Genomic DNA, 57671 nt, shown 5'->3' with positions numbered 1-57671 from the left:
GCGACGGTGGTAACCACGGGCAAGGCCGGTACCGGCCAGGTACAGCTCGCCGGTGACACCGACCGGCACCGGTGCCAGTTCGCCGTCGAGCACATAGGTGGCCAGGTTGGCGATGGGCTGGCCGATCGGCACGGTATCGGCGCCTTCGTCACGGCACGTCCAATGAGTGACGTCGATGGCCGCCTCGGTCGGGCCATAGAGGTTGTACAGCCCTACCTGCGGCAGACGCTCGAACACCCGCTGCTGGGTATCCACCTGCAACGCTTCGCCACTGCACATGATCTGCCGCAGGCTCGTGCAGCCGGACAACTCCGGGTGCTGCATGAAGGCCTGGAGCATGGACGGCACGAAGTGCAAGGTGGTGACCTGCTGCGCCTCGATCACCGCCACCAGGCGAGCTGGCTCGCGGTGGTCGCCAGGTGCCGCCATGACCAGGCGTGCGCCGGTCATCAGCGGCCAGAAGAACTCCCACACCGACACGTCGAAGCTGAACGGGGTTTTCTGCAGCACGCAGTCGTGGGCACCCAGCGGGTAGGCCTGTTGCATCCAGTACAGGCGGTTGCTCAGGCCCCGATGCGGGTTGCCGGCACCTTTGGGCTTGCCGGTGGAGCCGGAGGTGTAGATGACATAGGCGAGGTTTTCCGGGCTCAGCTCGACGTGTGGATTGCCCAGCAGCTTGCCTTCGAGCGCATCGGCGTAGCCGTCCAGCGTCAGGATGTGCACGGCCTCGCCCACCGGCAACACGGCCCGCAAGCGCGCCTGGGTCAGCAGCAGTTCGATGCCGCTGTCCTCGATCATGTAGGCCAGGCGGTCCTGCGGGTACTCGGGGTCGAGCGGCACGTAGGCGCCGCCGGCCTTGAGAATGGCCAACAGGGCGACGACCATTTCCAGGCTGCGCTCGGCAGCTACACCGACCAGCACGTCCGGCCCTACGCCACGTGCAGCCAGGTCGTGAGCCAGGCGGTTGGCACACTGGTTGAGTGCCTTGTAGCTCAGGCTGTGCGCACCGCTGACCAGGGCAATCGCTTCCGGCTGTACCTGGGCCTGGTGCTCGAACAGACGGTGCACGGCGAATTCGTCGGGGTAACGCACCTCGGTGGCGTTCCACTGGCGGATGACGCGGTCATGCTCATCGGCTTCCAGCACCTGGAACTCGCCCAGGGCACGCTCGGCATCATCGCTCATCTGCAACAACAGGCGCGCCATCTGGCCAAGCAGACGCTCGACGCTGGCTTCGTCGACGCAGGCGCGGTCATAGCTGATGTTGAACGACAGGGTCTGGCCCATGTTCACCGCCAGGGTTAGCGGGTAGTTGGTCTGTTCATGAACATCGACATCGCCGAATTCCAGGCTTTGCGGCGCGCCTTCCTGCAAGGCTTGCGACACCGGGTAGTTCTCGAACACCAACAGGTTGTCGAACAGCGTCTGCCCTTCAAGGCCGGCCCAGCGCTGCACATCGAACAGCGCGGTATGCTCGTGTTCGCGCAGGGCCAGGTTGTCGTCCTGCAAGGCCTGCAGCCAGGCGCTCAAACGCAGGTCCGGACGAATCGGGGCAATCACCGGCAGGGTGTTGATGAACAGGCCGATCTGTTGCTCGACGCCCTTCAGTTCAACCGGGCGACCCGCCACGGTGGCACCGAAGACCACGGTGTCGAGGCCGGTGTAGCGCTGCAACAGCAACAACCAGGCAGCCTGCACCAGGGTGTTGAGGGTGACCCGCTGCTGGCGGGCGAAGTCGGCCAGATGCTGGGTGGTGGCCTGGTCCAGCAGGCGGGCGCAGTGGCCGTGGCCGCTCAGGCCCAGCAGCTTGCCGCTGGCCATGGCCGGCACCAGCCGGGTCGGTTCGCCCAGGTGGCGCAGTTGCCCATCCCAGAACGCCTTGCCGCGCACCGCGTCACGCTGCTGCAGCCAGCCGATGTAATCGCGGAAACGCCCCGGTTGTCGCTGGACAGGCTGGCCGGCGTAGTGTTGCAACACCTCGCCCAGTAGCTGCGAGTTGCTCCAGCCGTCCATCAGCACGTGGTGGTTGGTGTAGACCACCTGGTAGCTGTCTTCGCCGGTGCGTACCAGCACCAGGCGCAGCAATGGCGCCTGGGCGACGTCGAAGCCGCGCTCGCGCTCGCTGGCCAGCAATGCAGTCAGGCGCGCCGGCTGGTCGGCCTCATGGCGCCAGTCGTGTTCGGCGAACGGCAGTTGCAGGTGCTTGTGCACCACCTGCATGGGTTGCTCGAACAGCCCGCCCCAGACAAAGCCGGTACGCAGGATGTCGTGGCGCTCGAGCATGGCCTGCCAGGCCTGCACGAAGCGCTGCGGGTCGAGCCCACGTACTTCCAGGCACAGCTGGTTGATGTAATGCCCATCGCCCTGCTCGTACAGGCTGTGGAACAGCATGCCTTGCTGCATCGGCGATAGCGGGTAGATGTCTTCGATCTGGCCGGCCGCAAGGCCGAGGCTGTCCAGTTGCGCCTGGGTCAGGCGGGCCAACGGGAAGTCCGACGGGGTCACGCCCTGGCTGTCGGCCTGGCAGCAGTGCTCGACCACACGCCGCAGGGCAACGCCATAGGCATCGGCCAAGGCCTGCATGGCCGCCTGCTCGAAGCGCTCGCCGCTGAAGGTCCAGTTCAGGCTCAGCTCGCCGTCATAGATGCGACCGTTGACGGTCAGCCAGTTGCCCAGCGGCGCCGACGGGCTTTGCTCCTCGCCCGCCGACTCTGGCGCCGGGGTGAACAGCGCACCCTGCTCGGCATCGAAGCTGCCGTCGAACTGGCCGAGGTAGTTGAACGTCACCCGCGGCACCGGCAGCACCTCGATGGCCTGACGTACGTCCGCATCGGCCAGGTAGCGCAGCACGCCAAAGCCCAGGCCTTTATCGGGCGCTGCGCGCAATTGTTCCTTGATGCGCTTGATCGAGCTGCCGATGTCGGCCGCCGGGGCCAGGTGCACCGGGAACACGCTGGTGAACCAACCGACAGTGCGGGTCAGGTCGATCGCGTCGTCCAGCGCCTCGCGGCCATGGCCTTCGAGCTGGACCAGCGCCGACCCGTGCCCGCTCCAGTCACATAGCACCTGGACCAGGGCGGTCAGCAGCAGGTCGTTGACCTGGGTCCGGTAAGCCGCCGGGGCACGTTGCAGCAGTTGGCTGGTAAGGTCCTTGTCGAGCACGGTGTGCACGCTCACGGCGTGGCGCCTTTCCTGGCTGGCCGCCGGGTTGCGACACGGCAGGCCTTCAGGGGCGCCCTGCAGGCGTTGTTGCCAGCCTTCGAGCTCCTGCAGCAAACGTGGGCTGCGAGCATGCGCCTGAAGCTGGGCGGCCCAGGCCTGGTAGGCACTGGTCTTGGCCGGCAGGCGCACCGCCTGGCCTTGGACGATCTGCTGGTAGGCGCTTTGCAGGTCTTCGAACAGGATGCGCCAGGACACACCATCGACCACCAGGTGATGCACGACCAACAACAGCCGCTGACTGCCATCGGGCAACGTCGCCAGCACTGCACGCACCAGCTCGCTGCTGGCCAGGTCAAGGCTGGCCTGGGCCTGATTGGCCACGGCGTCCAGTGCCTCCAGCGAATCCGGGCTCACCTGCCACAGCAGTTGCGGGCGCGGGCCCGGCTCGCCATGGCTGGCGCTCCACACACCGTCCTGCTCGACGAAGCGCAGGCGCAGGGCGTCATGGTGTTCAAGCAGCGCATCCAGGGCCTGGCCCAGCGCTGCGGCGTCCAGCGCCTGCTGCGGTTGCAGCAGCACGGCCTGGTTCCAGTGATGACGCTCGGCCATCGGCTCGGCGAAGAACGCCTGCTGCACCGGCAGCAGCGTAATCGGGCCGCTCACCGGCCCCTGGTCGTCCTGGGCGATGCCGTCATCGACCTGGGCCACCGTCGCCAGGCCTTCCACGGTCTGGTGCAGGAACAGGTCCTTGGGGGTGAAACGAATGCCGATCTGCCGCGCCCGGCTCACCACCTGGATGGAGATGATCGAGTCGCCGCCCAGCTCGAAGAAGTTGTCGCTCAGGCCGACGCGCTCGAGCTTGAGCACCGTCTGCCAGATCTCGGCGATGCGCTGCTCCAGCTCGGTGCGCGGCGCCACGTAGGTTTGCTGCAGCAGGCTGGTGTCCGGCTTGGGCAGGGCCTTGCGGTCGAGCTTGCCGTTGGGGGTGACCGGAAAACGCTCGAGGAACAGGATGTGCGCCGGCACCATGTAGTCGGGCAGCAGCGCCTTGAGCTGGCCGCGCAGGCGCTCGGCCAGGCCTTCGCGGGCCGTACCGGGCTGGGCGATCACGTAGCCGATCAGTTGTTTGCCGGTGTTGCCGTCCTGGGCCGCGACCACCGCGTCGGCAACCTCGGCCAGCCCTTGCAGGCGGGCTTCGACTTCACCGAGCTCGATACGGAAACCACGGATCTTGACCTGGTTGTCGATCCGGCCGAGGTAGTCGAACACACCGTCCTGGCGTTGGCTGACCAGGTCTCCGGTGCGATACAAACGCCCGCCCTGGCCATCGAACGGGTCGGGTACGAAGCGTTCGGCGGTCAGCGAAGGCCGGTCCAGATAACCACGGGCCAACCCTTCGCCGCCCAGGTACAGCTCGCCCTTGGCACCCGGCGGCAGCAGGTTCAGTTCAAGGTTGAGAGTGCAGGTGCGACGGTGACCGATGCGCGTGCCGATCGGTGCGTAGGCCGACGCGCAGACGTCGCTGGCCGCAGCCTTCCAGATCAGCGGCGTGACCACGGTTTCGGTGGGGCCGTAGCCGTTGATGATGTACTGCGGGCGCAGCACCCGCTTGACCAGTTCGAAACTGGCCTGGGGCACCGCGTCGCCGCCAAAGCAGTAGACGCGCACCGCCGGCGGGTTGCCCTCGCGCTCGGCATGCTCGGCCAGCTGTTGCAGGTACACCGGCGGGAACGCCGCCACGGTCACGCCGTGTTCGTGCATCTGCCGGTAGGTCTGCTCCGGTGTCCACAGGCTGTCGTCGCGCACCAGCAGGCGCGCGCCGTGAGTCAGCGCGGTGAGCCAGCGCTCCTGGGCACCGTCGAAGGCGAACGACATGAACAGCAGCTCGCAATCGTCGGCATGCATCTCGTAGCGCTCACCGATGGCGCGGCAGTGCATGGCCAGAGGGCCGTGGCTGACCGCCACGCCCTTGGGCAGGCCGGTGGAGCCGGAGGTGTAGATCACATAGGCCAGGTTGCGCGGGTCGACGTCCACCTCGGGCGCCTGGGTCGGCAAGGTGCTCAGGTCGAGGCTGTCAAACAGCAGCACGGCGACCTGCTCAGGCACCGGCAGTTGCGCTTGCAGGCTGGTGTCGGTAAGCAACAGGCCAATGCCAGCGTCGCCCATCAGGTAGGCCAGGCGGTCGCGGGGGTACTGGCTATCCAGCGGCACGTAGGCGCCACCTGCCTTGAACACCGCGAGCAGGGCCACGATCATGTTTTCGCTGCGCGGCAAGGCCACCGCCACCCGGGTTTCCGGGCCGACACCACGGGCGACGAGGGCGTGGGCCAGGCGGTTGGCCTGCTGATCGAGCTGGGCGAAGGTCAACGTGCGACCGCTAAACACCACTGCCGGCGCATCCGGGGTGAGCCGCGCCTGCTCGGCAATGCGTTGGTGCACCAGCGGCGCCTGGGCATCGCTTTGCGGTTGGCCATCGAGCAGCAAGGTGCGTTGTTCGGCGTCACTGAGCAGCGGCAAGGCGCCCAGGGTTTGCGCAGGGTTGGCGGTGATGCCTTGCAGCAGGTTGAGCCAGTGGTCGACCAGACGCTGGGCGGTGGCCGGGCTGAACAGGTCGGTGGCGTAGACCAGCTTGGCCGACAGCCCTTCTGGGCCTTCGACGGTGTCCAGGGTCAGGTCCAGGTGGGCGCTGCGGATCTCCCAATCCAGGCCCCCCACACTCAGGCCTGGCAACTGGCCCAGCGACTGGCCAGCGCCCTTGCCCGCGCTCTGGTGGTTGTACATCACCTGGAACAGCGGGTTGTAGCTGAGGCTGCGCTCCGGTTGCAGCGCTTCGACCAGTTGCTCGAACGGCAGCTCCTGGTACTGCTGGGCTTGCAAGGTGGTGGCGCGTACCTGTGCGAGCAAATCGAGGAAGCTCAGCTCGCCATGCAGCTCGGCCTTGATGATCTGGGTGTTGACGAAGAAGCCGATCAGGCGCTCGGTCTCCACCCGGTTACGGTTGGCCAGTGGCACGCCGATGCGGATGTCCTGCTGGCCGCTGTAGCGGTACAACAGGGTATGGAACGAAGCCAGCAGCACCATGAACAGGCTGGCGCCCTGCTGCTGCGCCAAGGCCGAGAGCTGGTCGCTGAGCGCACGGCTGAACGGTACCTGCAGGCGAGCGCCCTGCATGCTCTGCACCGCCGGGCGCGGGTAGTCGGTGGGCAGTTCCAGCACCGGCTGGGTCGCGCCAAGCTGTTCGCGCCAGTAGGTCAACTGGCGCTCCTGCTCGCCTGCCTCCATCCAGCGGCGTTGCCAGATGGCATAGTCGGCATACTGGATCGGCAACGCCGGCAAGTCGACGCTGCCACCGGTGCTGAGCGCGGCGTACACGTGGATCAGCTCGTCGACCATGATCTGCATCGACCAGCCATCGGAGACGATGTGGTGCTGAGTCAGCACCAGCACATGATCGTTAGCGGCCAGGCGCAGCAGCTTGATCCGCAGCAACGGGCCACTGCCCAGGTCGAACGGGCGCTGGGTCTCCTCCTCTACCGCGGCGCGAATCTGTTGGTCGCGCTGCTCTGGGTCGGCCGAACAAACCAGCGGCTCGACGACGATGTTCGGCGCGCTCGGCTCGGCAATCACTTGCACCGCCTGGCCATCATGCTCATGGAAGGTACTGCGCAGTGGCTCGTGGCGGGCGATCAGGTGGGCGAAGGCACCTTCAAGCGCCGCCAGGTCGAGGGCGCCATGCAGGCGCAACGCACGCGCAATGGCATAGGCATTGCTGTGCGGCTCCATCTGCCAGATGAACCACTGGCGTTGCTGGGCGAACGACAGCGGCACATGCTCGAACTGGGCGCGGGTGCGGGGGATGGGCAGGTTGGCCGGGGAAATGCCTTCCTGAGCCATTTTCTGCAAGTAGATCCGACGCTTTTCCAGCGGTAGCAGGATGAAGCGCTCGGCGATCTTCAGTGCAGCTGCTTTATTGTCCATCATGCTTCATCCACCTCATCCAGCAAACTTTCCAGTCGATTCAAACGGTCCGCATCCAGCACGCCGGCGGGCGGTTCCAGGTGATCGACGAACTCATTGAGTACAGGGAACTGGAACATCAGTTGCGGTGCGGCGCCGATGCCCATTTCCAGTTGCAGGCGTGACAGCACGCCCATGACCAGCAGCGAATGACCGCCCAGTTCGAAGAAGTTGTCGCCCAGCCCTACCCGCTCGACCTTGAGCACGTCCTGCCAGATCTGCGCGACCTGTTCCTGCAGTGGGGTCTGCGGTGCCTGGTACGCCACCCGGGCGGCATCCAGGTTTGGGGCAGGCAAGGCCTGGCGGTCGAGCTTGCCGTTGGCGGTCAGCGGCAGGGCCGCAAGGCTCACCACGTGGGCCGGAATCATGTGTTCGGGCAGGTGCTGGCGCAGGTAGGCCTGTACCTGCTCACGCAGCCCACCCGCGTCGTCCAGCGCCACCACATAGGCCACCAGCTGCTTGCCCTGCTCGGTGTCACGGGCGACCACGGCGGCATCGGCCAACTGCGCCATGCCGCGCAGGCAGGCACCGACTTCACCGGGCTCGACCCGGTAACCACGGATTTTCACCTGGTCATCGATACGGCCAAGGGTTTCGATCGCGCCGTGGTGGATACGTACCCGGTCGCCCGTGCGGTACAGCCGCTCGCCATGGCTGGCCTGCGGGTCCGGGACAAAGCGCTCGGCGGTGAGCCCTGGGCGGCCCAGGTAGCCTCGGGCCAGGCTCGGCCCCCCCACATACAGTTCGCCATGAACCCCTTCGGCCACCGCTTGCAGATTGGCGTCCAGCAGTTGCAGGCGCACATTGAGCAACGGACGCCCCAAGGGCACACCTTGCAATTGCGCGGCTGTCGGCAGTTCAGTGGCCAACACGCCGATGGTGGTTTCGCTCGGGCCATAGTGGTTGACTACCCGGCACGTCGGCGCCAGTCGCCGAACCTCGGCGAGCAGCTCGACACTGCAGGCTTCGCCGCCCAGCACCAAGCAACGACGCGGCAGTACCTGGGCCGGCTCGGCCACCTTGAGCAACGATTGCAGGTGTGAAGGCACCAGCTTGATGAAGTCGATCGCCTCGCGGCTCATGTACTGCGCCATGCCCTGGGCGTCCATGGCCAACTGCTCGTCGAGCAGGTGCAGGCTGCGGCCGCTGCACAGGGCCGCGAACAGGGTCGTGTAACCCAGGTCGGCGGCCAAAGTGGAGGCCAGCGCCATGCGCTCTACCCCTTCCAATGGCAGCACCGCCAGCGCCGAAGCCAGGTAGTCGGCCAGCGCCCCTTGGCTGACCAGCACGCCTTTCGGCCGGCCTGTGGAACCAGAGGTGAAGATCACGTAGGCGGCCAACTCGGCCTCGCGCTGTACGGCATCCAGCGAACCGCCTTGCGGCAACTGGGCAAGTTCTTCGAAAGCAAGGCCGCGCAGCGCAGGCAAGGTGGTGTGTTCGACCAACCAGGAAGCCGGGCCCAGAAGCAGGCTTGCCTGGCTGTCCTCGAGCATCTGCCGGGTACGCGCAGGTTGTGCCCGTACGTCCAGCGGCAGGAACGCCGCACCGACCTTGAACACCGCCAGCAGGCCGATCACGAACTGCGCCGAACGCTCGGCGGCAATCGCCACCACACGTTCCGGGCCAACACCGTTGGCTTGCAGGTGCACGGCCAGGTCCACGGCGCGCTGGTTCAGCTCGCCGTAGCTCAGGCGCTGCTCGCCACACACCAGCGCGACCCGGGATGGGTTGACTCTTGCCTGCTCTTCGAACAATTGCAAGGCCTGTAGCGCCTGGCTATCGCCCCGTACGTCACCCTGGCACAGCGCAGCCAGCGCCTGGCGCGACGCCTCGCTGCCCAACTGCACTGCCCCGACCGGTTGGGTGGCGTCGTCCACCATCGCCTGCAGCAGGCAGCGCCAGTCAGCCAGCAGGCGCTCGGCGGTATCCGGGTCGAACTGGTCGACGGCATACACCAGGGTGGCGATCACGCCCTCGGGGGCTTCGACGGTTTCCAGGTTGAGGTCGAACTTGGCCTCCTGAACGTCGGCGGCCAACGTCTCGATGTTCAGCCCTGCCACCACCGGGCCTTGTGCCTGGGTGCCCTGGGCACGGTGGTTGAACAGCACCTGGAATAACGGGGTGTGGCTCAGGCTGCGCTCAGGCTGCAAGGCTTCGACCAGTTGCTCGAATGGCAGGTCCTGATGGTCCTGAGCCTGCAGGGTGGTCTGGCGCACCTGCTCGATCAACTGCCCCAACGACAGGCGACCATCGACACTGGCGCGCATGACCAAGGTGTTGATGAACACACCGAGCAGGCCTTCGGTTTCCTGGCGGTTACGGTTGGCCACCGGCACACCGACGCGAATATCGTCCTGGCCGCTGTAGCGGTGCAGCAGCGCCTGGAACCCGGCGAGCAAGACCATGAACAAGGTCGCCTGCTGGCGCTGGGCGAGCTGGCGCAAGCCTTCGCACAACGGCGCGTCCAGTTGCAGCTCAAGCTGCCCGCCACGATGGCTAGGCTGGGCCGGGCGCGCACGGTCGCCTGGCAGTTGCAGCACGGGTTGCTGCTCGCCCAACTGCGCACGCCAGTACTGCAACTGCCGCTCGCGCTCGCCGCCTTCCATGCGCTGGCGCTGCCACAGGGCGTAGTCGACGTACTGGATCGGCAAGGCGGCAAAGCCTGGATCACGGCCTTCGACCTGGGCGGCGTAGCTGCGCACCAGCTCATCGACCATCACCTGCATCGACCAGCCATCGGAGACGATGTGATGCTGGGTCAGCACCAACAGATGGTCCTGCTCCCCCAGCGGCAACAGGGCTACACGCAGCAGCGGGCCATTGACCAGGTCGAACGGCTGGCGCACCTGCTCATCGATGAAGTGGGTGATGAGCGTACCTTCATCGGCCTGGGCGTGTACCTGAATCTGCACCGGCAACGTGGCATGCACCACCTGACGAACACCGTCGGCGTCATGGGCGAAAGTGGTGCGCAGCGGCTCGTGGCGGGCGGCCAGGCTGTCGAAACTGGCACGCAGGGCCTCGATGTCCAGCACGCCACGCAGGCGCAGGGCACGTGGCAGGTTGTAGGCGGCGCTGAAGGGCTGCATCTGCCAGAGGAACCACAAACGCTCCTGGGCGTACGACAACGGCAATGCACCTTCACGCGGCGCTCGAGCGATACGTGGCCCGCCACCCAATTGCAGGGCTTCAAGCATCGCCGCCTGGGCTTGCAGGGTGCTGTTTTCGAAAACCTGACGCAGGCTGGCCTCGCGGCCCAACTCGTCACGAATGCGCGACACCAGCTGGGTGACCAGCAGCGAATGCCCGCCCAGGTCGAAGAAGTTGTCGTGCAGGCCGACCCGCTCGAGCTTCAGCAGGGTCTGCCAGATGGCGGCCAGTTGCTGCTCCAGCACGGTACGTGGCGCCACATAGGCCTGTTGCCATTGGCTGGCGTGCGGCTTGGGCAAGGCCTTGCGGTCCAGTTTGCCGTTAGGGGTCAGCGGCATCGCCGCCACGAACATCACCTGCGCCGGCACCATGTACTCTGGCAACTGCGCCTTGAGCCGGCCCTTGAGCTGCTCGCGAACGGCATGCTGGGCAGCGCTGTCGGCCTGGGCCAACGCCGAGTCGTGCGCTACGACATAACCCACCAACTGGTCGCCGCCGATCCCCGGCTGGGCGACCACGGCCACCTCGCGTACGGCCTCGCAACCCAGCAGGGCCGACTCTATCTCGCCCAGCTCGATGCGGAAACCGCGAATCTTCACCTGGTGGTCGGCGCGGCCAATATATTCGTATTCACCGCCAGCGTTCAGCCGCGCCACGTCACCGGTGCGGTACAACCGCTCACCCTGGTCGGAGAATGGGTTGGGCAGGAAGCGCTCGGCGGTGAGCGAAGCGCGGTTGAGGTAACCGCGAGCCAGGCCCTGGCCGCCGATCATCAGTTCACCCGCCACACCCTCTGGCACCGGGCTGAAGTCGGCACCGACCACATACAGCTCGGTGTTGCCGATCGGCCGGCCAAGCAGCGGCCGCGTTCGCTCAGCGTCCAGCCGGTAGCGCGCCGACCAGATGGTGGTTTCGGTCGGGCCATAGAGGTTCCAGACCGGGCCGATGGCCTCCAGCATGCGCGCGGCCAGCTCTGGCGCCAGGGCCTCGCCACCGCACAGGCACTTGCAGCCTGCAAGTGCCTGGGTGTCGCCGTGGTCGAGCAACATACGCCAGGTCGACGGTGTGGCCTGCAAGACCGTGACCGACCAGCGCCGGGCCAACGCCAACGCCGCGGCCGGGTCCTGGGCGATGTCCTTGCCAGCCAGCACCACCTGGGCGCCACAGGTCAACGGCACGTACAGCTCCAGGCCGAAGATGTCGAACGAGAAGGTGGTCAGCGACAGCATGCGGTCGGCAGCGTCCAGGCCAGGCTGCTGCGCCATGCTGGCGACGAAGTTGGCCAGGGCATGATGGCTGATCACCACGCCTTTTGGGTTGCCGGTGGAGCCGGAGGTGTAGATCACATACGCCGCCGAATCGGCGGGCAGGTTCAACTGCGGGTCACCCTGCGCCACCGCTGCCTCGGGCAGACGGTCCAGGCACAACAACTGCGCGCCGCGGCCTTCGAATCGTGGCGCCAGGGCTTCGTGGGTCAGCAGCAGGCCCATGCCGCTGGCTTGGATCATGTAGTCCAGGCGCGCCTGTGGGTAGGCCGGATCCAGCGGAATGTAGGCGCCGCCTGCCTTGAGGATGGCCAACAGACCGACCACCAGATCAACCCCGCGCTCGACGGCCAGGCCTACCATCACTTCCGGACCAACGCCCAGGGCAATCAGCCGATGGGCCAACTGGTTGGCGCGCAGGTTCAGTTCGGCGTAGCTCAGTACCTGCTCGGCAAAAGCCAGCGCCGGGGCATTCGGGGTGCGTGCCGCCAGGTCGGCGAACTGCTGGTGCACCGACAATGCCGGCACGGCCATGGCCGTGGCGTTGTTGCCATGAACCAACTGTTGCCAGTCGGCGGCGTCGAACAGCGCCAAGGCATCGACCCGCTCGGCGGGCTTGGCCAGCAGGCTCTGCAGCAGGTTCTGCCAGTGGCGGCCGAGGCGCTGGACCGTGGCGGGGCTGAACAGGTCGGTGGCGAACACCAGGGAAGCACCGATACCGTCGGGGGTTTCGACGGTTTCCAGGGTCAGGTCGAACTGCGCGGTGTGCTGGCGGGCTTCATGGTTGCTCACCTCAAGACCCGGCAGGCGGGTAACCGAGGCTTCACCGACTTCCTGGCCACGGTGGTTATGCATGACCTGGAACAACGGGCTGTGGCTCATGCTGCGTTGTGGCTGCAGCAGCTCGACCAATTGCTCGAATGGCAGATCCTGATATTCCCGGGCCTGCAAGGTCGCCTCACGCACTTGGGCAAGCAATGCGGTGAAGGGCTGGCTGCCATCGACCACAGCGCGCAGCACCAGGGTGTTGACGAAGAAACCGATCAGGCCTTCGACCTCGGGGCGATTGCGCCCCGCCACAGGTACACCGACGCGCACATCTTCCTGGCCGCTGTAGCGGTACAACAATGCCTGGAACGCGGCCAGCAGCAAGGTATAGAGCGTCACGCCCTCGCGCCGGGCCAGGTCCTTGAGGCCATGGGTCAACGCTTGTGAAAGCTGGAAGTCCACCCGGTCGCCGCGATAGCTCATGACCTGGGGCCGGGGGAAGTCGATGGGCAGCTCAAGCACCGGCTGGTGGCCACCGAGTTGCTGCTTCCAGTACGCCTGCTGGCGCTCGCGCTCGCCGGCGTCCATCCAACTGCGCTGCCACAGGGCGTAATCGGCGTACTGCACCGGCAATGCCGCCAGCGCTGCCGTGCTACCCGAGACACGGGCGCTGTACAACTTGATCAGCTCGTCGATCATGATGCGCATCGACCAGCCATCGGAAACGATATGGTGCTGCACCAACGACAACACGTGTTGCTGGTCATCCAGGCGCAGCAACTTGACCCGCAGCAGCGGCCCTTCACGCAAGTCGAACGGCTGTTGCCCATGGGCTTCGATCAGCTCGGCCAGGCTTGCCGGGTCGGCCACTGACTGGTGCTCGACCTGGATACAGCCCTGGCCATCGACCTGCTGCACCACCTGGCCGTCGACTTCGGCGAAGCGGGTGCGCAGCGACTCGTGCCGGACGACCAGCTCATCGAAAGCCGCCTGCAGGGCATCGCTGTCCAGCGAGCCTTGCAGGCGCAGTACCGACGACATGTTGTAGGCGCTACCGGCAGGATCCAGCTGCCAGAGAAACCACAGACGTTCCTGCGCATAAGACAAAAGCAGCGGCTGGGAGGCATCACGCTTGAACATCGGCGCTATGCCGAACAGATTGATCCCTTTCTTCCCAAGCATCACGGCGAGGGCTTTCCTCTCGGCCAAGGACAGCCCTTCCACCGACTCGATCAACTTTTGCACGCGCAACCCCCAAACTAGGAAATCAGACTTTCAAGCTCTTGTGCTGATAGACGTTTGAGGGCCTCCAAGGATTTAGCCAACTCGTCTTCAACGGGCTGGACGTCTGTTTGCAGCTGCTGCACCTGATCGGCGAACTGTTCCAGGCTGGCGGTCTGGAACAGGGCTTTGAGCGGCACGTCGACGCCCAGTTGCTGACGGATCTGCATCATCATCTGAGTCGCCAGCAGCGAGTGGCCGCCGAGGTCGAAGAAGTTGTCGTGCAGACCGACCCGCTCGAGCTTGAGCAGGGTTTGCCAGACGTGCGCCAACTGCTCTTGCAGCGGGGTCTGCGGCGCCACGTAGGCCTGCTGGCGCTGGCTGCTGTCGGGTGTCGGCAGGGCCTTGCGGTCGAGCTTGCCGTTGGGGCTCAGGGGCAGGCTGGCCAGCTGCACCAGGTGGGCAGGCACCATGTAGTCGGGCAGCAGCGTGCGCAGGCGGGCCTTGAGCTGTTCGCCCAGTTGCGCCGAATCTGCTTGATGCGCTACCACATAGGCCGCCAACTGCATGTCGGCACCGGTACCGACCGCCAGCACTGCCGCTTCGCGCACTTCAGGCTGCTCCAGCAGGCGCGCCTCGATCTCGCCCAGTTCGATCCGCAGGCCGCGGATCTTCACCTGATGGTCGATGCGCCCCATGTACTCGATCACCCCGTCGGCGCGCTGACGCGCCAGGTCGCCGGTGCGGTACAGGCGCTGGCCAGTGGCGAACGGGCTGGCGACGAAACGCTCGGCGGTCAACCCCGGGCGACGGTGGTAGCCCCGCGCCAGCCCTTCGCCACCCAGGTACAGCTCGCCCACCAGCCCTGCTGGCAGTGGCGACAGATCGTCGGCCAGCACGTAGGTGCTCAGGTTGGCAATCGGCTGCCCGATCGGCACGCTGTCCAGACCTTCGTCGCGGCAGGTCCAGTGAGTCACATCGATGGCCGCCTCGGTCGGGCCATAGAGGTTGTACAGGCCCGCATTCGGCAGTTTGGCGAACACCTGCTGCTGGGCATCCACCTGCAGCGCCTCGCCGCTGCAGACGATGCGCGTGAGGCTGGTGCAGCGCGACACGCCTTCATCCTGCAAGAACACCTGCAACATCGACGGCACGAAGTGCAGCGTAGTGATGCCCTGCTGCTCGATCAGCCGCACCAGCCGCGACGGCTCGCGGTGATCGCCCGGCGCCGCGACCACCAGGCGGGCACCGACCATCAGCGGCCAGAAGAACTCCCACACCGACACATCGAAGCTGAACGGGGTTTTCTGCAGCACCGCGTCCGTGGCATCCAGGCCATAGGCCTGCTGCATCCAGCACAACCGATTGGTCAAAGCCTTGTGGCGATTGCCCGCGCCTTTAGGCTTGCCGGTGGAGCCGGAGGTGTAGATCACGTAGGCCAGGTTTTCTGGCTGCGGTTGTACGCCGGTGGCCTCGACGGAACACGCGAAGTGCCCCTGCTCGTCGACATTCAGGGCACGCACCGAACCTGGCACCGGCAGTTGGTCGCGCAGGTGCGACTGGGTCAACAGCAGCCCTATACCGCTGTCTTCGAACATATAGGCCAGGCGCTCGCGCGGGTATTCAGGGTCCAGCGGCACATAGGCGCCACCGGCCTTGAGCACTGCCAGCAGGCCCAGCACCATTTCGATACTGCGCTCGACGCAGATGCCTACCAGCACGTCCGGGCCCACCCCCAGCTCGATCAACTGATGGGCCAACTGGTTGGCCTGCTGGTCCAACTCACGGTAGCTCAGCTGGCGTTCGCCGAACACCAGGGCCACGGCGTCTGGGGTCTTCTGCGCCTGCGCCTCGATCAGGCTGTGCACGCAGGTGCCCGATGGGTAATCGACGAAGGTGTCGTTGAAGCCGTGAACCAGTTGCTGCAACTCGCTGGCATCGCACAATGGCAAGGCTTGCACCCGTTCGACCGGGTTGGCCACGACCCCGTACAGCAGGTTCTGCCAGTGACGCAGCAGGCGTTCGGCGCTGATGCGGTCGAACAGGTCGGTGGCGTAAGTCAGGCTAGCCACAAGGCCCGTGGCGGTTTCGACGGTATCCAGGCTCAAGTCGAACTGCGCCGAGCGTTCATCGCGCTGCACCGGCTGCACGTCCAGGCACGGCAGGGCCATGCCTTGGCCTGCACCTGCGACCTGATGGTTGAACATCACCTGGAACAGCGGGCTGTGGCTCATGCTGCGCTCCGGGTGCAGCGCCTGAACCAGCTGTTCGAAGGGTAAGTCCTGGTGCGCCTGGGCCTGCTGCGCCGCCTCGCGCACCTGCGCCAGAAGGGCTTCGAAAGGCTGCAGGCCGTCGATGCGCGCCTTCATCACCTGGGTGTTGACAAAGAAGCCGATCAGCCGTTCGGTCTCCATCCGGTTGCGGTTGGCCACCGGCACGCCAACATGGATCTCGGCCTGCCCGCTGTAGCGATGCAACAGCGCCTGGAACGACGCCAGCAACAGCATGAACAGACTGACATCCTGGCGCTGGGCCAACGCCTTCAGCCCCTCCAGCAAGGCCGGATCAAGGTTCAGGTCGAGCACCGCGCCCCGGTGGCTGGCCTGGGTCGGACGTGGCCGGTCGGTCCGCAGGGTCAGCACCTCAGGCGCTTCGCCCAACTGGTCTTTCCAGTAGGCCAGCTGGCGGTCTCCCTCCCCCGACTCCAGCCACTGACGTTGCCAGGCGGCATAGTCGGCATACTGGATCGGCGCCTCGGCCAGGTGTGCGACCTGGCCTTGCAGGCGGCTGGCGTAGCAGGCCAGCCACTGCTCGATCAGCACGTTGATCGACCAGCCATCGGCGATGCTGTGGTGCAAGGTCAGCACCAGCACATGGTCGTCGGACGCCACACGCAGCAGATTGACCCGGGCCAGCGGGCCCTGCATCAGGTCGAATGGCTGGGCGGTGCAGCGCTCGGCGTACGCCTTGATGGCTGACTCGACTTCATCGTTCGCGCCCACTTCATCGACCACCAGCGTCAGGTGCAACGCATCATCGAGCACCTGGCAGACCTGCCCCTGGTGCTCGACGAAGCGTGTGCGCAAGCTGCCCTGGTGACGCACCAGGTCTTCGAGGCCAGCTTGCAACGCAGCCATGTCGAGGGCGCCGTTCAAGCGCAGCACCGCCGGGATGTTATAGGCGCTGCTCGACGGCTCCAACTGCCACAGAAAGTGCTGGCGCTGCTGAGCGTAGGACAGCGGCTGCGGCCCCTGCTCCAGGGCCGGCACGATGGGCAGGCGCGCAACATTGACACCGGCCTGGGCCAGCTTGGCAAACAGCTGCCGACGGCGCTCGCCATCAAGGTTGCGCAGACGCGCAACCAGTTCCTGCGTACGGTCCTGCTTGTGCTCAGGCATTACTTTCCTCCAGTTCGTCGAGCGCGCCGAAGATCAGGTCCAGCTCATCGGCCGCCTGACCGGCATCACCTTGCAGATGCGCCGCCAGCTGTCCGAGCTGGCGTAGTTCATAGAATTCCTTGACCGGCAGCTCGACCCCGAACGCACCGCGAATACGCGACAGCAGCATCACCGCCTGCAGCGAGTGGCCACCCAGGGCGAAGAAGTCGTCATCCAGGCCAACCCGCTCAAGGCCCAGCACGTCCTGCCAGATCTGCGCCAGCTGGCGCTCGAGTTCGCTCTGCGGGGCGCGGAACTGCGCACTGCTCACCGCCGCGCTGACCGCTGGCAGGGCCTTGCGGTCGAGCTTGCCGTTGGGGCTCAGGGGCAGGCTGGCCAGCTGCACCAGGTGGGTAGGCACCATGTAGTCGGGCAGCAGCGTGCGCAGGCGGGCCTTGAGCTGTTCGCCCAGTTGCGCCGAATCTGCTTGATGCGCTACCACATAGGCCGCCAACTGCATGTCGGCACCGGTACCGACCGCCAGCACTGCCGCTTCGCGCACTTCAGGCTGCTCCAGCAGGCGCGCCTCGATCTCGCCCAGTTCGATCCGCAGGCCGCGGATCTTCACCTGATGGTCGATGCGCCCCATGTACTCGATCACCCCGTCGGCGCGCTGACGCGCCAGGTCGCCGGTGCGGTACAGGCGCTGGCCAGTGGCGAACGGGCTGGCGACGAAACGCTCGGCGGTCAACCCCGGGCGACGGTGGTAGCCCCGCGCCAGCCCTTCGCCACCCAGGTACAGCTCGCCCACCAGCCCTGCTGGCAGTGGCGACAGATCGTCGGCCAGCACGTAGGTGCTCAGGTTGGCAATCGGCTGCCCGATCGGCACGCTGTCCAGACCTTCGTCGCGGCAGGTCCAGTGAGTCACGTCGATGGCCGCCTCGGTCGGGCCATAGAGGTTGTACAGGCCCGCATTCGGCAGTTTGGCGAACACCTGCTGCTGGGCATCCACCTGCAGCGCCTCGCCGCTGCAGACGATGCGCGTGAGGCTGGTGCAGCGCGACACGCCTTCATCCTGCAGGAACACCTGCAACATCGACGGCACGAAGTGCAGCGTAGTGATGCCCTGCTGCTCGATCAGCCGCACCAGCCGCGACGGCTCGCGGTGATCGCCCGGCGCCGCGACCACCAGGCGGGCACCGACCATCAGCGGCCAGAAGAACTCCCACACCGACACATCGAAGCTGAACGGGGTTTTCTGCAGCACCGCGTCCGTGGCATCCAGGCCATAGGCCTGCTGCATCCAGCACAAGCGATTGGTCAAAGCCTTGTGGCGATTGCCCGCGCCTTTAGGCTTGCCGGTGGAACCAGAGGTGTAGATCACGTAGGCCAGGTTTTCCGGCGCAGGCTGTACCTGAGGCGCGCTCAGCGGGTAGCCCAGGTGAGCCTGCCGGTCGAGACACAGGGCGTGCAAGCCCGCCGGTAGCGGCAGTTGTGGCAGCACCTCGGTTTGGGTCAGCAGCAATGCTATACGGCTGTCCTCGAACATGTAGGCCAGGCGTTCGCGTGGGTACTCCGGGTCCAGCGGCACGTAGGCGGCACCGGCCTTGAGCACCGCCAGCAGGCCAAGGACCATCTCCAGGCTGCGCTGAGCGGCGATGCCTACCAGCACGTCCGGGCCCGCCCCCAGCTCGATCAACTGGTGAGCCAACTGGTTGGCCTGCTGGTCCAATTCGCGGTAGCTCAACTGACGCTCACCGAACACCAGGGCCACAGCGTCCGGAGTCTTCCGCGCCTGGGCTTGGATCAGGGTGTGTACGCAGGTGTCCGACGGGTAATCGACGAAAGTGGCGTTCCACTGCTCGACCACCTGCGCCTGTTCGGACACAGCGAGCATGTCCAGCTCGCCCAGGGTGCGCTGCGGGTCCTGCGCCAAAGCTTCTAGCAACTGGGCCAGGTGGCCATTGATGCGGCGGATGCGCTCGGCGCTGAAGTGCGCCAGGTCGAAGCTGTAGTGCAGCGCCAGCCGCTCGCCCAGGGTCACGCCTAAGGTCAGTGGGTAACTGGTCAAGTCGCTGTGCTTGGCCGGGCCGAAACGCAGGCCCTGCGATGCTCCACGCTCCAGCGCCTCGGAGACCGGGAAATTCTCGAACACCAGAATGTTATCGAACAGCGCCTCACCGCTGTGACCGACCCAGCCCTGCACTTCGAACAGCGCACTGTGCTCGTGCTCACGCATGGCCAGGCTCAGGTCCTGCAGGGTATGCAGCCATTGCGCCACGGTCTGCTGCGGGTGCGGGCTGGCGGCCAGCGGCAGGGTATTGATGAACAGCCCCAACTGGCTTTCTACCCCCGGCAGGTCGGCCGGGCGGCCGGCCACAGTAGTGCCGACGGTGACACAATCCTGGCCGGTGTAACGCTGCAACAGCAGCAGCCAGGCGGCTTGCACCAGGGTGTTGAGGGTCACTTTCTGCTGCCGGGCGAAGGCGTTCAGGCGCTGGGTCGAGGCCGTATCCAAATCATGATGCAACAGCTCGTGGCCGCTGCCGCCAGCATGCTCGGCGCCCACCTTGGCCAGCAACGTCGGCGCCTCGAACGCCGCCAGGCGCTCTTTCCAGAAGCGCTCGCTGCTCTGGGCATCGCGTTGCTGCAACCACTGGATGTAGTCGCGATAACGCCCCAGTGGGCGCTCGAACGCCTGGCCGTGATAACGCATCATCACTTCACCCAGCAACTGCGAGCTGCTCCAACCGTCCATGAGGATATGGTGGTTGGTGAACATCAGGTGATGGCTATGCTCGCCGGTGCGCACCAGGGTCAGGCGCAGCAGGCCGGGGCTCGACAACTCGAAGCCTCGGGCGCGGTCCTGCTCGGCCAACGCTCGCAGGGCGACGGCCAGGTCGTCGCGACCACGCCAGTCATGGCAGGTGAAGTCCAGCGGCAGGTGGCGGTGGATGATCTGCAACTGCTGGCCACCGCCTTGCCAGGCGAAGGCGCTGCGCAGGATGTCGTGGCTATCCATCGCTGCCTGCCAGGCGGCGCGGAAACGCTCGACCTCAAGGCCTTTGACATCCACGCACAACTGGTTGATGTACTCGCCACTGCCCTGTCGCAGCAGGCTGTGGAACAACATACCCTGCTGCATGGGCGACAGCGGATAGATATCCTCGATCTGGCTGGCCGGCACGTCCAGCGCATCCAACTGAGCCTGGTCGATGCCCGCCAGCGGGAAGTCGGACGGCGTGACGCCCATGACCCCAGGCTGGCAGCAATGCTCGACCAGGGCGCGTAGCTGCTCATCGAAGCAGGCGGCCAGGTGGTCGATGGTAGCGGTGTCGAACTGTTCGCCGCTGAAGGTCCAGCGCATCTCCAGCTCGCCGTCATAGACCTGGCCCTCCACCTCCAGCCAGTTGCCCAGCGGCGCGTCTTCGCTCAATTCAGCACCAGCGCCTTCATGGGCCGGCACCAGCAGCGCACCGTCGTCGAAGCTGGCGTCGAACTGGCCCAGGTAGTTGAAGGTCACCCGTGGCTGCGGCAATGCCGCAAGGGCATCCCGCACCGGCTGCTGGCCAAGGTAGCGCAGCACACCGAAGCCCAGGCCCTTGGCCGGTACGGCGCGCAGTTGTTCCTTGATGCCCTTGAGGCTGGCCGCCAGGTCGTCGTGGGCGGTGAGGCGCACTGGGAACAGGCTGGTGAACCAACCCACACTGCGGCTCAGGTCGATGTCGGCGAACAGGTCTTCACGGCCATGCCCTTCGAGCTGGATCAGCGCGTCGGCATGGCCAGTCCAGCCACGCAGGGTGCGGGCCAGGGCGGTGAGCAACAGGTCGTTGACCTGGGTACGGTAGGCGGCGGGCGCCTGTTGCAGCAGTTGGCGGGTGGCCTCGCGATCGAGACGGCCGCGGACCACCTGACGGTGACGGCTTTGCAGGCTGCCCTGCGGGCGATCGCACGGCAGGTCGAGCGGGGCATCGCTCAACACGCCGGCCCAGTAGCCCAGTTCGTCCTGCATGGCAGGGGTTTGCGCCAATGCAGTCAGGCGCTCGGCCCAAGCCTGGGTCGAACTGGTCTTGGCCGGCAACTGTACCGGTCGCCCCTGCAGCAACTGGGTGTAGGCGTGCTGCAAGTCCTCCAGCAGGATGCGCCAGGACACCCCGTCCACCACCAGGTGGTGAATGGCCAGCAACAGGCGCTGGCTGCCATCGTCCAGGGTCGCCAGCACCGCACGTAGCAATGGCCCTTTGACAAGGTCCAGGCTGGCTTGTGCCTGGGTGTTCAGTTCGCCAAGCCGTTCAAGGGACACGCCCTCGCGCAGCCACAGCAGGTCGTCATCGCTCGCGGTCGGCTCGGCAATCCATGCCCGCCAGCCCCCGTCCTGCACCACGAAGCGCGAGCGCAGTGCGTCGTGATGGGTAACGAGCGATGCCAGGGCCTGGTGCAAGGTATCGACCTGCAACGCCTGCTTCGGCTGCAGCAGCAACGCTTGGTTCCAGTGATGGCGGGCGGGTATGGGCTGAGCGAAGAAATCGTACTGAATCGGCAGCAATCCCAGGGCCCCGGTCACCGGCCCCTGGTCGATCACCACAACGTCATCGCCCAGGCGAGCGACGCTGGCCAGGCCCTGTACGGTCTGGTGCTGGAACAGGTCCTTGGGGCTGAACAGCAAGCCGGCCTGGCGGGCACGGCTGACCACCTGAATCGACATGATCGAGTCGCCGCCCAACTCGAAGAAGTTGTCGGTGACACCGACCTGCGCGCACTTGAGCACATCCTGCCAGATGGCTGCGATTCGCTGTTCCAACGCAGTGCGGGGCGCCACATGGCTGTGTTGCAATTGACTGGCGTCGGGGCGTGGCAGGGCCTTGCGGTCGAGTTTGCCGTTGGGGCTTAGGGGGAACCGAGCCAACAGCAGCAACTGCGCAGGCACCATGTAGTCGGGCAGTTGCTCTTGCAAGCCGCTGCGGATGGCTTCACGCAGGGCGGCCTGGGTGGCCAGATCCGCGTCGACCAGCTCGCGCTCGGCCGGCACCACATAGCCGACCAGTTGCAGGCCATTGGCCCCCGGCAATGCCAGCACCAGGGCATCGGCCACCTCGTCACGCTCCAGCAAGCGTGCTTCGATCTCGCCCAGCTCGATGCGGAAACCGCGGATTTTCACCTGGTGGTCGATTCGGCCGACGTACTCGATCACCCCTTCGGCATTGAAACGAGCCAGGTCGCCGGTGCGGTACAGGCGTGCACCAACACCGCTGTACGGGTCGGGGATAAAGCGCTCGGCGCTCAAACCCGGGCGCTGGAAGTACCCACGCGCCAACAACTCGCCACCGATCACCAGTTCGCCGACCACACCCACCGGTGCCGGCAAGCCGTTGTCGTCCAGTACCAGGATGTTGCGCCCCGGCAGGACGGCACCGATCGGCAGGGTCAGTGGGATCGGGCGCTGGCCGTGCACATAATCGTCGCAATCGAGGGTAGTGGCGGTGACCGTCGCCTCGGTGGGACCGTAGGTATTGAGCAGGCGTACATGACCCAAGCCAGCCTGGCGCCAGGCCAGCAGGCCCTCAGGTGGCATCGCTTCGCCACCACCGTGCACCTGGCGCAGCACGCCATAGTCACGCGGACCGACTGCGGCGAACTCCTTGGCCAGCATGTGCCAGTAAGCGGTGGTCAGGTCCATCACGCTGATGCGTTGCTCGATCAACTGGCGGTAAAGGGTTTCGCTGTCCCAGATCTCACTGCCACGGATCACTACCGAGGCACCGCAGATCAATGCCGGGTAGAGCTGCTCGACGAAACCGTCGAAGTTGAAGGTGGCAAACTGCAGCACCCGGTCGGCGGCACTCAGTTCGAAGAAGCCCAACGACACATGGGCGTGACGCACCAGCGCACGGTGGCTGATACCGACGCCCTTGGGCCGGCCGGTGGAGCCGGAGGTGAACATGACGTAGGCCAGGTTGTCGGGCAAGGCACGGTTGGGCAGGTCGCTGTCGTCGCCGTGCACCCAGGCCTCGTCGCGATCCAGGCATAGGGTCTGCACGCCTTGGGGCAGCGGCAGCCGCTGCAGCAGGCCGTCATGGGTCAGGATCAGGCGGCTGCCGCTGTCTTCGATCATGCATTGCAGGCGGTCGGCCGGGTATTGGGGATCGAGCGGCACGTAACCGCCACCGGCCTTGAGCACTGCCAACAGGCCGACCACCATGTCCAGGCCGCGCTCCAGGGCGATGCCCACCAATACTTCGCGATCCACACCACGCTCGACCAGGGTGCGGGCCAGGCGGTTGACCTGAGCATTGAGCTCGCCGTAGGTCAGTTGCTGACCGTCGAAAATCAGCGCGAGCGAATCCGGCGCACACGCAGCCTGGGCCTGGAACAGCTCATGCACGGTCAGCTCGTTGGGGTACTGGGCCTCGTTGCGGCCCCAGCCCTCGACCACTTGGCGGTATTCCTGCTGGTCCAGCAGGGCGATCTCGCCAATACGCTGGGCCGGGTTGGCGACCATCGCCCGCAGCACAGTCAGCCAGTGCCGGGCAAGGCGCTCGATGGTCGGCGCCTCGAACAGGTCGCAGGCGTAGGTGAAGGCGGCATTCAAGCGGCCACCCTGCTCGTAGGTGTCCAGGCTCAGGTCGAACTGGGTAGTGCGGCTTTCCCACTCGATGACGCCCAGTTCCAGGCCCTTGCCCACTGTCAGGCGGGTGACGTCGGCCACTTCCGGCTGGTGGTTGTACATCACCTGGAACAGCGGGTTGTAGCTCAGGCTGCGCTCGAGCTTGAGGGCGTCCACCAGGCATTCGAACGGCAGGTCCTGGTGATCCTGCGCGCCCATGGAGGCGGCCTTGATATCGGTCAGTAGCTCAGCCACCGAGGTCATGCCATCGAGCCGGGTGCGCAATACCTGGGTGTTGACGAAGAAGCCGATCAGGCCCTCGGTCTCGTTACGGTTGCGGTTGGCGATGGGTACGCCGATACGTAGGTCGCCCTGGCCGCTGTAGCGATGCAAGACAATGTTGAACGCCCCCAACATCAGCATGAACAGGGTCACCCCCTGCTGCCGGGCCAGTGCGCGCATCTGCTCGACCAACTGTGCATCCAGGGCCAGTTCGTGGCGGCGCCCCTGGTAGGTCGGCTGTACCGGGCGCGGATGGTCGCTGGGCAACTCCAGCACCGGATGTTCGTCACCCAGTTGCGCCATCCAGTAATCCAGTTGGCGCTGCTGCTCGCCCGCCTCCAGCCAGCGACGCTGCCACAGGGCATAGTCGCTGTACTGTATCGGCAGCGCCGCCAGCTGTGGCTGGCCGCCTTGATCATGGGCATCGTAGAAACGGCAGAACTCATCGATCAGCACGGTCATCGACCAGCCATCGGACACGATGTGATGCAGGGTCAGCAGCAGCACGTGCTCCTGTTCGGCCAGGCGCAGCAGGCGCACCCGCAGCAGCGGGCCCTGGGCCAGATCGAACGGCTGCTGCGCCTGGGCTTCGGCCTCGGCCGCCACTTCGGCCTCGCGCTGCTCGGGCGCCAGCTTGCCCAGGTCGCGCCAGGCAATGGTCAACGCCTGCTCGCAGGGAACCTGGCACAGGCTATCGTCCGGCTGTTGGCGGAACACCGTGCGCAGGGTCTCGTGGCGTTCGACCAGGCTGGCGAAAGCCTGCTCAAGGGCCTGGCGATTGAGCGCGCCCTTCAGGCGTACCGCGGCCGGTAGGTTGTAGGCGCCGCTGTGCGGGTCCAGGTGCCAGAGAAACCACATCCGCTGCTGGGCATAGGACAGGGCCTGACGGTCCTGGGCCTCTACATTCCGCGGGATGGGGAACTGGGAGAAATCCACCCCTTCCTTGCGCAGCGCCGCCAGGAATACCTGGCGTTTTTCCACGGGCAGACCGATGAACCGGCGAGCGAGTTTCAGGGCGTCTTCAGCATTCATTTCTTGGCATCCGGAGCGTGGATCGAATGACCCGATGACAGGTCGTCCCTATAGAACGAACCCAGGCCGGAAAAATTAGCGCTGCCCCACCTGTGCAAGCCGAGCGGGCCCATACAGCCGCTAAATTGGCCGGCGCAGGGTTCGTCCAATCGGTGAACCCGATGCCAAAGGACCTGCCATGTCCACCTCTTCCTCTCTCGCCAGTGCCATGCAGCGGGGCCTTCGCAGGCTGACCAGCGGCCTGGCGCAAAAACCCAGCGCCTACCGGATGTTCGACTTGCAACTGCTGCACAAGATCGAACTCAGCCCCTCGCTTTGCCGCCTGGTGTTTACCGGGCCCGATGTCGCCAGCATGCAATGCGCCGGGCCCGACCAGCGGGTAAAACTGTTCTTCCCCGCCGCCGACGGCAGCCTGCCATCACTGCCCCACGACAGCCACTGGAACGAAGCGCGCAAACAACTGCCGGAGGCCTCGCGACCGCCAATGCGCACCTACACCATTCGCGCCCTACGCCGCCCCGAGGCGCAGGTGGATATCGACTTCGTCATGCATGGTGTCAACGGCCCTGCCTCGGCCTGGGCGGCCCAGGCCCGCAGCGGCGATCGCCTGCAGATGCTGGCACCCGACCTGGCCTACCGAAAAGACCCAGGCGGCCATGAATGGAACCCGCCTGCCGGCGTAAACCACGTGTTGTTGGTGGGCGACGAAACGGCCTTGCCAGCCATCGCCAGCATCCTCGAAGAGCTGGCCGCAAGCGCGCAACCACCCCTGGTGCAGGCCTTTGTCGAAGTCCCCTTGCAAGCCGACTGCCTGAGCCTGGATTGCCCCCGCGACACCCACCTGCACTGGCTACCGCGAGATGTGCTCGGCAGCACCCACGGCACCGCCCTGCTGCAGGCCGTCGAGCAGTTGGCCGACTTGCCGATCATGCAGGCCCCGAACAAAGCGTGCCTTCTGGAGGAAATCGACATTGAGCAACGACGCCCCTGGGAACTGGCAAAAGCCCGACGGGGTGATTTCTATGCCTGGGTGGCCGGGGAATCGGCCACTGTGATGCGGATTCGTCGGCACCTGATCAATGTTCGGCACCTTGATCGTGCATGCCTGACGCTGATGGGGTATTGGCGCAGGGGACGCTCGTTCGAATGAGCGATACCTGGGGCTGCGCGGCAGCCCCAGGGTACGATCAGACCGCCGCCGTCACCGCCTCGGCAAACCGCTGCGCCACCTCGTCGATCTGATCGGCACTGATGATCAGCGGTGGCAGGAAACGCACAACCGCACCATGGCGCCCACCCAGCTCGAGAATCAGGCCCCGCTTGAGGCACTCGCGCTGGATCTTCGGTGCCAGTTCGCGGTTGACCGGAGGGTGACCCAAGGCATCGGGCCGGCCTTGCGGGTCGACCAGCTCGACCCCGAGCATCAGGCCACGACCACGGATATCGCCCAGTTGCGGATAATCCCGCTGCAACCGCAGCAGGTGCTCACGCAGGCGCTGCCCCATGGCCTCGGCATGCTCGGCCAGGCGGTGCTCGACCAGGTAGCCGATCACCGCCGAGCCCGCAGCCATGGCCATCTGGTTGCCACGGAACGTACCGGCATGGGCACCTGGCTTCCAGGTGTCCAGCCAGTCGCGGTAGACCACCACCGCCAGCGGCAGGCTACCGCCGATGGCCTTGGACAGGGTGACCACGTCCGGGACGATGCCGGCGTGCTCGAAGGCGAACATCCGCCCGGTACGGGCGAAGCCGCTCTGGATCTCGTCGACGATCAGCGCCACCCCGGCTTGCTCGGTGATACGGCGCACCCCCTTGAGCCATTCGATATCGGCCGGGATCACCCCGCCCTCGCCCTGCACCACCTCCAGGATCACCGCTGCCGGCAGCGGTACACCGCCTTCAGGGTCGAGCAACAGGTTCTCCAGGTAATGCAGGCCAGCCTTGACCCCGGCTTCGCCGCCCAGGCCAAACGGGCAACGGTAATCGTAGGGATACGGCATGAATTGCACACCGTTGCCGAGCAAGGCACCTAACGGCTGCTTGGGGCCATGGCTGCCCATCAGGCTCAACGCGCCCTGGCTCATGCCATGGTAGGCCCCCTGGAATGCCAGCACCGTGCTGCGCCCGGTGGCACTGCGCACCAGCTTGAGCGCCGCCTCCACGGCGTCGGTACCGGTGGGGCCACAGAACTGCACCTTCGCCTCACGGCGCAGTGCCTCGGGCAGCACACCGAACAGGTCCTGGACGAAGCGATCCTTGACCGGCGTGGTCAGGTCCAGGGTGTGCAGCGGCAGTTCGTCGGCCAGCACGCGCTGGATCGCCTCGATCACCACAGGGTGGTTGTGGCCCAGGGCCAAGGTCCCCGCCCCCGCCAGGCAGTCGATGAACTGACGGCCCTCGACATCCTCGACATGGATGCCACGGGCGCGCTTGAGGGCCAGAGGAATACGCCGGGGGTAGCTGCGGGCGTTGGATTCCTGTTGCTGCTGGCGCTGCAACAGGGGTGAATCCTCGAATTCGTACAGCGCCTGCGGCGCAGTGGCCGGCAGGACCTGGGCAAGGCTGGAAGCGGTCGACATCGGAAAAATCCTCGCAAGCAAGCGAAAGTGCCCGCCACGCCCCTGGAGCCGGATGTGTGTCGGGTTGTCATCGCTTGAAAAACGCTTCAGCGGGGCGAGGATTTAGCAGTTGTTACAGGATTTGTGTGGCCCCTTCGCGGGCAAGCCCGCGAAGGGGCGCGACACCGTCAGTGACGCGCCGGCACCTGCAGCCATACCCGCAGCCCATCGCTGCGGCTGTCGAAGCGCAGGCTGCCAGCACAGCGCTGCACGATCGCCTGGACGATCGCCAGGCCCAGGCCACAGCCGCCACTCTGGCCATGGCGCCAGAAACGCTCGGTCAGGTGCTGCAGGTCCTCCTCGGCGATGCCCGGCCCATGGTCGCGAACCAAAAAGCCCACCTGCCCGTCGGCCGCCTGCACCTCCAGCTCCACGGCGGTATCGCCGCCATGGCGCAGGGCGTTGTCCAGCAGGTTGCGCAAGGCCGCTACCGCCAGCGGCGCGGGCATGCCCAGGTAGACCTGGGCAGCCTCCTCCGGCAGGCGCAGGACGATGCGCCGGTTGTCGCCTCCGCCAGCATCCTGCACCGCTTGGCGCGCCACCTGCTCGGCGCTGCATTGCACGCCATCTTCGAACGACAGGCTACCCTCCACCCGGGCCAGCATCAGCAACTGTTCCAGGGTGCGGTGCATACGATCGGCCCCCTGCTCCGCGTGTTCCAGCGCCTGCTCGCGAACCGTGCCGTCGGTCATGCGCGCGACTTGCAGGTGGGTCTTGATCGCGGTCAGCGGGCTGCGCAGCTCGTGGGCCGCGTCGTCGGTCAGGCGCCGTTCGCGCTCGATGGTCTGGGCGATGCGCAGGAACAACTGGTTCTGCGTCTCGAGCAGCGGCTGGAGTTCGCTGGGCATGCCGGTCACCTGCAACGGCTCGACGCTGTCGGCGCGGCGCCGGCGCAGGGCGTCACGCATCCGGTTGAGCGGCTCCAGGCCCTTGCCGACGCCGATCCACAGCAGCCCCAGGCTGCCGAGCAGGGCCATCAGCACCGGCGCCGAGGCTGCCAGGAGGATCGAACGGTTGAGCGCCTCGCGCTCCAGGTGGCGATCGGCGGTGGTGATGCGCACATCGCCATGGTTGTAGGTGAAGGTGCGCCAGGACGCGCCATCGATGGACTGGTCACGGAAGCCGCTGCTCTGGTCGTCCATGGCCCCGTCGTGCTTGTGGTTGCTGGCGAGGATTTCGCCGCGCAGGGAGCTGACCTGGCAGGCCATGCCGTCCGGCACGCTGAGCTGGTCGGCAGAAAAATGTGCGTCTTCGCCCTTGGCCGTCAGCGGCTGCGGCAACTGGTCGATCAAGCCGGCGACCATACGCGCCGAGGCCACCAGGCGCTGGTCGAGGGAGAACATCATCTGCTGGCGCAGGTCGCGCAGCATCCACGCGGCGGCGAGCACCCAGATGATGACGAAGGCGCTGCCCAGGATCAGCGAGAGGCGTGCACGCAGGCTCATGGGGTGGTCTCCTGGGAGGCCTGGGCCGGCCCGAGGCGATAGCCCAGGCCACGCACGGTCTCGACGATGCTGTTGCCGAGCTTGCGGCGCAGGTGGTGGATATGCACGTTGAGGGCGTTGCTCTCGACTTCGTCGCTGAAACCGTAGACGCAGTCCTTGAGCTGCTCGCTGGAGAGCACCCGGCCGGGGTTCTGCAGCAGGGCCTGGAGCAGCGCCTGCTCGCGTCGGGACAGGTCCACCGGTTGGCCGGCGAGGGTCGCCTCGCAACTGCTGGGGTCGTAGCGCAACGGGCCGTGCTCGATGACGTTCACCGCCCGCCCGGCCACGCGGCGCAGCAGGGTGTGCAGGCGCGCGGCCAGTTCGCGCAGGTCGAAGGGCTTGAGCAGGTAGTCGTCGGCGCCGGCCTGCAGTCCATCGACCCGGTCGGTGATCGCGTCACGGGCGGTGAGCACCAGCACCGGCAGGGTCTCGCCCAGCTGGCGCAGGCGGCGCAGGAGCCTGAGGCCATCTTCGTCGGGCAGGCCCAGGTCGAGGATCATCACGTCGAACTGCGCGGCCTTCAGCAGCGCCCGCGCGGCACCGGCGCTGGCCACCCGGTCCACGGTCAGGCCCTGGGCGGCGAGGCCGGCGCAGATGCCGCTGGCGATCAGGTCGTCGTCCTCGCAGAGCAGTACGTGCATGGGAGGTTCTCCAGTGGGGAAGCTTGGCTTGCATTGCACAGTGGGGGGATTAAGGGGGGATTATGACGCCTGGCGGGGAGATTCGTCGCGCTGGGGTGATTGTTGGTAGTGGGGCTGCAAAGCAGCTCCAATACGGGACTGTCAGTTTTTTTGTGTTCGGGCCGGTAATGGCCTGCCGCCAGGCAGGCCCTGATTTTCACCAGGTTGGCCTGATGAACCGATCTCCGTACAGAATCGCAAATTGATTCATCGCGCTTTTCCAATCATGGGCCGGTTTTCCCCAATTGGCTGTTATGTTGCGCAATCCCAGCCAAATCAGTTTGGTCGCTGCGTCATCATTCGGGAAATGCCCGCGAGTCTTGATGACCTTGCGGAGTTGGGCGTTGATGCTCTCGATGGCGTTGGTGGTGTAAATCACCTTCCTGATGGCCGGAGGGAAGACGAAGAATGGAATCACTCGATCCCAGGCGCGTCTCCAGGCAGCCACCACCGTTGGATATTTCTCGCCCCACGGCCCGCTTTCAAACTCATCGAGTGCTTGCTCAGCCGCTTCAGCATTGATGGCTTGGTAAATCGGCTTCAGCTCCTTGGCCAGAGCCCGCCGCTTGTCCCAGGCCGCGAAGTCGAGGCTGTTGCGGATCAGGTGCACGATGCACGTCTGCAGCGTCGTCTCTGGAAACACAGCGCTGAGGGCCTCTGGCATGCCTTTGAGGCCATCGGTCACGGCAATTAGCACATCTTCGACACCACGCGTTTTGAGATCGTTAAAAACCTTCATCCAGAACTTCGCACCCTCGGTGTTTTCGATCCAGATGCCCAAGATATCGCGCGTCCCGTCGGGTAGAACGCCCAGTGCCAGGTAAATGGCCTTGTTGCGCACCAGGCCTTCTTCGCGAATCTTCACCCGCAGCGCATCGAAGAAAATGACCGGGTACATCGGCTCCAGTGGCCGCTGTTGCCAAGCACCAATCTCTTCCATGACCTCGTCAGTTACAGAGCTGATGAAATCAGGCGAGACGTCGGTTCCATACTGCTCGGACAGAAAGGCTCGGATCTCTCTGACCGTCATACCTCGAGCATACATGGCGATGATCTTGTCATCGAAGCCGGTGTACCGCCGCTCGTGCTTAGGGATCAGAATGGGTGCAAAGCTACCGTCTCGATCTCGGGGAATTTCCAGACGAAGCGGGCCATCGCCGGTCAAAACCGTCTTGCCACTCTTGCCGTTACGCTGGTTGGTTTCATCCTCTGGGCGCTGCGCGCCCGGTGGATATCCCAGGTGGTGGCCAAGCTCGGCATGCAGCGCGCGTTCGATCAGGGCCTTCTTAAACGCCGCAGAGGCATCCTCGATAGCTTCTGCGGTCATCAGGCCCTCACCGAACTGCTCCAGCAGCTCTTTGGGGATTTTGGGCAAGTCACGCAAGGGTTTCTTTTTGGTTGGCATACATGCACCTCTTACTCATGTTATGCCCGAACACAAAATTTCTGACACCCTCTCCAATACCGCTTAACTGACCAGCATCCGAACCCAACAGTCCTACAAGGCAGCCTGTAGGACCCGGTTAACCCTCGGTTAATCAGCCCAGGCCAGCATGGGCCCCCTCACTGCACTGCCAAGGCGAAGACATGCGCATTTTCCTGCTCTTGCTGACACTCCTCCTGGCCGGCCCGCTCCAGGCCAACCCCTTCGAGGTCAAACCGGATTTCCTGCCCGTCGACCAGGCCTTCGTCCTGACCCACGATCACCTGCCCGACGGCCAGATGCGCCTGCACTTCCAGATCCAGGACGGCTATTACCTCTACCAGAAACGCCTGAAGTTCGAGGGCCTGCCCGCCGAGCAGCACCCGCAGCTCCCGCCGGCGCTGAACCACCACGACGAGTTCTTCGGCGACAGCGCCGTCTACCGCCAGCAGCTCGAGCTGCTGCTCCCCGCCAATGCCCAGGGCCAGTTGCGCCTGGGCTGGCAGGGCTGCGCCGACGCCGGCTTGTGCTACCCACCGCAAACCACCGTGATCGAACTCGGCGGCCAAGCCCCGGCGACCACCGAACAGGCCAGCGACCAGGCCCTGGCCAGCGACCTGCAGCACGCCAGCCTGGCCTGGAGCCTGCTGGCCTTCTTCGGCCTCGGTCTGCTGCTGGCCTTCACCCCGTGCTCATTGCCGATGCTGCCGATCCTCGCCGGCCTGGTCCTGGGCAACGGTGCCTGCGCCCGCCGTGGCTGGGTGCTGGCCGGTGTCTATGTGCTGAGCATGGCCCTGGTCTATGCGGCCCTGGGCGTGGTCGCCGCGCTGCTCGGCGCCAGCCTGCAGGCGTGGTTGCAGCAACCCTGGCTGCTGGGCAGCCTGGCCGCTTTGTTCGTGATCCTGGCATTGCCGATGTTCGGCGCCTTCGAGCTGCAACTGCCGGCGGCCCTGCGCGACCGCCTCGACCGCGCAGGCCAGGGTACCCGTGGTGGCAACCTGTATGGCGCAGCGCTGCTCGGCGCCCTCTCCGGCCTGCTGTTGGGGCCGTGCATGACCGCACCGCTGGCCGGTGCGCTGCTGTACATCGCCCAGAGCGGCGACATGCTGCACGGTGGTCTGGTGCTGTTCAGCCTGGGCCTGGGCATGGGCGTGCCGCTGCTGTTGCTGGTCACTCTGGGCAATCGCTACCTGCCGCGCCCCGGCGCCTGGATGAACCTGGTCAAGGGCTTGTTCGGCTTCGTCTTCCTCGCCATGGCCCTGTACACCCTGCGCAGCCTGCTGCCGGCAACGCTGTTGCTGGCCCTCGCTGGCGCCTGGCTGATCGCCCTGGCCTGGGCCGCCTGGCCTGCCCTGCACCGCCTGCCCGCGCTGCGCGCCATGCCGCTGCTCGGCGCCCTGTGGGGTGGCCTGCTGCTGGTCGGCGCCGCAGCCGGCGGTGACGACCTCTGGCAACCGCTGCAACCCTTCGCGGGGGGCGGTGCCCCCGTGGCGAACGCCAAGGCCGAGGATGCCTTCGTCACGGTCAACCGCCCCGAGGCGCTGCAACGTGAACTGGACGCCGCCCGGGAGCGCGGCCAGTGGGTGATGCTGGACTACTATGCCGACTGGTGCGTGTCGTGCAAGGTCATGGAAAAGCAGGTATTTGCCCGGCCTGATGTCCAGGCCGACCTGGCCAACGTGCACCTGGTGCGCCTGGACGTCACCGCCAACAGCCCGCAGAGCCGCGAACTGCTGCAGCGCTACCAAGTGCCAGGCCCGCCCAGCCTGATCTGGATCGGCCCGGAAGGCGAGGAACGCCGCGCCCGGCGCATCACCGGCGAGGTGGATGCCGCCACCTTCCTGCAGCACTGGACACAGACCAGGAGCCAAGGCTGATGCTGACCGTGACCCTGGGGCCGCTGACCATGGCCCTCAACCACCTGCTGCTGCTCGCGGCTCTCGGGATCGCCAGCCTGGTCGGCTGGTGGGTCGCCCGGCGCGGCGGCGAAAGCCCCGAGTCGGCGCTGTTCAACCTGTTCCTGCTGGGGCTGGTGTTCGCCCGCCTGGGCTTCGTGCTGGCCTACTGGCCGATGTACCGCGACGACCCTGTGCAGGTGATCGACATTCGTGATGGCGGCTTCCTGCTCTGGGCCGGCCTGATCGGCATCGTGCTCGGCACCCTGTGGCAGGGCTGGCGCCACCCGGGCCTGCGCCGTCCGCTGGGCTGGGCGCTGTTCAGCGGCGCGCTGTTCTGGGGGCTGGCGAGCCTTGGCAGCCACCTCTACAGCAAGGGCACCGAGTTGCCGGCGCTAAGCCTGCGCAATGCCACAGGGCAGTCGGTAGCGCTGCACGACTACCGTGGCAAGCCACTGGTGATCAACCTCTGGGCCACCTGGTGCCCGCCCTGCCGACGCGAGATGCCGGTGCTGCAGCAGGCCCAGCACGATTACCCGCAGGTGACCTTCCTGTTCGTCAACCAGGGCGAGACGCCGGAGAACGTCAGTACGTTCCTGGCCACCACCGGCCTGAGCCTGACCCATGTACTGTTCGACGGCAGCGGCCAGTTGGCCCAGCGGGTCGGCTCCATGGCCCTGCCCACCACTCTGTTCTACAACGCCGAAGGGCGGCTGGTCGGCAGCCACCTGGGCGAACTGTCCCGTGCCAGCCTGCGCCATGCGCTGCAACCCTTCGAACGGGCCACCGCGCCCTCCTCCGCCGCACAAGGAAACTGACATGCGATTGAATGCACTGCTGCCCCTGAGCCTGGCCCTGCTGGCGACCCCGGCCTTGCAGGCCGAAGAACTGCCCAAGGCGGTCCAGCAGATACAAGCCAAGGGCGCCGTGATCAAGGGCAGCTTCGATGCCCCCAACGGCTTGCGCGGTTATGCCGCCGAATACCAGAACAACGGCATCGCCCTGTACCTGACCCCCGATGGCAAACATGTGCTGGTCGGCAGCCTGTTCGACGAACAGGGCAAGGACCTCAGCGCAGAGCCGCTGGAAAAACTGGTGTACGCCCCAATGACCAAGGCTATCTGGGCGAAGATGGAAAAGACCGCCTGGATCGCCGATGGCAAGGCCAACGCGCCGCGCATCGTCTACCTGTTCAGCGACCCGAACTGCCCGTACTGCAACATGTTCTGGCAGCAGGCACGGCCCTGGGTCGAGTCGGGCAAGGTGCAGTTGCGCCATATCATGGTCGGCATCATCCGCGAGGACAGCCCAGGCAAGTCGGCGGCCTTGCTCGCCGCCAAGGACCCGGCCAAGGCGCTGGAGCACCATGAGAAAGCGGGCAAGGCCAGCACGCTCAAGGCCTTGGACACGATACCGGAGGCTGTGCAGACCAAGCTGGAGGGGAATCTGGCGTTTATGGAAGAGTTGGGGTTGCGGGCGACGCCGGCGATCTTCTATCAGGATGAGCAAGGGAACCTGCAGAGCCAGCAAGGCGCGCCGCGACCCGAGATGCTGGGCAAGATTCTCGGCAAGCGCTGAAGGTAAAAATGGCTGAGGCTGCTTTGCAGCCTTTTCCGATAGGTCCGGCGCCCCGGCAAGGCCACACCGAGGGATACCGCGCTGTTCCGCGATTCAGCGCTGTGCCTGTAGAGCCCACCAGTCTCCTGGCTGCGCTGTTGCGCAAAGAGCTTTCGGCTGACAGACCATCCGATTGGAGCAGTCTTACGTCGCGAAAGGACGGCAAAGCAGCCCTAACTTAGCTCACTTCGAACATCTTGAAAGGGCTGACCATAGGCATAGATTCTCGGCAGGCGCTAATGTCAATGTCTGGATCTCTGTGTCGTCCCCATGGCCTTGATTGATGTGCCTCTTTCACCTGCCATCGCAGGCTGCAGAGATCTAAAAATCTCCTCCAACCCCAATGCCGGCCAGTTAAGACTTCCAGCTGCCATTTGGGGGCGCTTTTGCGCCCCTTTCACGACACAAGGCCGCTCAGGCATAGCGCTGCCTGCAAGCCAGCGCCGAATCTGGAACGACCTTGTGCCGCGAAAGGGCTGCGGAGCAGCCCCAGGCTTAACTGACAGGCATTGCCTCCCCCCCACCATTTGGCATGACACTTTGGATATGGCTGACCACGTGATCTCGCTGTCAAGCGCCTAATTCAACAAGCCAACGACGCATAACCCAAACGCCCTATCGTGTATCTCCAAGCACGGCAATCGTTCAAACAGAAACACTGAGAGACGGCTATTTACACATAATGAAACATTTTTTGCCCACAGCGGCTCAATAAATATTACTTCCTCCTGAAAAACAAACGAACAACAACTCCAGAAATTCCTCAACGAACAGCAAAATAATTCACACATGAAAATAGGAATGTTCTGACAAAAAAAATCCAAAAAATCAAAAATAAGAATTCTCCGTAAGCAAACACCTAGGAACATTCACACAACCTTACCTCCGAATAAAACAGAAGACCGAGGAATTTTAAAAAACACTTTTCAGCCGCAACTTGACATGCATCAACGACGGTCCTAAACCTGCACAAACCCCGAACTCGAACTCGGGGCAACAACCAAGGAGAGAACAATGGACCATCAATTTGGCATCAATGTCATGAAGCTGGACTTTGACAACGATTGCGATATGGAAGCGGAATTCTTTGGAGGCTCCGGAAGCCAAGGAGGCTGCGGAGGAAGTGGTGGTTGTGGAGGTGGTGGTGGATGTAAAGGTGGTAGCGGGGGTTCAGGAGGATGCGGCGGTAATGCTATCGACAACCTTGAGCATGAGAACTGCTAACTAAAAGTAGGGCGTCTTCACCCACCAAAGAAGATGCCCTCCTCCACCCGAGGAGCAAAAATGAAAACACTAAGGATCTACAACTACGAAATACTCAACTTTGACTCTGATCCAATGGTCTTTTCCCCCATTGGATTTACCAAAATCACTGAACCAAAAATGGCGAAGGCACTACAACACCTTGCCGAAACTCAATCAACACTGCTACCGCAAGATGAACTCGAGCAAATACTGCTAAGTGAAAACCTAAACCCTGCCAGTGGCATTGACTTCCTTAGATCAATATCCATTATTGGTGAACACGCAGAGCCTCCCTATTTTGAAAACGCCATTATTTATACTGACTGGGACATATCAAATGAACTCAAGTCCTACTTGAAAAGGAAATCTCATGATAAAACCCAGATCCGAAAACTCCCTCTATCCAAAACGCCCAAAGCAAAAACGCCAACCCTGTTTATTCTTGCTTATTTAAAGCTATGCCCGGACTTACTCAGAAAAACCTACACGGCAATCTTAGATAGCAACCCTGATTGTGGGATCAGTGTTGGATTCATCAGTGGAAAGTACTTCCACTTGACCGAAGTCTATATTCCCTCAATCGGTAATCCATGCGCTTTTTGCACCCTAGATAGAATCGCACACTATGAGCAATTGAGACCCAGCCATCATCACTGGTACAAAATATGGGCTTTTTGCCGATCAAAAAAAATAGCATTACCTAAGACAGCAATCGACGAACTTCAAAACGCATTAATTCTCGGAACAGTCACTTCATTCTCAAACAAATTAATACACCCTCAAAAATCCAAACTCACTCAAGACCAAACTTTGCTATCTAGAACTCTAAATTTAGAAAATGGCACATTTACAGAAGACAATAGCATTCACTGGCCACTTTGCCAATGCTTAGGATTCAAACCATGAGCATTCCTCACGATCATTATCTGAAATTCACAACCCGCGAAGTAACAGATGAAACATTAGCCTTTCACGCCAAAGGAAATTTCGTTATCCATAGAGCAACCCGGCATTTAAGCACCTTGCATCACATCCCATTAAAAGAATTAAAAAAGCTAACTGGCAACGAACTCAAGTTGAATATCTTTACTTCAGAAAAGGGCCATAGAGGGGAGGCTCTGCAACCCTTACGTCAAAACCATAGTCTGCACAGAAATAACTCGTGTAACTGGTTCGATGAGCGGGAAATGCAGTTCGAAACTGTCAAAGCCCTTCTTTCCCCCTTATTAGTAAAAGGTGGATCAAGCTACAGGAGGGGTTACCCAAGTGGCGGGGCACTTTACCCGATTGAAGTTTTCTGCATCAATTTAAACAATAAAATCAAGCACTGGCCAACTGAGAGCAGCGCTCTCCACCTACTTCCATCCTCAAGAACGCTGGAGGCATACAGCCCGAAAATTAATATAGACTTATTGTCCAATGCCATCACCCAGGAGCACGACAACATAGGTTCACCATCATTAGCAATCATCTACTTCATCTACTTACCAAAGGCAATATTCAAATATCGATATAGAGGATATCGGTTAGCCCTTATGGAAGCTGGATCCATGTATATGCTTACAGATTTACGCTGCAAAGAGTTACAACTGCACAGCAGACCTTGGTCAGGCTTTACCGATTACGAGGTCACGAAAGAACTAAACTTGAACCCAGCATTATTTCTACCCGCTTGTATTCAACTCATAGGCTAGTTTCATGAATATCTATAACGAAATCCATACCCCTGCTGCTACAGACTTTGAGTTGCACCGACCGGGGGCAGTGTCCCATCTCCCTCATAGTGTTGAGTGCGGCAGTCGATGGGGCACCTACGGCTCAAGCAGTGGATGGTCATCAGAAGTAATTAACTGTGCTATTGGCGAACAGTTCGAGAGAAAGCACTTCTATCTTGACGTTCCCGTACACGACACAAGCAAACTAGATAATGGGCTGACCCCCGAAGAATGTGACGAGTTTTCCAAGGCATTCTCACAGACATCCACGAATGGCCATAAGACACCATTACACTCGCACCTTTTTGATCGCACTAATGTTTTCAGGATAACTGACTTCACGCCCTGCAGGATTCCCACTGTCTGCATATCCATTTCGCCAGGCAGGAACCCCGTCGATAACAAGTTCTACCCAATGAGAGACACCTGCGGATGCAGTGCCCATGTGACAATTGAAAGAGCAATCCTGGGAGCACTCAAAGAGTCTCTAGAGAGGCAATTTCTACTTAGATTCTGGCTTACCAAAACTTGCACAGACAAAGTTTCATATCTTGATGCCTGTTCGACCCTGAAAAATCTACCCAGCCGACCACTACTCCAGCAATTACACAAAAACGGAGAGTTATGCATCTTAAACTTAACTGACGATAAATTCCCTGGCAGCTGCATTTTACTGTGCTACGGCAACAAAAACGACAAGCACGCCCGCGTTAAATACTGCGCTGGAATGGCTTATTCGGACAACCTCGCCAGTGCTTTGGAAAAGGCAACCATCGAATTATGGCAAACCTTCCGATTCATGCAGTCATTTAGCAGCACCAATAACTTTAAAAAAGAAATTGAGGACCCTTACCTCAGCTATTTCATGGAATGCAACCATTACAGTACCTACAATACAATTTCCAGCAACATAGATATGAGTCACCCCAAGTCCTCATCCAACGACACCGTCCCACTCACCTGCCAAAACCTTATTAGCGCAATAAGAAAACTCAAGTTAAATGGCTACCTATACTTATCCGCGCTACCCACCAAAAAATCCAACATTCACTTTTGCAAGTACACCTCACCCAATCTGTTCCTCCACATGAACAATGCCTTCCACCTAAATACCAAAAACACTTATTCCGATTTCTTTTCCAAAAAAATCATCACTACACAACTAACCAGAATGGTCCCCTTCCCATGAGCAGCCTTCCTCAATGTGCGACGCCTAGGGTGGTCAGAATTGCAAGAATCTCAAAGATTTTAGTTCTCGAGCACTTGAAGGAGCCCACTGCACTTCTGTGGACAGCACTATCGCCTTGTATAATGTTCATCATCTTGACGCAAAGCACCCCGACATCTCAACAAACGAGCCAAGCATATATCACTGCAGCAGCATGGTTCTACGCATACATTTCGTCAAGCGTCGCTTTTTTTGGCCTGAGCTTTTATCTCATCGGCAGAAGAGAAAGTGGATTCATCCGATCATTTATCTATCAGAAAACAGCAATCGCTCTATTCTTGTGCTCACACCTCACTAGTTACACCCTGATCAGCATCATCTATTTCAGCTTTTTCTACTTAACAACCAAACCACTATACGGCGACTACTCGACCTATGAATTTCTGTATTTACTATCCTGCTTTTATGCGAGCTATCTGATGTTTTCATGCATTGGACTTGCCATAGCAGCATTACCCATAAAGTTCACCACTGCCAACACACTTTTCTCTCTCTTGTCTTTCATAATGTTACTCTCAGGCTATATAGGCGCCATGCACACTCAGGACATTCCTTCTATAAACCCACTACATCTGAGCACAAAAATATTTCACGGAGAGATTTCACTGATCAACAGCTTTCTCGCAGCACTTACCAGCTCCCTTCTTGGCAGTTACCTGACTGGTAAATATTTCAGAATCCAGCCTATTTGGAGTAGATACTAAATGAGCATACTAAGCATCAAAAACCTGAGCTTCTCCTATAAAAATCAAACCTTGTTTGACAATATAGGCCTAGCTCTAAACAAAGGCGAAATAGTTGGTATTCTTGGTAGCAACGGAGCTGGGAAAACGACACTTTTCGACCTAATCTGCAAAATTAGAAAGCCTACCCACGGAAAGATAATCAACAATTCCCAGCAACAGCTTTACCTTACTCAAATTCTAACCCCTCCACCGCTACTGCATATGGCCGAAGTTTACAACTTAATTTCCTGTTTAAGCTCAACATCCACACCCAGCCACTCTGAAACGCTTGCACGCCTCTACACTTGGTCGCCTCCGTTATTCAAACGCTATTCCGAGATATCAAAAAAGAAGGCTTCTACGTGCAGCTACGGTGAGATTCGGAGTTTTTTCACCCTAACGCTACTCCTCATGGGCAGCGACTTGATCATACTCGACGAACCTACTGCAGGTGTCGACCCAGAATTCCGTCATTACATATGGCTTGGTATCAGTAATGCCTGCCAAGAAGGTGCAGCTGTGTTGATCTCATCTCACTACACACATGAGATCGCCACTCACTGTCATCGCTTCTACATGCTTGCCCGCCAACGACTCGAGGAATTTGATAGCGGCGACCAGTTCATGACCCGTCACCATGCCACTTCACTTGATGAAGCGTTCATCAATGCCACTGTGTAATGGCGATGTGCAGCAACCTGCTCTTGACCCTATGGCCGTAGAATCGGCGATAGGGTCAAGAGCGACGCTTACAACCCCTCCAACTCCGCCATCAGGTCACTGAGCCGGTCGACCTTGTCATCGTCCAGCGCACTGTCCTGCAGCCCGCGCACGTACTCGGCCAACGCCTCCACCGTGCTGCACTCGAACATCGCCCGCAGCGGTACGTTCAACTGCAACTGCTTCTGCACCCGCGAGGCGATCTGAGTCGCCAGCAGGGAGTGGCCGCCCAGTTCGAAGAAGTTGTCGCGCACGCCAACCCGCTCGGCCTTGAGTACGTCCGCCCAGATACCAGCCAGGGTCTGCTCCAGCTCGTCGCGCGGCGCCAGGTAGTCCTGGCTGTGCTGGCCGCCGATGTCGATGGCTGGCAGGGCCTTGCGGTCGAGCTTGCCGTTGGCGTTGTGCGGCAGGCCGTCCAGCCAGGCCCAGTGCAGCGGCACCATGTAGTCCGGCAGCTCGGCCCGCAAGCGTAGCTTGACCCGCTCCAGCAACGCGGCATCGGCGCTTATGCCCTGGTGAGCCACCAGGTAGCCGACCAGGTGCTTGCCATTGACGCCCTCCTGCACGCCCACAGCAGCATCGCGGATCTCGGCCTGCTCATGCAGGCGGGCCTCGATCTCGCCCAGCTCGATGCGGTAGCCGCGGATCTTCACCTGGTGGTCGATGCGGCCGACGTATTCGAGCACACCGTCCGCACGGCGCCGTGCCAGGTCGCCGGTGCGGTACAGGCGCTCACCCGGAGCCCCATAGGGATGCGGTATGAAGGCCTGGGCAGTACGCACCGGGTCACCGACGTAACCGCGGCCGACACCGGTACCGGCGACGCACAGCTCGCCCACCGCCCCCAGCGGCACCAGCGCCTGGTCCTCGCCAAGCAGGTACAGGCGGTTGTTGTCGGTCGGCGTGCCGATCGGCAAGTAGCTGCCACGGGTCGACGCGGCGTCGACGCGGAAGAACGCCACGTCGTCCGAACACTCTGCCGGCCCATAGGCGTTGACCAGGCCGATCTCGGCGTAGCGCTGCAGCCACTGGGCCGCCAGCTCCGGCGGCATGGCCTCGCCGGTCGGCAGCATCCAACGCAGGCGGTCCAGGGGCTGGTGCTCGTTGGCCAGCATGCCCTGGATCAGCGACGGCACGCTTTCCAGCACGCTGATACCGGTGGCCTGCACATGGGCCAGCAAGCCCTGCGGGTCGTGGGCGATGGCGTTCGGCACGATGTTCACCTGGGCACCGAACAACGGCGCGGCGAGGAACTGCCAGACCGAAATGTCGAAGCTCTGCGAGGCGGTCTGGGCGATCACGTCCTGCTCGTCCAGTTGCAGGTAGGGCACCTTGCTCAACTGGTTGTTGAGCATGCCGCGCTGTTCGACCATCACCCCCTTGGGCAAGCCAGTGGAGCCGGAGGTGTAGATCACATAAGCCAGGTTGTCCGGCGCGCTGTGGATGCCGGGGTTGTGGCTGGCCACATCGCTGGCCTGGACCGCCTCCCACAGCAGCAGCTTCGGCCGTGCCGCGCCGCCCAGCTCGTCCAGCAACTGGCGCGCCTGTTCGGCACAGGCCGCCGTGCACACCAGCACTGGCGTGCGGCTCAGCTCGACGATACGTTGCAGGCGCGCCGAGGGCAGGCCCGGGTCCAGCGGCAGGTAGCCAGCGCCGGCCTTGAAGCTGCCGACGATCATGCCCAGCAACGGCAGGCCACGCTCGGCCAGCAGCGCCACGGGCTGGTCGATGGCCACGCCCGCCGCGACCAGGGCATGGCCCAGGCGGTTGGCCGCCAGGTTCAGCCCGGCATAGTCATAGGCCGCCTCCAGGCAACGGGCGACGACACGCTCGGGATGGGCGGCGACCCGCGCCTCGAACAGCGCCACATAGCTCTGCTCCAGGCTGTAGGCGTGCTCGGTGCGATTGCAGTCTTCCAGCAGGAAGCGCTGCTCGTCCGCGCCCAGCAGCGGCAGCTCGGCCACCTCCCCTTCGAAACCTTGCACCAGCGCCAGCAACAGGCGCTTGAACTCGGCCAGCAGGCGTTCGACGGTCGGGTAGTCGAAGTAGCGCTGGTCGAACGACAGGTGCAGGCCCAGGTCGTCGCCCGGGTAGCACACCGCGGTCAACGGGAAGTTGGTGTGGGTACGGCCCGAATCGGAGCTGGCATTGAGGTGCTGCGCATGATCCAGCACCGCCGTTTCCACCGGTGCATTCTCGAACACGAACAGGCTGTCGAACAGCGGCTGGCCCTTGGGCAGCTCGCTGCACTCCTGGATCGCCACCAGCGGCAGGTACTCGTATTCGCGCAGCTCCATGTTGCGCTCCAGCAGGCCCTGCAGCCACTGGCGCACGCTGAGCCGCTGGCCTGGCTCGGGCAACTGCACGCGCAAGGCGATGCTGTTGATGAACAGGCCGACCGTGCGCTGCATCTGCGGCAAGCTGACCGGGCGCCCGGCCACGGTGACGCCGAAGACCACGTCGCGCTCGCCGCTGTAGCGCGCCAGCACCAGGGCCCAGGCCGCCTGGGCGAAGGTGTTGACGGTCAGTTGGTGGGCTTGGGCCAGCTCGCGCAGGCGCACCCCGTCCTTGACCTCCAGGCGGGTGTAGCAGTCACCGACGATCATGCCGTCACCGGCATGCTCATGACGCAGTGGGCGGTCGCTCGGGATGGCCGTGGCGCGCTCGAAACCGGCCAGGTTGTCTTGCCACCACTGGCGTGCTTCGTCCAGATCCTGGCGTTGCAGCCAGCCGATGTAGTCGCGGTAGCGCGGCGGCACCGGCAGTTGGGCCTGGCGACCCTCGCCAAGGGCCTGGTAGATCTCGAAGAAGTCGTTCATCAGCAGCGAGCGGCACCAGGCATCGATGAGGATGTGGTGGTTGCTCATCATGAACCAGTAGCGCTCATCGTCGACGCGCACCAGGCGCAGGTGGAACGGTGCCTCGCGCAGCAGCTCGAAGCCGGCCTCGCGCTCCTGCTTGTGCAAATCTTGCAGGCGCTCTTCCTGGACCGCCTCGTCGAGGCCGCGCCAGTCCTGGTAGTCCACCGGTGTCTTGCCGGGCTTGTGGATGATCTGCAGCATCGCCTCGCCGGCGTTCCAGCTGAACGATGCGCGCAGGGCCTCGTGGCGCGCCACCACGGCCTGCCAGGCCTGGGCGAAGCGCTCGGGGTCGACGGCACTGTTGATGCGATAGCGGTCCTGCATGTAGTAGATGCCGGTGCCTGGCTCGAGCAGGGTGTGCAGCAGCAAGCCCTCCTGCATCGGCGTGAGCGGGTAGACGTCCTCGATCTCGGCGGCCGGTACCGGCAGGCTGTCGATCTGCTCCTGGGTCAGTTGCGCCAGGGGGAAGTCCGAGGGCGTGAAGCTGCCGTTGCCCTCGCCCAGGCAGTGCTCGACCAGGGCCAGCAGTTCCTGGCGATAGGCCTCGGCCAGCTCGGCGATGGTGCGCTCCTCGTAGCGCTCGGCGCTGAAGGTCCAGCGCAGTTGCAACGCGCCGCCATACACCTGGCCATCGACGCTCAGCCAGTTGGGCAGCGGTGCGTCCTGGTCGTGGGCCAGGCCTGTCGGTGCATCCAGCGGCTGGAACAGCGCCTTGGCATCGAACTGCTGGTCGAACTGGCCCAGGTAGTTGAAGGTGATCCGCGCCTGGGGCAACGCCGCCATGCGTTCACGGCTGGCGTCGTCGGCCAGGTAGCGCAGCACGCCGTAGCCGATGCCCTTGTGCGGCACCTGGCGCAGTTGCTCCTTGATGCGCTTGATCGAGCTGGCACGGGCAACGTCGCCCTCGCCCGCTGCCGGGCTCAGGCTCAGCGGGTAGGCATTGGTGAACCAGCCGACGCTGCGGGTCAGGTCGATGTCCTCGAACAGCCCGTCGCGGCCATGCCCCTCCAGTTGCACCAGCACCGCATCGTCACCGCTCCAGCGGCACAGGGCGCGGGCCAGGGCGGTGAGCAGCAGGTCGTTGACCTGGGTGTGGTAAGCCGCCGGCGCCTGTTGCAGCAGTTGCCGGGTCTGCTCCACATCGAGTTCGATGGCCAGGGTACGGGCATGGCGATGCAGGTTGCCACCCTGGGGATGGTCGCACGGCAGCTCGTGACGGGCATTGCCCAGTTGGCCGACCCACCAGCCCAGCTCGTCGCGCAGCGAGTCGCTGCCGGCATAGCTGGCCAGGCGCGCGGCCCAGTCGCCCATGGCGTGGGTCTTGGCTGCCAGTCGCTCGCCACGGTAGAGCGCCTGCAGGTCTTCCAGCAGCACGCGCCAGGACACACCATCGACCACCAGGTGGTGGATCGCCAGCAGCAGGCGCTGCCCACCCTGCCCGTCGCTGACCAGCAAGGCACGCAACAGCGGGCCCCGGTCAAGGTCCAGGCTGCGCTGCACGTCGGTGTAGAGCGCCTGGCAGTCGTCGAAATCGGCCACGGTGGCGGTCCACAGCAGCGCTTGCGTCGCCGCTTGGGCATAGTCGGCCTGCCACTGCCCATTGGCCTGGGTGAAGCGCAGGCGCAGGCTGTCGTGATGCTCCAGCAACGCCGCCAGGGCACGCTCCAGGGCATCGGCCTGCAACGGCTGGCGAGCCTCCAGCAGAACCGCCTGGTTCCAGTGCTGGGGCTGGCTCATGGCGCTGTCGAAGAACCAATGCTGGATCGGCGTCAGCGCAGTGCGCCCCTGGCGCGGGCCCTGCTCGATGCTGCTCGGCGCCGAGCCACTGCGCACCACCGCCGCCAGTGTCTGGATGGTCTGGTGCTGGAACAGGTCGCGCGGGGTGAATTGCAGCCCCAACTGACGCGCACGGCTGACCACCTGGATCGACAGGATCGAATCACCGCCCAGTTCGAAGAAGTTGTCCTGCACACCGACCCGCGACACGTTGAGCACCTCGCGCCAGATCTGCGCCAACTGCTGCTCCAGCTCGTTGGCCGGCGCCTGGTAGTGCTGGCGCGCCTGCTCCAGGTCGGGCGCCGGCAGGGCGCGGCGGTCGAGCTTGCCGTTGCCCATCAGGGGCAGGCTATCGAGCAGCACCAGGTGCGCCGGCACCATGTAGTCCGGCAGGTGCTGACGAGCATGGGCCTTGACCGTCTCGCGCAGGGCCGCCTGGGCCTCGCCGTCGGCCTGGGCCTGGGCACAGACCAGGTAACCCACCAGTTGCCGGCCGCCTGGCAGGTCGAGGGCCAGGACCACCGCCTCGTCGACGTCGGCATGGGCCTGCAGGCGACTCTCGATCTCGCCCAGCTCGATGCGAAAGCCTCGGATCTTCACCTGCTGGTCGGCACGGCCGACGTACTCCACCAGGCCGTCGGCGCGCAGGCGCACCAGGTCGCCGGTGCGGTACAGGCGACCGCCATCCTGGCTGAACGGGTCGGCGACGAAGCGCTCGGCAGACAACCCCGGTCGATCGTGGTAGCCCTGGGCCAGGCCTGCACCGCCGACGTACAGCTCACCGACGCCACCCTGGGGCAGCAGCGCCAGGTCTTCGTCGAGCACATAGGCGGTGCGTGCCCCGATCACCCGACCGATCGGCACGCTGCCGGCGTCGGCGGGAATCTGCTCGGGCGCCAGGCAGGCCAGCGGCATGACCACGGTCTCGGTGGGGCCGTAGGCGTTGAAGAACTGTTGCGGGGCAAAGGCCTGGCGGATGCGCTGCAGGTGCTCGCCGGTCAGCGCCTCGCCGCCGGTGATGACCAGCCGCACCGGCAACTGCTCGCCACGCCCGGCCAGGTACTGAGCCAGCTGGCTGCCATAGCTGGGGGTGAAGCCCAGCACGCTCACCTGTTGCTCGCGCACCAGTTGGCAGATTTCCTCGGCGCCCCACTGGCCCTGGCCACGCAGCACCACCCGAGCACCGCACAGCAGCGGCACCAGCAGGCGTTCGCTGGCGGCATCGAAGTTGATCGAATAGAAATGCAGCTCGCAGTCGTCGCTGCGCATGCCGAAGGCGGCGATCACCGCCTGGCAGTGCATGGCGATCTCGCCATGGCTGACCACCACGCCCTTGGGCTTGCCAGTCGAGCCGGAGGTGTTGATCAGGTAGGCCTGGTGCTGCGGCAGGTTGAGGTTGTCCAGCGGCGCATCGCTGTAGGCCGCAAGCGTCGCCGCATCGTCCTCCAGGCTCCAGTGGGCGACACCTGCGGGCAGCTCGCCCAATGCCGCGAGCAGCGCGCGCTGCCCCAGCAGCAGGCCGATGCGGCTGTCCTCGATCATGTAGCGCAGGCGGTCGAGCGGGTACTCCGGGTCCAGCGGCACGTAGGCGCCACCGGCCTTGAGGATGGCCAGCAGGCCGACCACCATCTCCAGCGAGCGCTCCAGGGCCAGGCCGACCCGGACCTGCGGGCCGACACCACGCTCGCGCAGGGCTCGGGCCAGGCGGTTGGCCTGCTGGTCCAGCTCGGCGTAGGTCAGGTGCTGGCCGGCGAAGGTCAAGGCTCGGGCCTGCGGGGTGCTGGCCGCCTGGGCGGCGAACAGGCCATGCACGGTGTGGTTCAGCTCGAAGTCATGCTCGCCCTGCAACTGGCCGATCAGCACCTGCTGCTCGGCGCTGCTGAGCATCGGCAGTTCGCACAGGCGCTGCTGCGGGTCGTCGAGCAGCGCTACCAGCAGTTGCTGCCAATGCTCGGCCAGGCGGGCGATGCGCGGCTCGTCGAACAGGTCGCGGCTATAGGTCAGGCAGCAGCCCAGGCGGCCGTCCAGGTCGGTGACTTCCAGGTAGAGGTCGAACTTGGTGGCGCTGGCGTCGTTGACCAGGTAGTCCACCTGCATGCCGGCCAGTTCGCGGCTCTGCTGGAAGGCCCAGCGCTGGACGTTGCACATCACCTGGAACAGTGGGTTGTAGGCGCTGCTGCGCGGCGGCTGCAGGGCTTCGACCAGTTGGTCGAACGGCAGGTCCTGGTGCGACTGCCCCTCGACCACGGTGTGGCGCACCTGCTCGAGCAGTTCGGCGGCGCTCATTTGCCCGTCCAGCGCGCAGCGCAGCACCTGGGTATTGAGGAAGGCACCGATCAGCCCTTCGCTCTCCGGGCGGATGCGGTTGGCCACCGGCGCGCCGATGCGCAGGTCGCGCTGACCGCTGTAGCGGTGCAGCAGCAGGGCCAAGGTGGCGGTGACGGTCATGAACAGGGTCAGGCCACGCTCGCTGTTGAAGGCCCGCACCCGCGCCGCCAGTGCCGGGTCGAGGTCGAAGCGGTACAACTCGCCACGGTGGCTCTGCACGGCGGGGCGCGGACGGTCCGAGGGCAACGCCAGGACCGGGTGCTCGTCGCCCAGGCGGGCTTTCCAGTAGGCCAGCTGGCGCTCCCCTTCCCCGCCCTCCAGCCACTGGCGCTGCCATACGCTGTAGTCCAGGTACTGCACCGGCAGCGGCGCCAAGGGCGATTCGCGCTCGTCGACGAAGGCCTCGTACAGCTCGCCCAACTCGCGGGCGAAAATGTCCATGGCCCAGCCTTCGGTGACGATGTGGTGCAGGGTCAGGACGAAGTAGTGCTCGCGCTCGTCGGCCTTGACCAGGCAGGCGCGCAGCAGCGGGCCGCGCTCCAGGTCGAACGGCTGGTGCGCCTGTTCGTCGGCCAGTTGCTGCAGGCGTTGCTCGCGCACCTTGGCCGGCTCGGCGCTGAAGTCATGCCAGGCCAGGTGCAGCGGGCTATCGTTGGCCACGCACTGGTACGGCACCCCGTCGATGCTCGGGAAGGTGGTGCGCAGAGTCTCGTGGCGTACCACCAACGCCTGCAGGGCGCGCTCGAAGGCATCCACGTGCAGCACCCCACGCAGGCGTGCCATGCCGCCGACGTTGTAGGCAGGGCTGTCCGGCTCCATCTGCCAGAGGAACCACATGCGCTGCTGCGAATAGGACAGCGGCACCGCCTGGCGTCGGTCGACCCGGGCGATCTCGCCTTGCAGGTTGCGCTCGCCCGCCTCGCGGATGCGCGCGATCTCGGCGCAGAAGGCGCCCAGTTCGCTGGCCTCGAACAGCGCCTTGAGCGGCAGCTCCACGTCCAGCGCCTGGCGGCTGCGCGAGACGATCTGGGTGGCCAGCAGCGAATGGCCGCCGAGGGCGAAGAAGTCGTCCTGCAGGCCGACCTGTGGCAGGTTCAGCACCTCGCGCCAGATCGCCGCGACCTGCTGCTGCAACTCGCTTTGCGGCGCGATGTGCTCGCGCTGCTGCCAGACCGGGGCCGGCAGCGCCTTGCGATCGACCTTGCCGCTCGGCCCCAGGGGCATGCAGGTCAGGTGGATCAGTTGCGCCGGCACCATGTAGGCCGGCAGGCGTTCGGCCAGGGCCGCGAGCAACGCTGTATCCTGCTCGACGCCGCTGTAGTAGCCGACCAGCTGGGCGCCAAACGCGTCCTTGTGGATCAGCACCAGCGCCTGCTCGACGCCCGGCTGGGCCAGCAGGCAGGCCTGCACTTCTTCAGGTTCGACACGAAAACCTCGCACCTTCACCTGCTGGTCGAGGCGCCCCAGGTATTCCAGGGCCCCGGCCTGGACCAGCCAGCGAGCACGGTCGCCGCTGCGGTACAGGCGCTGGCCGTTGCCGTCGGGCTGGGGCACGAAGCGTTCGGCGGTCAGCCCCGGGCGGCCCAGGTAGCCACGGGCCAGGCCCGCGCCGCCCAGGCACAGCTCGCCCGGCACGCCTGGCGCGGTCGGCTGCAGGTCGTCGTCCAGTACCCGACACAGCACGTTGCCCAGCGGGCGCCCGATCGGCGAGCGTTCGCCGTCCTCGGTGCGGCAGTGCCAGTGGGTGACGTTGATCGCGGTTTCGGTCGGGCCATAGCGGTTGTGCAGTTGCACCTGTGGCAGCAGTTGCAGGGTCCGGTCACGCAAGGCAGCCGACAGCGCCTCGCCACCGGAGAACAGCCGGCGCAGGCTGGTGCAGCCCGCCGCCAGGGGTTCCTGGACGAACACCTGCAACAGCGGCGGCACGAAATGCAGCGTGGTCACCCCATGCGCCTGCACCAACTGGGCGATGCGCTGGGGGTCGCGGTGCTCGCCGGGGCCGGCCAGCACCAGACGGCAGCCGCTCACTAGCGGCCAGAAGCATTCCCACACCGAGACGTCGAAGCTGATCGGCGCCTTTTGCATCAGCACGTCGCTGTCGTCCAGCGCATAGGTAGCCTGCATCCATTGCAGGCGCTCGGCCAGCGCCGCATGGGTGTTGCCCACACCCTTGGGCTGGCCGGTGGAGCCGGAGGTGTAGATCACATAGGCGAGGTTGTCGCCGTCCAGGTGCAGGCCGGGCGCATGGCTCGGCCAGCTGTCGAGGTGCAACTGGTCGAGAGCGATGGCGCTGACGCCCTGCACCTGGGGCAGGCGGCCGAGCAGCGCGCTGTGGCTGAGCAGCAGGCTGGCGCCGCAGTCGCCGAGCATGTAGGCCAGGCGTTCGGCCGGGTAGTCGACGTCCAGCGGCACATAGGCACCACCGGCCTTGAGGATGGCCAGCAGGCCCACCAGCAACTGCGGCGAGCGCTCGACGGCGATGGCCACGCAGGTGTCCGGGCCGACGCCCTTGTCGCGCAGGTAGTGGGCCAGGCGGTTGGCCTGCAGGTGCAGGGTGGCGTAGTCGAGGCTACCACCCTCCCACACCAGTGCGGTGCGCTCCGGGGTTTGCCGCGCTTGCTCATTGAGCTGCTCGACCAGCAGCCGTTGGGCCGCTGGCGCTGGGGCCTGGCCCCAGGCCTGCAATTGGGCGCGGCCGTGTTCATCGAGCAGTTGTACCTCGCCCAGGGCCAGTTGCGGCTGCTCGCAGACCTGCTCGAGCAGCGCCAGCAGGTGGCCGGCCAGGCGCTGGATGGTGTCGGCCTCGAACAGCTCGGCCGCATAGTCGAAGGCCAGGCTCAGGCGCCCCTGGTGATCCTCCTCGCTGTGCAGCTGCAGGTCGAACTTGGCCTCGCGGCTGTGCCAGGGCAACTCCTCGGCGAGCAGGCCGGGCAGGCGGCGCAGGGCCGAGAGGTTGCGTTGCTGGTGGTTGAACATGACCTGGAACAGGCCCTGCTCGCGGGCCTGCGGCAGCGCCTCGAGCAGTTGCTCGAACGGCAGGTCCTGGTGGGCCTGGGCGTCGAGGGTGGCCTGGCGCACCTGAGCCAGCAACTGCTGGAACGGCGTACGGCCATCGAGTTCGGCGCGCAGCACCTGGGTGTTGATGAAGAAGCCGACCATCCCCTGGGTCTCCAGGCGCGGACGGTTGGCATTGGGCACGCCGACACGGATGTCACCCTGCCCGGTGTAGCGGTGCAGCAGGCCCTGCCAGGCGGCCAGCAGGACCATGAACAGGCTGGCCTGCTGCTCGCGGGCCAGGCCCTTGATGGCCTCGCCCAGCTTGGCGGGCACCTTCACGCCCAGGCGCGCGGCGCGCTTGCCACGCTGGCCGGCGCGGGGGTGGTCGGTGCACAGGTCGAGCACCGGCAGGTCATCGCCCAGCCGGGCTTTCCAGTACGCCAATTGCCGCGCGGCCTCGCCGTCGGCCAGCCACTGGCGCTGCCACTGGCCATAGTCGGCGTAGCCCAGGGGCAGTGGCGCCAGGTCGGCCTGCTGGCCCTGGGCGGCATACAGCCGGGCGAACTCGTCGAGCAGGATGTTCAGCGACCAGCCGTCGGCGACGATGTGGTGCAGGGTCACCCACAGCTGGTGCTCCTCGTCGCCCAGGCGTGCCAGGGTCACCCGCAGCAACGGCCCCTGGGTCAGGTCGAACGGCTGCCGGGCCTGGGCTTCACGCTGCGCGGCGACCTGGGCGCCATCCTGCCCCTGCAAGTCGATCCGCTGCAGCTCGAATGCGAGCGTGGGCAGGATGTGTTGCAGGGCCTGGCCGTCGACCTCGCTGAAGACGGTGCGCAGCGATTCATGGCGTGCCACCAGCGCCTGGAAGCTGGCTTGCAGCGCTGCCTCGTCCAGCTCGCCACGCAAGTGCAGGCCGGCGGGGATGTTGTAGGCCGCCGATTGCGGCTCCAGTTGCCACAGCAACCACAAGCGGTTCTGGGCCAGGGATTGCGGCAACGCCTGGCCACGCGCCAGGGTATCGATGGCGCGAGCGCCGCCAGTGCCCTGGGCGAGTATGCCAGCCACGGCGGCACTGTAGTCGGCCAGGAGCGGCGCTTCGAACAAGGTGCGCAGGCCCAGCTCGATGCCCAGCTCGTCGGCCAGCCGCGCCGTCACCTGGGTGGCGGCGATGGAGTTGCCGCCCAGCAGCAGGAAATGATCGTCCGCGGCCACCGACTCGACACCGAGCAGCTCGCGCCAGATCGCGGCGATACGTGCCTGCAAGTCATCGCCTGCTAGCTGCGGGGTGGCCTGTTCCTCGGCTGCGGGGAAGCGCGCGTAGCAGTCCAGGCTGCCGTCGTTCATGCGCAGGCGGCAGGCCGAGCGCTGCAGCTTGCCGCTGGAGGTCTTGGGCAGCGCGCCGGGGTTGAGCAGCAGGACCACTGCCGGTGCCTGGCGGCAGGCGTCGGCGATGACCTGGCGCAAGGTCTTGATGAGGTCCTGGGGCTTGACCGCCTTCTGCACGTTGCGGCTGATCTCCACCGCCACGCCGATGCCCTCCTCGCCCTGGTCGTCGACGGCGAACACCGCCACACGGCCCTTGCGCAGCACATCGACCTCACGTTCGAGGGTCTTCTCCAGGTCCTGCGGGTAGAGGTTCTGGCCACGGACGATGAGCATGTCCTTCAGCCGCCCGCTGACGAACAGTTCGCCGTCGCGCAAAAAGCCCAGGTCGCCGGTGCGCAGCCAGGTCTGGCCGTCTTTCTCGACGAAGGTACGCGCGCTGGCCTCGGGGTTGCGCCAGTAGCCCTGGGCGATGCTCGGGCCGGCGGCCCAGATCTCGCCGACCTGGTTGTCAGCCAGCGTCTCCAGGCGCTGCGGATCGACGACCTGCACCGCATGGCCCGGCTGGGCATAGCCGCAGCTCATCAGCACGCTGCCCTGGCCGGTTTCGGCGCGGTTGGCGGCGAAGGCCTCGGCATCCAGCTCCAGCGCGGCGATACCCTGGCCACGGCGGCTGCCGCTGACGAACAGGGTGGCTTCGGCCAGGCCGTAGCTGGCGAAGAAACTCTGCGGGTCGAAGCCGCAGGACTGGAACTTGTCGGCGAAGGTTTGCAGGCTGTCCTGGCGGATCGGTTCGGAGCCGGAGTAAGCCACGCGCCAGTGGCTCAGGTCGAGGCCGGCCAGGGCCGCCTCGCTGACCCGTTCGCTGCACAGGCGGTAGGCGAAGTCCGGCCCGCCGCTGATGGTGCCGCGGTATTCGCTGATCGCCTGCAGCCAACGCAGCGGCCGGGCGAGGAAGTAGCCCGGCGACATCAGCACGCAGGGCACGCCACTGAAGATCGGTTGCAGCAGGCCGCCGATCAGGCCCATGTCGTGGTACAGCGGCAACCAGCTGACGATGACGTCGTCCGGGTTCAGGTCGATGCCGAAGCCATGGCGGATCAGTTGCTCGTTGGCCACCAGGTTGCCATGGCTGACCTGCACGCCCTTGGGCAGCGCGGTGGAGCCGGAGGTGTACTGCAGGAAGGCGATATCGTCGCCCGCCAGGGCCGGCTCGCGCCAGCCTTCGGCCAGCGCCGGGTCCAGGCGATCCACCGCCAGCAGGCTCGGCGCCTGCGCCGTGGCCAGGGCATCGAGGCCCTGCAAACTGTCACGTAGCGCTTCTACTGTCAGCAGCAGACGGGGTTCGGCGTCGTCGATGATCGACAGCAGGCGCTCCTGATGGTGACGCCGCGACGACTCCGGCGGATAGGCCGGCACGGCGATGACACCGGCATAGAGGCAACCGAAGAACGCGGCGACGTAGTCCGGGCCACTGGGGAACAGCAGCACCGCGCGATCGCCGAAGCCGGCACGGGCCTGCAAGGCGGCGGCGATGGTACGCGCGCGCAGGTCCAGGTCCCGGTAGCTGAGCACGGCCTGTTCGCTGGGGTCGTCGGCCAGAAAGCGCAAGGCGACCCGGTCCGGGGTCTGCGTGGCGCGTTGCGCCAGGGCCTGGACCAGCGAGTGCGGGAGTTCGAAGGCGTCCGTCATGGGGAGTTCCTGCCAGTGTCTGGGTGAGTCGTGCCTGGGCGGCGCCGCACGAGTCGGCGGGCAGCGTTCGGCAGCTGGGTACACAGGGGAACGGATGGGCGGGGGAAATAATTAAACGCCCGGGTGATTCGCAGCCGCGCCAACACCGGCCCTTGCTCGACGACGAATGGCACAAGGCGTGAACGGGTTCACGCGACGGCGCTTTAGAACCGATACGAATAGATACTCATTAACTTTCGTATTTGACAATCATTATCATTCTGAATAGCTTGTCGCACGTCGTAGGTAGCCACCCTCCCGGCGCGCTGCCTTCCCCTCAGAGAACAAGGTGACTTCCATGGCGGAACAATTGTCCACAAGTAGGTGCGATTCACCGTTACTCCAAGCGTTCGTCGACAACCGCAGCATCCTGGTCAAGATCGCCGCGCGCATCACCGGTTGCCGCTCACGCGCCGAGGATGTGGTGCAGGATGCGTTCTTCCGGCTCAGCGCCGCGCCACAGATCACGTCGTCGTTCAAGGCCCAGCTCAGCTACCTGTTCCAGATCGTGCGCAACCTGGCCATCGACCACTACCGCAAGCAGGCCATGGAGCTGAAGTACTCCGGCAGCGAGGAGGAAGGCCTCAATATCGTCATCCAGAACGCCTCGCCGGAAGCCACCCATATCAACCTCGCCACCCTCGAACACATCGCCGACGCCCTCACCGAACTGCCCCAGCGCACCCGTTATGCCTTCGAGATGTACCGCCTGCACGGCGTGCCACAGAAGGACATCGCCAAGGAGCTGGGCGTCTCGCCGACGCTGGTCAACTTCATGATCCGCGACGCGCTGATCCACTGCCGCAAGACCGCCAGCCGCCAGGAGTAACGGCAGCGGCGAGCCTCAAGCTACGAGCAGCAAGCAGCAAGCGCACACCAGCCCGCTCTTCTCTTGCCGCTTGCCGCTTGGAGCCGCTAGACGAGCCTGCAGCGGTCGAAAAAGCGCTCCCGCCCGAGAATCATCAGCGCTGCCCGCTTGTGCGGGAAATCGAACTCCTTCTCGCAATGGAAGCACTGGTCGTGCATGTAGCCGATCATCTTGCCGTTGTCGGCCCGCGGCTCGGCCACCACCCGCTGGGTGCGCGGGTCATCGAGGAACAGGTAGTGCACCAGCGCCGACAGCCAGCTAGCGACCTTGTGCGGGCCGCGATGGGCCTCCTCCCCCACCAGCATGTGGATGCCACGGTCGTAGTCATTGGCCGGGTAGAAGGGTGCGATGCGGTCTTCCTTGGCCCAGTAGGCCTCGAAGTAGGCGAACGGCTCATCGTCGAAACAACCGATCAGGGTCAGGGCATGCGGGTCGGCCTCGAGCTTGGCCAGGTACTCGCGATGCTGCTCGAGCGTGCCGCCTTCCTGCCAGAACTGCAGCACCCGCGGGTTGTTCTGCCAGCGGTTGAAACGCGCCAGGTCCTGCTCGATCTCCAGGGTGCGCAGCGACACCCAGGCGCCCAGGCGCGCATCGAAGCGCCGGTACACCTCGCCACGCGGCTTGGGTGCCCGACGTGGATGGCGCTTGCCGTTGCTGATCTGCATCTGCTGCGGATAGACGCCCGAACCATTATCGCCCAGCCAAGGCTGCGGTAATTGCCAGAACAGGGTGCGCTCGCACAGGTACACCCCCGGCTGTTCGCCCGCCAGCAACAGGCCACTGGCCACGGCCTGGGGGACCGGCTCAGGCAGATGCCAGGCCAGGCGCTGGCAGGCCGGATCGCGCGACAGCAGCCAGTAGCAGGCGGCCCACAGCGCCTGCTCGGCGCGCTCCGGGCAGAGGGATTCCAGGTGCACGTGGAGGGGGTTCGCAGGTACCAGGCGGATCTGGATCAGCGGGCGTCCTTCGAGTGTCAGGCTCAGCCGGCAATCGCCCTCGTCGGCGCTGAGGCTGCGCCAACGCGGCAGGGAGAGAGGCTGCGAAGCGGCATCGAACGGCATGGTCATGGCTCACGGAAAAGGTAGGGAAAGACTCATTCCTGTAGACGTGACCAGCGCCCTGGGATTTAGTCACCCGACGTGGCCTGGACGCCAATCCGGTAGGGCTTGAAGATGCGCAGCAGCTCGCCATTGTCGCGCAGGCGCTGCAACAGCGCGGCGAAGGTTTCGCCCGAGAGGGGCGCACCCGGGCGCAGCAAGGCATAGTGGTGGTAGATCTGGTCGACCCGCTCGGAGGCCATCAGGTGGCCGCGGCTGGCGGGGTTGCGCACCAGGAAGTCGTTATAGAAGGAGCGCGTCACCAGGGCGATGTCGGCGCGCCCGCGCTGGACCATGAACAGGTTGCTGTCGTGGGAGTAGGTCAGGGTCGCGTTGTAGGTCTCGCTCAGGTAGCGCGGGTCGGGATTGAAGCCGGCGAAGGCGTAGTGGTAGCCGTTGAACAGCGCCAGGCGCTTGCCCTGCAGGTCATCGAAATACCCCTGGTCGCGCCCCGGCTGCTGGCGCGCGACGAAGATCTCGGCATCCTCCAGGCCCAGGTCCACGGCCTCATGGGGAATCTGCTGCCAACCCCATTGTGGGTTCTCGAAGATCGCCATGTCGGTGCGCCCTTGCTGGAAATCGCCAAAACGCCGGGGAATCGAGGTGGGCACGAGCACGAAGTGGTAATCCTGCTGCAGGCGGTTGAGCGCCTCGACCAGTTGCGCCAGCAGGCCGCGCTCGGCGCCCTGCTCCGGGCGCACGGTATAGGGCGGGAAATGCGCCGCGCCGACCCTCACCTCCAGCGCGTCGCCAGCCTGGGCCGGGGTGGCCAGCCACAACGCGGCAACCATCAACAAGGAAGACAGGGCCTTGCGGCCGGACGCAGGAGTCAAGGGAGACACTCATCACGGTTTGTGACCTGGATCCATTTAAGCTAGGCGCTTTCCCGCCGGGGCACAACCGATGGCCATAGCAAAATAACAGCATTGTGCCAGGGGATGTCGGCAGGCCGGAGATTGGCTACGCTTCACTGGCCTGTCGGGTCGAGGCCGACCCTGCAGGCCTCTGCATCTTGCAAGGGAGCCTGGTATGGGCCATTGGTTGGTGATCGACCTGGAGGCCACCACCGACGACGGTGGCTGGCCGGTCACGGAGATGGAAATCATTGAAATCGGCGCAAGCCTGGTCACCCGCGAAGGCCGCGAGGTCGACCATTTCCAGCGTTTCGTGCGGCCCAGGCGACGGCGGCAGTTGACGCCGTTCTGCCGCGAACTGACGCATATCAGCCAGGCCGATGTCGACGGCGCCGCGGTTTTCCCCGAGGTGTGGGCACAGTTCGAGCGCTGGCTCGGCCATCACCGCGGGCACCTGCAGGCCTGGGTCAGCTGGGGCGACTACGATCGCCAGCAGTTGTGCCAGGAATGGCAGCAGCATCAGGTGCAGAGCCTGCTGCAAGCCCTGCCCCACATCAACCTCAAGCAACGCTTCGCCAAGGCCCGCCACCTGCAGCGGCCTGCCGGCCTCAACGGCGCGCTGCAGCTGGCGGGCCTGCAGTTCTGCGGGCAGCAGCACCGCGCCCTGGAAGATGCCCGCAATACCGCACGGCTGTTGCCCTTGAGCCTGCCCGCCAACGGCCCCTGAAAGCAGATGACGGCGCCGGGGGCCTTGGGCATACTGGCCAGCCTTTTTTCATTCCTTCTTTCAGGAGTCGCCCATGTTCAAGGTCAACGAGTACTTCGATGGCACCGTCAAGTCGATCGCCTTCACTGGCCAGGAAGGTCCGGCCACCGTCGGCGTCATGGCCCCGGGCGAATATGAATTCGGCACCGCCAAGCGCGAGATCATGCATGTGGTTTCCGGTGCCCTGACCGTCAAGCTGCCGGGCAGCGACAACTGGGAAACCTTCAAGGCCGGCAGCCAGTTCAATGTGCCGGCCGACAGCAAGTTCCAGCTGAAGGTGGCGGTGGATACGGCCTACCTGTGCGAGTACCGCGACTGAGGCGTTCGATTTTTCAGGGCGGCGCAATCGAGCCCTGGGGCCAGCCTCTAGCGGCCCGTTGGATGTAACAGATGCTGGGGCTGCTTCGCAGCCCCAATTGATAGGCTAGTTCCCCCCCGCCAGGAACCCGGCCACCCGCTGCGCCGCCGCCTGCAGATGCCCTTCATGGGTCGCCCCCGAGGCCTTCAGCGGCTTGAGGTCATGATCGGCCGCCGCCAGCCAGCACACCTCGATCGACGGCGATAACACATACCCTTGCACCCGCTCCCGGTTACCCAGGGCATCGCGCTCGCCCTGGACGATCAGCGTGCGCGTACGCAACCCCGCCAGGTGCTCGACCCGGGGCTTCTCGGGCTTGCCCACGGCATGGAACGGATAGCCCAGGCACACCAGGGCATCGGCCCCCAGTTCGTCGGCCAGCAGGCTGGCCATGCGCCCGCCCATGGACTTGCCGCCAATGGCCACCGGCCCCGCGACCAATAGTCGCACCTGGCGGTACACCTCGCGCCAGCAGTCGAGCAGC

Annotated in this window: 23 protein-coding genes and 1 pseudogene (2 of these 24 running past the window's edge); 12 read left to right on the top strand and 12 right to left on the bottom strand. The window is 64.5% G+C overall.

Annotation, left to right across the window (positions count from 1 at the left end):
- The 4 genes and pseudogenes from ACDI39_RS26230 to ACDI39_RS26215 form a co-directional block, all read right to left on the bottom strand.
- A protein-coding gene (locus ACDI39_RS26230) for an amino acid adenylation domain-containing protein (protein ID WP_486537168.1) crosses the window boundary here: on the bottom strand, window positions 1-7143 show its 5' portion. It extends 4698 nt beyond the left edge of the window; 7143 of the gene's 11841 nt are visible here — the first part of the coding sequence; its start codon is at window positions 7141-7143; its stop codon lies off the left edge, out of view.
- Window positions 7140-13607: a non-ribosomal peptide synthetase gene (locus ACDI39_RS26225; RefSeq protein WP_253091011.1), complete on the bottom strand. Its 6468-nt coding sequence runs from the start codon at window positions 13605-13607 to the stop codon at window positions 7140-7142. The genes ACDI39_RS26230 and ACDI39_RS26225 overlap by 4 nt, the downstream gene beginning before the upstream one ends.
- Window positions 13608-13621: 14 nt before the next feature.
- Window positions 13622-16825 (bottom strand): annotated as a pseudogene (locus ACDI39_RS26220) (amino acid adenylation domain-containing protein); the annotation flags it as partial.
- A 148-nt stretch (window positions 16826-16973) separates the two neighbouring features.
- On the bottom strand, window positions 16974-24878 hold the full coding sequence (locus ACDI39_RS26215) for a non-ribosomal peptide synthetase (protein ID WP_253080424.1): 7905 nt from the start codon (window positions 24876-24878) through the stop codon (window positions 16974-16976).
- Window positions 24879-25056: 178 nt separating this feature from the next.
- On the opposite strand from ACDI39_RS26215, the gene ACDI39_RS26210 reads away from it, so the two are divergent.
- Window positions 25057-26028 (top strand): siderophore-interacting protein, encoded by a 972-nt coding sequence (locus ACDI39_RS26210; RefSeq protein ID WP_225789864.1) that lies wholly within the window; start codon window positions 25057-25059, stop codon window positions 26026-26028.
- Window positions 26029-26065: 37 nt separating this feature from the next.
- Here the strand turns inward: ACDI39_RS26210 and ACDI39_RS26205 are convergent, their stop codons facing one another.
- The 4 genes from ACDI39_RS26205 to ACDI39_RS26190 all read right to left on the bottom strand — a co-directional run bounded on the left by ACDI39_RS26205 (window position 26066) and on the right by ACDI39_RS26190 (window position 31065).
- Window positions 26066-27457 (bottom strand): aspartate aminotransferase family protein, encoded by a 1392-nt coding sequence (locus ACDI39_RS26205; RefSeq protein ID WP_225789865.1) that lies wholly within the window; start codon window positions 27455-27457, stop codon window positions 26066-26068.
- Between the two features lie 167 nt (window positions 27458-27624).
- A complete protein-coding gene (locus ACDI39_RS26200; RefSeq protein WP_225789866.1) occupies window positions 27625-28941 on the bottom strand; it encodes an ATP-binding protein in 1317 nt (438 codons plus the stop codon).
- Window positions 28938-29621 (bottom strand): response regulator, encoded by a 684-nt coding sequence (locus ACDI39_RS26195; protein ID WP_486537167.1) that lies wholly within the window; start codon window positions 29619-29621, stop codon window positions 28938-28940. Before ACDI39_RS26195 ends, ACDI39_RS26200 begins: the two co-directional genes overlap by 4 nt.
- Window positions 29622-29817: 196 nt before the next feature.
- Window positions 29818-31065 (bottom strand): IS256 family transposase, encoded by a 1248-nt coding sequence (locus tag ACDI39_RS26190; protein ID WP_013970710.1) that lies wholly within the window; start codon window positions 31063-31065, stop codon window positions 29818-29820.
- A gap of 182 nt (window positions 31066-31247) precedes the next feature.
- On the opposite strand from ACDI39_RS26190, the gene dsbD reads away from it, so the two are divergent.
- The 8 genes from dsbD (at window position 31248) to ACDI39_RS26150 (ending at window position 40189) form a co-directional block, all read left to right on the top strand.
- Window positions 31248-32960 (top strand): protein-disulfide reductase DsbD, encoded by a 1713-nt coding sequence (gene dsbD / locus ACDI39_RS26185; protein ID WP_253167906.1) that lies wholly within the window; start codon window positions 31248-31250, stop codon window positions 32958-32960.
- Window positions 32960-33796, top strand: a complete 837-nt coding sequence (locus ACDI39_RS26180; protein WP_253101211.1) for a TlpA family protein disulfide reductase — start codon at window positions 32960-32962, stop codon at window positions 33794-33796. The genes dsbD and ACDI39_RS26180 overlap by 1 nt, the downstream gene beginning before the upstream one ends.
- A 1-nt stretch (window position 33797) precedes the next feature.
- On the top strand, window positions 33798-34556 hold the full coding sequence (gene dsbG / locus ACDI39_RS26175) for a thiol:disulfide interchange protein DsbG (RefSeq protein ID WP_253080427.1): 759 nt from the start codon (window positions 33798-33800) through the stop codon (window positions 34554-34556).
- A 1053-nt stretch (window positions 34557-35609) separates the two neighbouring features.
- A complete protein-coding gene (locus ACDI39_RS26170; protein WP_253081352.1) occupies window positions 35610-35819 on the top strand; it encodes a hypothetical protein in 210 nt (69 codons plus the stop codon).
- A 60-nt stretch (window positions 35820-35879) separates the two neighbouring features.
- Window positions 35880-36746, top strand: coding sequence for an McbB family protein (locus ACDI39_RS26165; RefSeq protein WP_253091014.1), 867 nt, complete (start codon window positions 35880-35882; stop codon window positions 36744-36746).
- Window positions 36743-37534, top strand: coding sequence for a nitroreductase family protein (locus ACDI39_RS26160; protein ID WP_253081350.1), 792 nt, complete (start codon window positions 36743-36745; stop codon window positions 37532-37534). The genes ACDI39_RS26165 and ACDI39_RS26160 overlap by 4 nt, the downstream gene beginning before the upstream one ends.
- A 4-nt stretch (window positions 37535-37538) precedes the next feature.
- Window positions 37539-38744, top strand: a complete 1206-nt coding sequence (locus ACDI39_RS26155; protein ID WP_253081349.1) for a YcaO-like family protein — start codon at window positions 37539-37541, stop codon at window positions 38742-38744.
- Window positions 38745-39487: 743 nt separating this feature from the next.
- The gene (locus tag ACDI39_RS26150) at window positions 39488-40189 is read left to right on the top strand and encodes an ATP-binding cassette domain-containing protein (RefSeq protein WP_253081348.1); all 702 of its coding nucleotides are present in this window, start codon (window positions 39488-39490) and stop codon (window positions 40187-40189) included.
- Window positions 40190-40257: 68 nt separating this feature from the next.
- Here ACDI39_RS26150 and ACDI39_RS26145 read toward each other — a convergent pair whose 3' ends face one another.
- Window positions 40258-53205: a non-ribosomal peptide synthetase gene (locus ACDI39_RS26145; RefSeq protein WP_486537166.1), complete on the bottom strand. Its 12948-nt coding sequence runs from the start codon at window positions 53203-53205 to the stop codon at window positions 40258-40260.
- A gap of 337 nt (window positions 53206-53542) precedes the next feature.
- Here ACDI39_RS26145 and ACDI39_RS26140 point away from each other — a divergent pair, with 337 nt between their 5' ends.
- Window positions 53543-54073, top strand: coding sequence for an RNA polymerase factor sigma-70 (locus ACDI39_RS26140; RefSeq protein ID WP_225789872.1), 531 nt, complete (start codon window positions 53543-53545; stop codon window positions 54071-54073).
- 86 nt (window positions 54074-54159) lie between these two features.
- Here the strand turns inward: ACDI39_RS26140 and ACDI39_RS26135 are convergent, their stop codons facing one another.
- Together ACDI39_RS26135 and ACDI39_RS26130 are read right to left on the bottom strand one after the other, a co-directional pair.
- Window positions 54160-55173 carry a GNAT family N-acetyltransferase gene (locus ACDI39_RS26135; protein WP_225789873.1) on the bottom strand — a complete coding sequence of 338 codons (1014 nt, stop codon included), beginning with the start codon at window positions 55171-55173 and terminating at the stop codon, window positions 54160-54162.
- 65 nt (window positions 55174-55238) lie between these two features.
- A complete protein-coding gene (locus ACDI39_RS26130) occupies window positions 55239-56042 on the bottom strand; it encodes a substrate-binding periplasmic protein (RefSeq protein ID WP_225789874.1) in 804 nt (267 codons plus the stop codon).
- A 196-nt stretch (window positions 56043-56238) separates the two neighbouring features.
- On the opposite strand from ACDI39_RS26130, the gene ACDI39_RS26125 reads away from it, so the two are divergent.
- Both ACDI39_RS26125 and ppnP read left to right on the top strand, forming a co-directional pair.
- Window positions 56239-56790: a 3'-5' exonuclease gene (locus ACDI39_RS26125; protein WP_225789875.1), complete on the top strand. Its 552-nt coding sequence runs from the start codon at window positions 56239-56241 to the stop codon at window positions 56788-56790.
- Between the two features lie 73 nt (window positions 56791-56863).
- On the top strand, window positions 56864-57148 hold the full coding sequence (gene ppnP, locus ACDI39_RS26120) for a pyrimidine/purine nucleoside phosphorylase (RefSeq protein WP_225789876.1): 285 nt from the start codon (window positions 56864-56866) through the stop codon (window positions 57146-57148).
- A 105-nt stretch (window positions 57149-57253) separates the two neighbouring features.
- Here ppnP and ACDI39_RS26115 read toward each other — a convergent pair whose 3' ends face one another.
- Window positions 57254-57671: the 3' portion of an alpha/beta family hydrolase gene (locus ACDI39_RS26115; protein WP_225789877.1), read on the bottom strand. 281 nt of this gene lie beyond the right edge of the window; 418 of the gene's 699 nt are visible here — the last part of the coding sequence; the start codon falls outside the window, past its right edge; the stop codon is at window positions 57254-57256.

It is taken from the genome of Pseudomonas sp. Tun-23181 (assembly GCF_057415455.1).
Note: the sequence above shows the minus strand (reverse complement) of the source record. Positions and strands in the feature narration are given on the sequence as shown.

What these genes read in the sequence shown, in the direction of transcription:
- ACDI39_RS26215 (WP_253080424.1), bottom strand. Translation starts at nt 24,878, where the DNA reads ATGAATGCTGAAGACGCCCTGAAACTCGCTCGCCGGTTCATCGGTCTG.
- ACDI39_RS26210 (WP_225789864.1), top strand. Translation starts at nt 25,057, where the DNA reads ATGTCCACCTCTTCCTCTCTCGCCAGTGCCATGCAGCGGGGCCTTCGC.
- ACDI39_RS26205 (WP_225789865.1), bottom strand. Translation starts at nt 27,457, where the DNA reads ATGTCGACCGCTTCCAGCCTTGCCCAGGTCCTGCCGGCCACTGCGCCG.
- ACDI39_RS26200 (WP_225789866.1), bottom strand. Translation starts at nt 28,941, where the DNA reads ATGAGCCTGCGTGCACGCCTCTCGCTGATCCTGGGCAGCGCCTTCGTC.
- ACDI39_RS26195 (WP_486537167.1), bottom strand. Translation starts at nt 29,621, where the DNA reads ATGCACGTACTGCTCTGCGAGGACGACGACCTGATCGCCAGCGGCATC.
- ACDI39_RS26190 (WP_013970710.1), bottom strand. Translation starts at nt 31,065, where the DNA reads ATGCCAACCAAAAAGAAACCCTTGCGTGACTTGCCCAAAATCCCCAAA.
- dsbD (WP_253167906.1), top strand. Translation starts at nt 31,248, where the DNA reads ATGCGCATTTTCCTGCTCTTGCTGACACTCCTCCTGGCCGGCCCGCTC.
- ACDI39_RS26180 (WP_253101211.1), top strand. Translation starts at nt 32,960, where the DNA reads ATGCTGACCGTGACCCTGGGGCCGCTGACCATGGCCCTCAACCACCTG.
- dsbG (WP_253080427.1), top strand. Translation starts at nt 33,798, where the DNA reads ATGCGATTGAATGCACTGCTGCCCCTGAGCCTGGCCCTGCTGGCGACC.
- ACDI39_RS26170 (WP_253081352.1), top strand. Translation starts at nt 35,610, where the DNA reads ATGGACCATCAATTTGGCATCAATGTCATGAAGCTGGACTTTGACAAC.
- ACDI39_RS26165 (WP_253091014.1), top strand. Translation starts at nt 35,880, where the DNA reads ATGAAAACACTAAGGATCTACAACTACGAAATACTCAACTTTGACTCT.
- ACDI39_RS26160 (WP_253081350.1), top strand. Translation starts at nt 36,743, where the DNA reads ATGAGCATTCCTCACGATCATTATCTGAAATTCACAACCCGCGAAGTA.
- ACDI39_RS26155 (WP_253081349.1), top strand. Translation starts at nt 37,539, where the DNA reads ATGAATATCTATAACGAAATCCATACCCCTGCTGCTACAGACTTTGAG.
- ACDI39_RS26150 (WP_253081348.1), top strand. Translation starts at nt 39,488, where the DNA reads ATGAGCATACTAAGCATCAAAAACCTGAGCTTCTCCTATAAAAATCAA.
- ACDI39_RS26145 (WP_486537166.1), bottom strand. Translation starts at nt 53,205, where the DNA reads ATGACGGACGCCTTCGAACTCCCGCACTCGCTGGTCCAGGCCCTGGCG.
- ACDI39_RS26140 (WP_225789872.1), top strand. Translation starts at nt 53,543, where the DNA reads ATGGCGGAACAATTGTCCACAAGTAGGTGCGATTCACCGTTACTCCAA.
- ACDI39_RS26135 (WP_225789873.1), bottom strand. Translation starts at nt 55,173, where the DNA reads ATGCCGTTCGATGCCGCTTCGCAGCCTCTCTCCCTGCCGCGTTGGCGC.
- ACDI39_RS26125 (WP_225789875.1), top strand. Translation starts at nt 56,239, where the DNA reads ATGGGCCATTGGTTGGTGATCGACCTGGAGGCCACCACCGACGACGGT.
- ppnP (WP_225789876.1), top strand. Translation starts at nt 56,864, where the DNA reads ATGTTCAAGGTCAACGAGTACTTCGATGGCACCGTCAAGTCGATCGCC.